The sequence below is a fragment of the Carnobacterium inhibens subsp. inhibens DSM 13024 genome (assembly GCF_000746825.1).
GTDB classification, from domain to species: domain Bacteria; phylum Bacillota; class Bacilli; order Lactobacillales; family Carnobacteriaceae; genus Carnobacterium_B; species Carnobacterium_B inhibens.
Genome location: NZ_JQIV01000006.1, coordinates 2,431,541 through 2,489,211, shown reverse-complemented (window position 1 = coordinate 2,489,211; position 57,671 = coordinate 2,431,541). Strand labels below are relative to the sequence as shown.

At 33.3% G+C, this 57,671-nt stretch carries 50 protein-coding genes and 1 other annotated feature (2 of these 51 running past the window's edge); of the genes, 7 read left to right on the top strand and 43 right to left on the bottom strand.

Translation table 11 applies throughout. The features are described 5' to 3' along the window. The 7 genes from BR65_RS13525 to opp3b all read right to left on the bottom strand — a co-directional run. Positions 1-837, bottom strand: the 5' portion of a protein-coding gene (locus tag BR65_RS13525; RefSeq protein WP_051932785.1) for a competence protein CoiA. Its footprint begins 330 nt before the window's first position; the window shows 837 of its 1,167 coding nt (coding positions 1-837); it begins with the start codon at positions 835-837; the stop codon falls past the left edge of the window. 118 nt (positions 838-955) lie between these two features. Further along, positions 956-1,627: an adaptor protein MecA gene (locus tag BR65_RS12985; RefSeq protein ID WP_034538506.1), complete on the bottom strand. Its 672-nt coding sequence runs from the start codon at positions 1,625-1,627 to the stop codon at positions 956-958. A gap of 154 nt (positions 1,628-1,781) precedes the next feature. Next, the gene (spxA, locus tag BR65_RS12980) at positions 1,782-2,180 is read right to left on the bottom strand and encodes a transcriptional regulator SpxA (protein ID WP_023177319.1); all 399 of its coding nucleotides are present in this window, start codon (positions 2,178-2,180) and stop codon (positions 1,782-1,784) included. Between the two features lie 436 nt (positions 2,181-2,616). Next, positions 2,617-3,558 (bottom strand): ABC transporter ATP-binding protein, encoded by a 942-nt coding sequence (locus BR65_RS12975; RefSeq protein WP_034538504.1) that lies wholly within the window; start codon positions 3,556-3,558, stop codon positions 2,617-2,619. A gap of 1 nt (position 3,559) precedes the next feature. Beyond that, positions 3,560-4,645 carry an ABC transporter ATP-binding protein gene (locus BR65_RS12970; RefSeq protein ID WP_034538503.1) on the bottom strand — a complete coding sequence of 362 codons (1,086 nt, stop codon included), beginning with the start codon at positions 4,643-4,645 and terminating at the stop codon, positions 3,560-3,562. 15 nt (positions 4,646-4,660) lie between these two features. Beyond that, positions 4,661-5,710 carry an oligopeptide ABC transporter permease gene (gene opp3C, locus BR65_RS12965; protein WP_034538502.1) on the bottom strand — a complete coding sequence of 350 codons (1,050 nt, stop codon included), beginning with the start codon at positions 5,708-5,710 and terminating at the stop codon, positions 4,661-4,663. Further along, entirely contained in the window at positions 5,710-6,657 is a 948-nt protein-coding gene (gene opp3b / locus BR65_RS12960; RefSeq protein ID WP_023177312.1) for an oligopeptide ABC transporter permease, read from the bottom strand. The genes opp3C and opp3b overlap by 1 nt, the downstream gene beginning before the upstream one ends. A 280-nt stretch (positions 6,658-6,937) precedes the next feature. Here opp3b and BR65_RS12955 point away from each other — a divergent pair, with 280 nt between their 5' ends. Beyond that, positions 6,938-7,309 (top strand): DUF3899 domain-containing protein, encoded by a 372-nt coding sequence (locus BR65_RS12955; RefSeq protein WP_051932783.1) that lies wholly within the window; start codon positions 6,938-6,940, stop codon positions 7,307-7,309. Between the two features lie 93 nt (positions 7,310-7,402). Beyond that, positions 7,403-8,410 carry a tryptophan--tRNA ligase gene (gene trpS / locus BR65_RS12950; protein WP_034538501.1) on the top strand — a complete coding sequence of 336 codons (1,008 nt, stop codon included), beginning with the start codon at positions 7,403-7,405 and terminating at the stop codon, positions 8,408-8,410. Between the two features lie 46 nt (positions 8,411-8,456). Here the strand turns inward: trpS and lplA are convergent, their stop codons facing one another. The 22 genes from lplA to pepA all read right to left on the bottom strand — a co-directional run bounded on the left by lplA (position 8,457) and on the right by pepA (position 36,005). Further along, a complete protein-coding gene (lplA, locus tag BR65_RS12945) occupies positions 8,457-9,476 on the bottom strand; it encodes a lipoate--protein ligase (protein WP_023177307.1) in 1,020 nt (339 codons plus the stop codon). Between the two features lie 47 nt (positions 9,477-9,523). Further along, positions 9,524-10,270: an MBL fold metallo-hydrolase gene (locus BR65_RS12940; protein WP_034538500.1), complete on the bottom strand. Its 747-nt coding sequence runs from the start codon at positions 10,268-10,270 to the stop codon at positions 9,524-9,526. 133 nt (positions 10,271-10,403) lie between these two features. Then, positions 10,404-11,807, bottom strand: a complete 1,404-nt coding sequence (gene hemG / locus BR65_RS12935) for a protoporphyrinogen oxidase (protein WP_034538499.1) — start codon at positions 11,805-11,807, stop codon at positions 10,404-10,406. 195 nt (positions 11,808-12,002) lie between these two features. Next, a complete protein-coding gene (locus BR65_RS12930; protein ID WP_034538498.1) occupies positions 12,003-13,088 on the bottom strand; it encodes a M42 family metallopeptidase in 1,086 nt (361 codons plus the stop codon). Between the two features lie 188 nt (positions 13,089-13,276). Beyond that, the gene (locus BR65_RS12925) at positions 13,277-14,932 is read right to left on the bottom strand and encodes a peptide ABC transporter substrate-binding protein (protein ID WP_034538497.1); all 1,656 of its coding nucleotides are present in this window, start codon (positions 14,930-14,932) and stop codon (positions 13,277-13,279) included. A gap of 184 nt (positions 14,933-15,116) precedes the next feature. Then, the gene (locus BR65_RS12920) at positions 15,117-16,799 is read right to left on the bottom strand and encodes a peptide ABC transporter substrate-binding protein (RefSeq protein ID WP_023177299.1); all 1,683 of its coding nucleotides are present in this window, start codon (positions 16,797-16,799) and stop codon (positions 15,117-15,119) included. A 300-nt stretch (positions 16,800-17,099) separates the two neighbouring features. Further along, positions 17,100-17,462 (bottom strand): 50S ribosomal protein L20, encoded by a 363-nt coding sequence (gene rplT, locus BR65_RS12915; RefSeq protein ID WP_034538496.1) that lies wholly within the window; start codon positions 17,460-17,462, stop codon positions 17,100-17,102. Positions 17,463-17,564: 102 nt separating this feature from the next. Continuing rightward, positions 17,565-17,762, bottom strand: coding sequence for a 50S ribosomal protein L35 (rpmI, locus tag BR65_RS12910; protein WP_023177295.1), 198 nt, complete (start codon positions 17,760-17,762; stop codon positions 17,565-17,567). A 25-nt stretch (positions 17,763-17,787) separates the two neighbouring features. Further along, positions 17,788-18,309: a translation initiation factor IF-3 gene (gene infC / locus BR65_RS12905; RefSeq protein ID WP_023177293.1), complete on the bottom strand. Its 522-nt coding sequence runs from the start codon at positions 18,307-18,309 to the stop codon at positions 17,788-17,790. Between the two features lie 28 nt (positions 18,310-18,337). After that, positions 18,338-18,480 (bottom strand) — a sequence feature (ribosomal protein L20 leader region). Positions 18,481-18,525: 45 nt separating this feature from the next. Further along, complete coding sequence (gene thrS, locus BR65_RS12900) at positions 18,526-20,463, bottom strand: threonine--tRNA ligase (RefSeq protein WP_034538495.1); 1,938 nt, start codon at positions 20,461-20,463, stop codon at positions 18,526-18,528. Positions 20,464-20,850: 387 nt separating this feature from the next. Beyond that, positions 20,851-21,780, bottom strand: a complete 930-nt coding sequence (gene dnaI, locus BR65_RS12895) for a primosomal protein DnaI (RefSeq protein WP_023177289.1) — start codon at positions 21,778-21,780, stop codon at positions 20,851-20,853. A 2-nt stretch (positions 21,781-21,782) separates the two neighbouring features. Further along, positions 21,783-23,231 carry a replication initiation and membrane attachment family protein gene (locus BR65_RS12890; RefSeq protein ID WP_023177288.1) on the bottom strand — a complete coding sequence of 483 codons (1,449 nt, stop codon included), beginning with the start codon at positions 23,229-23,231 and terminating at the stop codon, positions 21,783-21,785. A 24-nt stretch (positions 23,232-23,255) separates the two neighbouring features. Beyond that, positions 23,256-23,723, bottom strand: coding sequence for a transcriptional regulator NrdR (nrdR, locus tag BR65_RS12885; protein WP_023177286.1), 468 nt, complete (start codon positions 23,721-23,723; stop codon positions 23,256-23,258). A gap of 163 nt (positions 23,724-23,886) precedes the next feature. Next, entirely contained in the window at positions 23,887-24,498 is a 612-nt protein-coding gene (gene coaE, locus BR65_RS12880; RefSeq protein WP_034538494.1) for a dephospho-CoA kinase, read from the bottom strand. A 16-nt stretch (positions 24,499-24,514) separates the two neighbouring features. Then, positions 24,515-25,354 (bottom strand): DNA-formamidopyrimidine glycosylase, encoded by an 840-nt coding sequence (mutM, locus tag BR65_RS12875; RefSeq protein WP_034538492.1) that lies wholly within the window; start codon positions 25,352-25,354, stop codon positions 24,515-24,517. A gap of 67 nt (positions 25,355-25,421) precedes the next feature. After that, complete coding sequence (gene polA, locus BR65_RS12870; protein ID WP_034538491.1) at positions 25,422-28,082, bottom strand: DNA polymerase I; 2,661 nt, start codon at positions 28,080-28,082, stop codon at positions 25,422-25,424. A gap of 328 nt (positions 28,083-28,410) precedes the next feature. Continuing rightward, positions 28,411-29,739 (bottom strand): UDP-N-acetylmuramate--L-alanine ligase, encoded by a 1,329-nt coding sequence (gene murC, locus BR65_RS12865; protein ID WP_023177279.1) that lies wholly within the window; start codon positions 29,737-29,739, stop codon positions 28,411-28,413. A gap of 416 nt (positions 29,740-30,155) precedes the next feature. After that, complete coding sequence (locus tag BR65_RS13855; protein ID WP_034538489.1) at positions 30,156-33,248, bottom strand: DNA translocase FtsK; 3,093 nt, start codon at positions 33,246-33,248, stop codon at positions 30,156-30,158. 204 nt (positions 33,249-33,452) lie between these two features. After that, positions 33,453-34,064: a YtpR family tRNA-binding protein gene (gene ytpR, locus BR65_RS12855; protein ID WP_023177275.1), complete on the bottom strand. Its 612-nt coding sequence runs from the start codon at positions 34,062-34,064 to the stop codon at positions 33,453-33,455. Beyond that, entirely contained in the window at positions 34,057-34,551 is a 495-nt protein-coding gene (locus tag BR65_RS12850; protein WP_023177273.1) for a universal stress protein, read from the bottom strand. The genes ytpR and BR65_RS12850 overlap by 8 nt, the downstream gene beginning before the upstream one ends. Before the next feature lie 33 nt (positions 34,552-34,584). After that, complete coding sequence (locus BR65_RS12845; protein WP_023177272.1) at positions 34,585-34,902, bottom strand: thioredoxin family protein; 318 nt, start codon at positions 34,900-34,902, stop codon at positions 34,585-34,587. A gap of 23 nt (positions 34,903-34,925) precedes the next feature. Next, positions 34,926-36,005, bottom strand: coding sequence for a glutamyl aminopeptidase (gene pepA / locus BR65_RS12840; protein WP_034538846.1), 1,080 nt, complete (start codon positions 36,003-36,005; stop codon positions 34,926-34,928). A gap of 172 nt (positions 36,006-36,177) precedes the next feature. Between pepA and BR65_RS12835 the strand changes: the two genes are divergently transcribed. Continuing rightward, positions 36,178-36,522 (top strand): PepSY domain-containing protein, encoded by a 345-nt coding sequence (locus BR65_RS12835; RefSeq protein WP_023177269.1) that lies wholly within the window; start codon positions 36,178-36,180, stop codon positions 36,520-36,522. A gap of 68 nt (positions 36,523-36,590) precedes the next feature. Here the strand turns inward: BR65_RS12835 and trmB are convergent, their stop codons facing one another. The 5 genes from trmB to BR65_RS12810 all read right to left on the bottom strand — a co-directional run bounded on the left by trmB (position 36,591) and on the right by BR65_RS12810 (position 41,539). Further along, the gene (gene trmB, locus BR65_RS12830; RefSeq protein ID WP_034538488.1) at positions 36,591-37,241 is read right to left on the bottom strand and encodes a tRNA (guanosine(46)-N7)-methyltransferase TrmB; all 651 of its coding nucleotides are present in this window, start codon (positions 37,239-37,241) and stop codon (positions 36,591-36,593) included. Between the two features lie 119 nt (positions 37,242-37,360). Next, positions 37,361-38,161: a phosphotransferase family protein gene (locus tag BR65_RS12825; RefSeq protein WP_023177265.1), complete on the bottom strand. Its 801-nt coding sequence runs from the start codon at positions 38,159-38,161 to the stop codon at positions 37,361-37,363. A gap of 451 nt (positions 38,162-38,612) precedes the next feature. After that, positions 38,613-39,473, bottom strand: a complete 861-nt coding sequence (gene dat, locus BR65_RS12820) for a D-amino-acid transaminase (RefSeq protein WP_023177264.1) — start codon at positions 39,471-39,473, stop codon at positions 38,613-38,615. A gap of 105 nt (positions 39,474-39,578) precedes the next feature. After that, positions 39,579-40,805, bottom strand: coding sequence for an ABC transporter permease (locus tag BR65_RS12815; RefSeq protein ID WP_034538487.1), 1,227 nt, complete (start codon positions 40,803-40,805; stop codon positions 39,579-39,581). Then, a complete protein-coding gene (locus BR65_RS12810) occupies positions 40,802-41,539 on the bottom strand; it encodes an ABC transporter ATP-binding protein (protein WP_023177260.1) in 738 nt (245 codons plus the stop codon). The genes BR65_RS12815 and BR65_RS12810 overlap by 4 nt, the downstream gene beginning before the upstream one ends. A 200-nt stretch (positions 41,540-41,739) precedes the next feature. Between BR65_RS12810 and BR65_RS12805 the strand changes: the two genes are divergently transcribed. From BR65_RS12805 to BR65_RS12795, 3 genes are all read left to right on the top strand, one after another. Next, complete coding sequence (locus tag BR65_RS12805) at positions 41,740-42,171, top strand: HIT family protein (RefSeq protein ID WP_023177259.1); 432 nt, start codon at positions 41,740-41,742, stop codon at positions 42,169-42,171. Further along, positions 42,171-42,518 (top strand): YtxH domain-containing protein, encoded by a 348-nt coding sequence (locus tag BR65_RS12800; protein ID WP_023177257.1) that lies wholly within the window; start codon positions 42,171-42,173, stop codon positions 42,516-42,518. Before BR65_RS12805 ends, BR65_RS12800 begins: the two co-directional genes overlap by 1 nt. Before the next feature lie 292 nt (positions 42,519-42,810). Then, entirely contained in the window at positions 42,811-43,854 is a 1,044-nt protein-coding gene (locus BR65_RS12795; protein WP_034538486.1) for a peptidylprolyl isomerase, read from the top strand. Between the two features lie 55 nt (positions 43,855-43,909). On the opposite strand, the gene BR65_RS12790 is transcribed toward BR65_RS12795, so the two are convergent. From BR65_RS12790 to BR65_RS12770, 5 genes are all read right to left on the bottom strand, one after another. After that, positions 43,910-44,881 carry a 3'-5' exoribonuclease YhaM family protein gene (locus BR65_RS12790; protein ID WP_023177254.1) on the bottom strand — a complete coding sequence of 324 codons (972 nt, stop codon included), beginning with the start codon at positions 44,879-44,881 and terminating at the stop codon, positions 43,910-43,912. A 34-nt stretch (positions 44,882-44,915) separates the two neighbouring features. Next, positions 44,916-47,762: an ATP-binding protein gene (locus BR65_RS12785; RefSeq protein WP_244877176.1), complete on the bottom strand. Its 2,847-nt coding sequence runs from the start codon at positions 47,760-47,762 to the stop codon at positions 44,916-44,918. Beyond that, positions 47,743-48,987, bottom strand: a complete 1,245-nt coding sequence (locus tag BR65_RS12780; protein WP_034538483.1) for a metallophosphoesterase family protein — start codon at positions 48,985-48,987, stop codon at positions 47,743-47,745. Before BR65_RS12780 ends, BR65_RS12785 begins: the two co-directional genes overlap by 20 nt. 118 nt (positions 48,988-49,105) lie before the next feature. Then, the gene (locus BR65_RS12775) at positions 49,106-49,450 is read right to left on the bottom strand and encodes a YlbF/YmcA family competence regulator (RefSeq protein ID WP_034538482.1); all 345 of its coding nucleotides are present in this window, start codon (positions 49,448-49,450) and stop codon (positions 49,106-49,108) included. A gap of 113 nt (positions 49,451-49,563) precedes the next feature. Next, complete coding sequence (locus BR65_RS12770) at positions 49,564-51,696, bottom strand: PBP1A family penicillin-binding protein (protein ID WP_023177247.1); 2,133 nt, start codon at positions 51,694-51,696, stop codon at positions 49,564-49,566. 485 nt (positions 51,697-52,181) lie between these two features. Between BR65_RS12770 and BR65_RS12765 the strand changes: the two genes are divergently transcribed. Further along, a complete protein-coding gene (locus BR65_RS12765) occupies positions 52,182-53,519 on the top strand; it encodes a hemolysin family protein (RefSeq protein WP_023177245.1) in 1,338 nt (445 codons plus the stop codon). A gap of 58 nt (positions 53,520-53,577) precedes the next feature. Here BR65_RS12765 and BR65_RS12760 read toward each other — a convergent pair whose 3' ends face one another. The 4 genes from BR65_RS12760 to dinB all read right to left on the bottom strand — a co-directional run. Next, positions 53,578-54,522: a DHH family phosphoesterase gene (locus tag BR65_RS12760; protein WP_211251505.1), complete on the bottom strand. Its 945-nt coding sequence runs from the start codon at positions 54,520-54,522 to the stop codon at positions 53,578-53,580. Positions 54,523-54,540: 18 nt separating this feature from the next. Continuing rightward, the gene (locus tag BR65_RS12755; RefSeq protein WP_034538480.1) at positions 54,541-55,875 is read right to left on the bottom strand and encodes a DRTGG domain-containing protein; all 1,335 of its coding nucleotides are present in this window, start codon (positions 55,873-55,875) and stop codon (positions 54,541-54,543) included. Positions 55,876-55,890: 15 nt separating this feature from the next. Beyond that, complete coding sequence (locus BR65_RS12750) at positions 55,891-56,580, bottom strand: metal-dependent hydrolase (protein WP_023177239.1); 690 nt, start codon at positions 56,578-56,580, stop codon at positions 55,891-55,893. Between the two features lie 103 nt (positions 56,581-56,683). After that, positions 56,684-57,671 carry the 3' portion of a DNA polymerase IV gene (gene dinB / locus BR65_RS12745; RefSeq protein WP_023177238.1) on the bottom strand. Its footprint extends 146 nt past the window's final position, so only the last 988 of its 1,134 coding nucleotides appear in the window; the start codon falls outside the window, past its right edge; the stop codon is at positions 56,684-56,686.

Sequence of the window (57,671 nt, the reverse complement as noted above, 5' to 3'; positions counted from 1 at the left end):
AACTAATTGGCCTCTTACAGGTAAGTAGACTTCTAATGGCAGTGAAATCAAAGAATCTCCACATTTATATATATGCTTCTGAAAAGAAACTATCTCTGGCACTTGATAATTTCTCCCTTTATTTAAAAAATAATGTTCCTGAACGAGCCTTTTTTTTGGTTCCACTATATAATTTAGTGAGGGAAAATCTAATTGTTGGATTATCTTTTTCATGTTAGTTTCTTTTTTAGTTAACTTAAATTGATAGTAATGACAAGCAATACGAGATGAATGTCCATCTTCGCAAATTTGATAATGAATGGTTAATTTTTTTAGATTTACATGTAATTCTAAAAAATAACACCCTAATGCTTTATGTTCGTTAACAAATAATCTTTGAAATTTGGTTATCTTATCTTTCAAATGATAATTATGGCCTAAAATCCAATAAACTTTGTACCCGTTTTCATTATATCCTGATGTTCTTTCTATCATTCTCTGAGCAGAAAGCGCACTACATTGAAATTCTATCGCTATAGGTGTTTGTTCATCTAACCAAATTAATAAATCTGGTCGCTGTTTTAAATTTGGTAGGTAAGCTTCGAGTTGGCAAGGAATATCTTGCTGTGTGAACCATTGGTAAAGGAGACTCTTACCAAGAACATGTTCCTCTGTCTCGCCTTCTGAAAAAATTGCACAGTTACTATTTTTAAAATGTGTAAAATGAGCTTGTTTAATCAAGCCTTTTTTCAGAAAAACTGGTTCATTACATTGAGGACAATAGAATTTTTGATGAGTATTCTTTTGTTCATCTAAAGCGTATACATGTTGGTTATGCGCATTCACTGCTACTAGCATTATTTAAGCTCCTTTCTTCTAACATCTTAACTATCCGCAAAGAAAAAAAGAAAAGCCTATTTTTGCCAAAAAAAAAAGAGGCTTGGATTTTTATCCCAGCCTCTTACATATTAAACTTTTATTTAAAGTAATGACGTGTTAATTCGAGTGCATTTTTTTCCATAATCAATTTACCATGTTCTTCTAAAATCCCTTGAGTAACAGGCGTTTTATCAGCAAACTCTAACGCAAGTGCTATTTCTTCATCAGCACTTCTTTCAGTCAATTCATCAATGAAAAATATTAAATTCAAATAGTAAATGTCTTTGTAAAGAAACAAATTAGTTACAGCATTATCTAAATGCATCATTTTTGATAATTCAATCATATCTTCAAATTCATTAAATTTCAAAACGATTTCTTTCGTTTCATCTTCAGTGTGGCTTGCATATTCATCAGTTTTATTATCAGATTTTTCTGCGTTTTGTATCATTTGTTTTTTAATATACTGAGAGAATTCATCTGAATTAAGATCTTCAGAAGCTGAGGAAAAGTCTAATTGGTCATTTAAGGGACCACCTTTACTAATAAACAATTCTAATCCATTTCCATTTGGTAATACTTGGAATGTAATGGCATCTGATTCATGGAACTGTTCGTCTACATCCACTTCTTCTAGAATACTATAAAAGAAATTTTCAATTTGTTTATGGTTTCCTAAAAGGTCTAAAAATGTTACGCCTCTTTCTTCCAAATCAGCACTTTCGATTAAAACTCGGATGGTGTTTTCATTGATATGTTCCATTTCCATAATCCTACACCCCATTTCTCTTCTTCATAATTAACACAATGTTAATGTATGAATAATCTATATAACCATTCTAAAGGAAATAAATAAAATGTAAAGTTAAATGTGTCAAAAAAAAACTACAACACCATTATGATGAGTAGTTTTAACATTATTCTTAATATCCAACTATTAGTTGAGCTTGTTTTAATTCAAGCGCTCTTACTTCACGAGGTAAGAAGCGGCGAATCTCATCTTCGTTATATCCAACTTGCAATCTTTTTTCGTCTACCATAATTGGTCGACGTAAAAGTCCAGGATTGTCTTGAATTAAATCAAATAATTCATTTAAGGGTAAATCATCTAAATCAACATTCAATTCTTGAAATACTTTAGAACGAGTTGAGATAATTTCTTCTGTACCGTCTTCTGTCATTCTTAAAATCGATTTGATTTCACCAATTGTTAATGGCTCTGAAAATATATTTCTTTCAGTATAAGTAATATTGTTTTCTTCTAACCATGCTCTGGCTTTACGACATGACGTACAACTAGGCGAAGTATATAAAGTTACCATAGGTTATTCTCTCCTTTTTTAATCATAATAGATCGTTCAAAAAAATTGAGGATTTTTAATGAAACTATGAAATGCCTTACAAGAACATTATAAAACATTCATTTTAAAATTACTACCCCTTTTTGTCATTTTTTTGTCACTTTTAAAAAAATTACGTTGTTTTTACAATGTAATTTTTTTGTTAATTATTTTATAAGAGTTGAAAACCTTTATATATAGGCATTTAAAACTAGTTAGGCATAATGATAATTAATGTAAATAAGAATTTATTACAAATAATATTTTGTTTAAAAACAAACATTATTTTATTAAATGATCACTTATTTTTTTCTCATTGCCTTGACAGATTTTATCCCATTTTATTTATATCGATTGAAGATAAGCAAAAAAAGCTTTAGATTAGAGTTTTTCTCTAATCTAAAGCTTTTTAACTGGTTTATTTTTTATAACTTGCTTTCTTTTCTTTTAAAGCAGCTATATCTGATTCTCTACAGTAAACGTAGTGGCCAGGAGTAATTTCACGCAATTCTTCAGGTTCTCCATTTGATTCACGAGGAATATACGGAGTACGTACACGATTACGTTCATATTCAGGGTCAGGTAAAGGTACAGCAGATAATAAACTTTCAGTATAAGGATGCAACGGTGTATTGTACACTTCATCAGCAGGAGCTAATTCAAGTAACTTACCTGTATTCATTACTCCAATACGATCACTAATATATTTAACCATTGATAAATCGTGGGCAATAAACAAGAACGTTAAGTTTTGTGTTTTTTGCAATTCCATCAATAAGTTAACAACTTGAGCTTGGATAGATACATCCAATGCAGAAATTGGTTCATCAGCAATAATAAATTTAGGTTTAACAGCAAGAGCTCTAGCAATCCCAATACGTTGACGTTGTCCACCTGAAAATTCATGAGGGTAACGTGATGCATGGTCTGGATTTAGCCCAACTGTTTTCAATAATGCGTCTACTTGGTTGTTTCTATCTTCAGTAGAACTAGCTAGTCCATGGATATCAATACCTTCTGCAATGATATCACGAACTTTCATTTTTGGATTTAAAGACGCATAAGGATCTTGGAAGATCATTTGCATTTCTCTTCTAAATTTCAACATATCTTTTTTACCAGATATATCATGAACTTTAGTACCTTCAAAGTCAATTTCTCCGTCTGTTGGATCATATAAACGAATGATTGAACGTCCAGTTGTTGATTTACCTGAACCAGATTCACCAACTAAACCAAAAGTTTCACCTTTATAGATATCAAAAGTAACGTCATCTACCGCACGAACTTCATTCTTTGTTCCTTTATTGAAGTATTGTTTCAATCCTTTAACTTCTAAAATCTTTTCTCTATTTTCCATGTTAGTTTACTCCTCCTTTGACTTCAGTCTTAGCAGCCTTTTTAGGCGCATGAAGTGGAGCAAATTTTTCTTCATAGATTTTATGACGTGCTTTAATTTCTAACGGTGGCTCTACTGCTGGAGCATCAGGATGCAACAACCATGTTGCCGCTGAATGCGTCTCAGAAATTTTAAAATGTGGTGGTTCTAATTCGGTATCAATTTTCATCGCAAATTCATTACGAGGAGCAAATGCATCTCCCTTAGGAGGATCCAATAAATCTGGAGGAGTTCCAGGAATTGCATATAACGTTTCAGTAATTTCTAATGTAGGCATAGAACTGATCAAGCCCCATGTATAAGGGTGTTGTGGGTTATAAAAAATTTCATCCACAGTACCAATTTCTACAATTTTACCAGCATACATTACTGCAACACGATCAGCTACGTTAGCTACTACGCCTAAGTCATGTGTAATAAAAATAATAGATGTAGCAATTTTCTTTTGTAATTCTTTCATCAAATCTAGAATTTGAGCTTGAATCGTTACATCTAAAGCTGTTGTTGGTTCATCAGCAATTAATACTTCAGGGTTACAAGCAAGTGCAATAGCAATAACGATACGTTGACGTTGTCCACCAGAGAATTGATGCGGGTATTGTTTCATACGTCTTTCAGCATCAGGCAATCCTACTAGATTCAATAATTCTAAAGCACGTTTATTCGCATCCTCTTTATTCAATTTTTGATGTAAGCGAATAGGTTCAGCAATTTGCTTACCAATCGTCATTGTTGGATTAAGGGATGTCATAGGATCTTGAAAAATCATAGCAATTTCTTTACCACGGATCCCTTGCATTTCTTTTTCAGTCTTTTTAATGAGATCATTCCCATTAAATAGGATTTCACCTTTTTCAACATTAGCATTTTGCGATAACAGACGCATAATACTACGGGTTGTAACAGATTTTCCAGAACCAGATTCTCCTACGATTGCTAATGTTTCACCTTTTTTTAAATCAAAACTGACACCGCGGATAGCTTTTACTTTACCAGCATAGGTGTCGAATGTGATTTCTAAATCTTTAACTTCTAATACATTGCTCATTCGTTTTTCACCTCACTAATCTTTCATTTTTGGATCAAATGCATCACGCAAACCATCAGCTAACAAGTTAAATGAAATCATCAATACACAGATAACAGCTGCTGGATACCACATCAAGTGAGGTAAGAAGCGGAATGTTTTATATCCATCGTTGATTAATGTTCCTAAAGATGCTGTTGGTGCTGGAATACCAATACCAATGAAACTCAAGAATGCTTCGAAGAAAATAGCAGACGGAATTGAGAACATTGTTTGAATAATGATAACACCAGATAAGTTTGGAATTAAATGTTTAAATGCAATTTTAATTGGTGATTCACCCAGTGTACGGGCAGCTAAAATATATTCTTGATTTTTTAATTTTAATGTTTGTGCTCTGACTACCCTGGCCATCGAAATCCATCCAGTAATTGCTAAAGCAATAATAATAGACGTAATACCTGGATCTAAAACCAATAACATTAAAATAACTACAACTAAGTTAGGAACCCCAGATAAAATTTCTAACAAACGTTGCATAAAGTTATCAATTCTTCCGCCACACCATCCTGAAACTAAACCATACGTTACACCTATAGTTAAGTCAAAAAGTGCTGCAACAAAAGCAATAAGTAAAGATACACGTGTACCATAAAGAATACGTGAAAGTAAATCACGTCCTAAACTATCCGTACCTAAAATATAATATTGATCTTCAGGAACACCCTTTTCAGCATATTTATCTACGCGTGTTTCTCCAACTTTTTGAGTACCATTTAATCCATCAATATCGATACCTTTGATTTTAGGTGGTAAACTTGCATATTCAACTGTTTGAACATTTGGATCATATGGTGCAATAATAGGTGCTGCAATTGTAAGAATAATCATAATTATCAGAACAATCAGACTAACAACGGCTGCCTTATTTTTTTTCAATCTTCTCCATGAATCTTGTATGAAGCTTAATGAAGGTGCTGCAATTTTTTCGTTGTCTTCAACACTTGACTCACCAGCTGGAGCAAACATATCAGGAGACAGATTCTTTAATTCATCTGCAATAGGAGTATTTTCTTGATTATGCATTATTTGTCCCCTCCTTCATTAGAAACACGAATACGCGGATCAATTACTCCGTATAAAATATCTACAACTAAAATAATAAATACAAGCATAGCAGAATAAAGAATGGTTACACCCATGATAGTTGGGTAATCATTCGTCATGATCGACTTAACAAATTGTTCACCAATACCAGGTATAGCATAGATATTTTCTACAACCATTGAACCGGTCATTAAACCAACAGCCATTGGTCCTAAGATTGTCACTAACGGAATTAAAGCATTACGGACACCATGTTTAAAGGCAACTGTCCATCTGCTTAAACCTTTAGCTCTTGCCAATTCAACGTAATCACTACTTAATACATCTACCATTTCTGTTCTAATAAAACGAGCTGAATCTGCTAATGGTGATATGGCTAACGCTAACGTAGGAAGAACAGATGAACTGAATCCTCCATCCCATAAAGCGATTGGGAACCATTGTAGATATACACCAAAAATTAGCTGCAACAGAACAGCAATTACAAAGTTAGGAATAGATCTACCTAAAATTGCCGAAAAAGTCGCAAGTGTATCAATCCAAGTGTTTTGATACATCGCCGCTATTACACCTAAGACAATACCTAATATTGTCCCTAATGCAACGGCTTGAATACCTAGCTGTAAGGACGGCCCTACACGCGTAGATAACAGTTTTGTTACTGGAGTATTGCTAAATTGGAATGAAACTCCTAAATCTCCTTGAAGTAATCCTCCGATATATACTAAATACTGAACCGGCACCGGTTCGTTCAATCCATATTGTTCATTCATAATATAGATTTGTTCTTCTGAAAGTTTATCCTGGTTACTATATGGAGTACCTGGTAAAAGCTTCATTAAGAAGAAAGTAATCGATGCAATTAAAAATAATGTCAATAACATGTATAATACACGTTTTCCTAAAAATTTCGCATAACTTTTCATCGATTATAGCACCTCCAACAATTTAATTTTTAATTCTCCTACAAAAAAGAATATACTATATAGAATAGCTTGTCAAAAGCAATATTGCAAAACTTTTTTGAAGTTAGCTATAATAATAAGAGTTAAAATTAGAATAAGATTAGAAAATAGATAGAAAACGAGTTACTTTTATACCGGTTTCACATATAAGCATTTCTAATTTAGTCATACATTTTTCATAGTATTCCTATATAATAGATATAGAACTACTTTATTTTTATACTTCCTAGGAGGAACTTAAGTGAAACAAAAATTTACACCTATACGTGTCTTTATGATAGTCATTGTATTATGCGTACTTTTAGAATTAATTATGTATAAAGAAATTTCATTTTATCATACTACGAATATTACCTTTTATGGAGCATCCTTTTTTCTCATTATTGGCTTGTTCGGTGCTTCTTTATCCTCAGGTTTTTTCGATTTTTTTCATTTTAGTATGAGAAAGGTTGCTTTTAACATTCGTAAAGGCCGTCATTCTGATGATGAATTTCATGTAAAGCCCCTTTCAAAAGTAGTTGGTAATGGTTTTTCTTTCTACTTAAAAGTAGGTTCAGGTTTATTACTCGTCTGTATCCTTACTTTAATTGCTTTTTATCTCTTTGAGAGATAACTATTTAGTCCTTTCGTTTAACTAATTCTTTCATCTCTCAAAAAATAACGTATAATAATACTAATATACTTAGTGTTAAGGAGTGTTTTAATTATGGAAACAATTTTTTCAGGTATTCAGCCTAGTGGTACACCAACTATAGGGAATTACATTGGTGCAATGAAACAATTTATAGACCTACAAGATAGTTATACAAGTTACTTTTGTATCGTGGATGAACATGCCATTACTGTACAACAAGAACCACTAAAACTTAGACAACAAACCAAAAGTCTTGCTGCTTTATACTTAGCAATAGGATTAGATCCTTCTAAAGCTATTATTTTTATTCAATCAGAAGTTTCTGCCCATGCTGAAGCTGGCTGGATCGTACAATGCAACACAAATTTAGGTGAATTAGAACGGATGACTCAATTTAAAGATAAATCTGCAAAAAATAATCGTGCAGGTGTATCGGCTGGGTTGTTAACTTATCCTCCATTAATGGTTGCAGATATCATTCTTTACCAATCAAACTTAGTACCCGTTGGCGCAGATCAAAAACAACATTTAGAATTGACAAGAGACTTTGTTACACGTTTTAATTCTAAATATGGCAATGGAAATCAGTTACTTACTATGCCTGAAGTGAAAATTCCAGAATCTGGCGGCCGTATCATGAGCCTACAAGACCCTTTGAAAAAAATGAGTAAATCTGATACAAATAAAAAAGGTTTTATCTCAATGTTAGATGAACCTTCTGTTATTCGTAAAAAGATCAAAAGTGCGGTTACTGATTCAAGCGGAATCATTGAATATGATCCCGAAAATAAACCTGGTATTTCAAATTTATTAGCGATTTATGCTTCATTCACAAACTTCAGCATTCCAGAGCTAGTGGATCGTTATAAAGATAGTGGTTATGGTCAATTCAAAGAAGAACTTGGTGAAGCTATCGTTTCTGTATTAGAACCGATTCAGCTGAAACACGATGAATTAATCAACTCGAATGAATTAGATTTAATCTTAGATGAGGGTGCCATTAAAGCACGTAATGTGGCTGATAAAACACTTATTAAAATGCGAAACGCTATTGGATTAGGAAGAAAAAGAAGATACTAAAAAAAGCCGAAACGATTAAAAATTAATTTAATCGTTTCAGCTTTTTTTAGTAGATCAAATGTACTAGCTCATCTTTTGTAATATTCCCAAAATATTTTTTTATATCTATGTCGTCTAGCACTTCGCTTATAGCATACGCATCATATTTAACACCGTTTAATTTTTCTTCAACATCTGAAATATCTCCTAATCCAAAGAAATCACCAAAAATACGAATATCTTGAATATACCCTTTGTCTACGTTCATTTTAAATTCTACAGAACCAATAGAGAAACGATGACGACGAACTAACTCAAATTTAGGAGATTTCCCATAATTCCACTCCCAATTATTAAAATACATTTCAGAAAGTTCTTCAATCTTTTTCCAATCATCATCTGATAATTTATATTCTTTAATGTCTTCAGCATTGTCTACATCAAAAATATTTAATAATAAACGATCACGGAATTCCTTTGTACTTAAAAATTGATAATCATCAGATAAATATGGCTTAATATTTGTTACTCGGCTTCTGATTGATTTAATACCTTTGGATTCAATTTTATCTTTTCTAACTTTTAGAGCACTCACTACTTCTTCAATATCACTATCAAACATGATTGTTCCATGGGCAGTCATACGGCCATTTTTAGAATACATTGCATTTCCAGAAAATTTTTGTCCATTAATCAATAAATCATTTCTGCCTTCCAGTTTAGCTCCTTCAACACCCATTTTGTGTAAAGAATCAATAATAGGTTCTGTAAATTTACCAAAGTCACGAAATGAATTTCCATCGTCTTGGGTAATAAAACAGAAACAGAATACGCCAAAATCATGATAGACAGCTCCGCCTCCTGAAAAGCGGCGAACAATATGAATATTATTTTTTTCTACATATTCTGTGTTGATTTCTTCGATTGTATTTTGATTTCTTCCAATTATAATAGAAGGTTCATTAATATAAAAAAGCAATATTGGTTCATCTAACATTACATTATTTAACAAGTGGTACTCAATTGCTAGATTAAGTGCTGGATCTGTTATTTCTTTTCCGTTACGAACATTTTTAACATAATACATTTGGCTTTCCTCATTTCACTTTTTTAGCAGTATTCTAGCACAGAAATTTAAATTTCTATTATCAAATCTTTTTCAGCAAGTATAACTTCCGTTTCTGGAGTTTCATTAATTGCTTGAGCTTCTAATAGTTCTAAATCCCCTTCTTGAGGCAAGTGAGTTAAAATAAGTTTTTTTATACCTGCTTCTTTTGCAATTTTGCCTACTTCAGATGCTGTCATATGCACGCGATGATTTTCCATGCCGTTGAAAAAATTTGTATCGGCCAGTAATACATCTGCATCTTTACTAAAGGGAATAAATCCAGGTAAATAACCGGAATCAGCTGTATAAATAAGTGTTTTACCAGTTTTTGTTTCAACAATTCTCATTGCATAACATTCTACAGGATGTAAAGTTTTCATAAATTGTATTTCAAATGGGCCAATATATAATGTCTCAGCTTCTTGATAGGCAATTCCTTCACTCACGAGATCCATAGTTAATCGATTAAAATTCTCACTGTCTCCTTGGTGTCCATATATTGGAAGTAAAGGAGCTCTTTCTAAATCATTTTTTGTACGTTTTAACTGCCGTGTAAATTGTAAAACTCCTAAATCAGCTATATGGTCATAATGATAATGAGACAAAAGAACTGCATCTAACTTTAATAAATCTGCATGGTTTTCTAGAGCAATTAACGAAGCACTTCCTACATCAATCAATAATTGAAAATTGTCAGCTTCTAACAAATAAGAACTTGTACCGGAGTTTTTGGTAGGGTATCCACCCCAAAAGCCCAATATTGTCAATTTCATTTTTTTACTCCCCTCTCTTTTCAATCTATTCTCTATCATACCTTACACCAAGATTAGGAAGTTTAAAATAAAAAAGACCTTTTTACTTCTAAAAAGAGTCTTTTTATTTTGTTGTAAACTATCTTGCTTTACATTAAATACAATTCTGTTTTTTAATGTGTGCAACTATTTTCTTACTTGTTTTATTTGCTTGACCAATACATTGGTTGATACCAAAACCTTCTAATCCTATTCCAGAAATATAAATTCCAGGATAATTAAGAGATAATAATTCAATAATTTCTTTGATTTTTCCTTCTTGAGACACAGTGTATTGAGGTATAGCATCAGGCCATCGTTTTACTATTTGATCTATTGGTTTTTCAGTAATTCCAAGTATCATTTCTAAATCTTTTAATATAGAGTCTTCTATTTCGTTGTTACTTAAAGAGACGAGTAGATCCTCTCCTTTTCGACCAAAACTTACACCAACAAAAACAGATTCTTCATCTTTAAGAAAATCCCACTTTTTATTTAAAATAACAATGGAAGTTACAAAAGAATCACTTCTTCTAGGAGTGACTACGCCAAAACCTTCAGGCTCATTTTTTATAGCATCTTTTTTAAATTTAAATAAGATATACCCAATTGATGCTGTTTCAACTTGATCAAAAACTTGTCCGAAGGTCTCGTTATTTAGTAATTTGGAATACTCGGTTACTGGAGTGGCAATACACACAGCACCAACACGCATTTGTTCTTTTCGATTAATATCTATAATGTAGGTTCCTTCGAGATTTTCTTTAATTTCAAAAACTTTCTTGCTTGTCTGAATATGTGGTTCCAAAATTTCAATTAGTTTATCTGTTAAAACAGATAATCCTTTTTTAAAGGTAACATAATTACCAGATCCATCTAGTAATTCTGGATGATGTTTAATCCCTTTTGAAAGACTTCCATATTTTTGTTCTAGTGAATAAATAACTTCTTTGGAAGATTTGATGCCCATTTCATCTAAATCGCTAGCATAGATTTTTGAGAAAAAAGGTTCTACAATGTGTTCCGTTAATTCTTCTCCAAACCTATTTTTCAAGTACGTACTCATTTCAATATCTTTATCTAAGGGTTTTAAGGGAAATATATTATCTTTGAAACTAGCCATTTTCCCATGGAAAGTTAGCAAATCATTTTTCCAAATATCCATTTTCCTTACTGGAATACCTTTATAAGTTGGATAGTTAAGACTATGTAACTTATTATAAAAAAAGATATCCGGTTTATTTCCTTTGCTGTAAACTAACTGATCACTTAGACCTAATTCATTGATTAGTTCCATTGCTTCGGGATATCGAATATCAATTGATTCAGCTCCTAAATCAAAATAATTTTCGCCTACTTTTATGGTTTGTATTTTACCTCCTACTTTTAAAGAAGACTCTAATACAATAAGTTCAAAAGGTAGGTTTTCTTTTATGATTTGCTGTTTGATTCGATATGCAGTAACTAATCCAGTTATACCTCCACCAATTACTGCAATTCTTTTTTTGGCTCTTTTCATCTATTTCCCCCCTTTCATATCGACTCAATTACTTTCATTTTACTTGTTATTTTACTAAAAGGGAATGATATTCTAGCTTATCTATAAAAGATTAGTCAAAAATTCATTATTTTTTCATAAATGAGCTAACTAAAAAGCCATATTGTATAAAAAATTTTCTTTACACAATATAGCTCTTTATTACTTCTTTAATTCTTAATTATTGTATTTGATTTTTTCAACTGTGGTACTGTCTAATCGTTTAACAACTTCAGTAACTAATTTCACAGTATTTAAATAATCATCTTCATGAATTATAGATGTATGTGAATGCAAGTAACGTGTGGCTACAGTAATAGCTAAAGCTGGAATACCATTCTTACTTACATGTTGACTTCCAGCATCCGTACCACCACCTGCTATGACAGTATATTGAAATGGAATATTTAATTCTTCAGCAACATTAATGACAAAATCACGTAATCCCTTATGTGCTACCATAGAAGCATCAAAAATAATGATTTGAGGACCTTTTCCTAATTTAGAGTCCGCTTCTTTTTCAGTCATGCCCGGAGTGTCTCCTGCTGTACCAGTATCAAGTGCAAATGCAATATCTGGATCAACTAAATGAGTGGCTGTTTTTGCGCCTCGCAATCCAACTTCTTCTTGTACATTTCCGACTGCAAAAGCTTTGTTTGGATGGCCTTCAGCCTTTAAGTTTTCCAGTACCTTTAAAGTAACAGCAGTTCCAATACGGTTATCCCAAGCTTTAGCTAAAATGAATTTTGATCCATTTAAACGTCTGAATTCTGTATAAGGTGTTACCATATCACCTGGTTTAACTCCCCATTCTGCTGCTTCTTCTTTTGAAGAGGCTCCGATATCAATAAACATTTCTTGAACGTCATAGGCTTTATTTCTTACTTCTGCCGTTAAAACATGTGGTGGTTTACATCCAATAACCCCGTGGATAACTTTATTTTTTGCTGTCGTAATTTCAACTTGTTGAGCCAACATGACTTGTGCCCACCAGCCGCCAATTGTTTGGAACTTAAGAAACCCTTCATCAGTGATTTTAGTTACCATAAATCCTACTTCATCTAAGTGTCCAGCAAATAACACTTTAGGGCCCGTTTTATCGCCTACACTTTTAGCGATTACACTACCTAACCCATCATAACTAATAGAATCAGCATTGCTTTTAGCATATTTCACAAAAACATCTGTTACTTGACCTTCATTTCCTGCAATCCCTTTTGCATCGGTCAATTCCTTTAACATCTGTAACTCTTTTTCTTCCATTATATATACCTCCATTTAATTTATTCATTTTATTATACCACTGTTTTTTTCAAAAAAAAGTTTTCTTCATATACCGTTTTGAGAATTAAGTATTCTTCTAGTAATATATAAATAAAAGAGGGATGAAACTGTGACAAGTATGTCTCAGCTCCATCCCTCTTTTTGGAATACTAAATTTTAAACATAAATTATTTTGTTGTAGAAGTCCATTTAAGCGACCATTCTGCTCCAACTAAATAAGTTGTAAAATCTTGTACATAATCCTTTTCTAAAACTGCGTAAGCTCTTTGATAGATTGGTGCAATACCAGCATCATCCATTAATACTTTTTCTGCGTCAAGCATATCTTGCCAGCGTGATTCTAAATCCGTTACATTCGTTTGAGCACTTTCAATTAGTTCATCGTAATCAGCATTGTTGTATCCAGATTTATTGTTCCCATTTTCTGATTGGAATAACTCTAAGAAATTAATCGGATCAGCATAGTCTGCTCCCCATAATGCTAATTGAATATCATAATCTTGATTGCTATTAGCATCTAGACGTACTTTGAAAGGTACATTTCTCAATGTAATTTCTAAACCAGGCAAGTTCTGTGTTAATTGCCCTTGTAAAAATTCGATTGATTTTTTAGCATTTTCAGTATCGTCACTTAAAATTTCTAATGTTAAAGAATCTACTCCCAATTCTTGTAATCCTTTTTCAAAATATTCTTGAGCTTGTACTTTATCAAAACTTAGTAAGTCTCCGTTTTGTTCACGGTAATCTTCACCTGTCGATGGATCAACAGCTAAAGATTCTGGAACAAGTCCGTTTGCTGGGATAGAACCATTTTGAAGAATAGTATCTACATAAGCTTGTTTGTCAAAAGCCATTGCAATTGCTTTACGAATATTTTCATTAGCTAAAGCAGTTTGTTCTCCAGCACGTTCTTGGTTAAATTTAAGGTATGCTACAGTAGATGTTGGTTGAGTTTTTAAGTCAGGATTACCTTGTTGTGTTTGAACGTACTCACCAGATAATATCATACGATCGATTGAACCGGTATCGTATAAATTTAAAGCAGTTGACGTTTCTTTAATAACATCGATGTTAACTGCATCTAATTCGACAGTTTCTGCATCCCAGTAATCTTCATTTTTGTTCATTACCCAGCTTAAGCCAGTTCCATCCCATTCATCTAGTACAAACGGTCCGTTGTAAAGAACATGATCACTGTCTGAAGCATAAGCTTCTCCTTGTTCTGTCACATAAGCTTCATTTTGTGGGAAGAACATTGACAATGTTGTCAAACTTTCAAAATAAGGAACAGCTTTTTCTAATTGAATTTCTAATGTTTTATCATCCACAGCTGTTATTCCTAATTCAGATGGTTCCATTTCACCTTGTAAAACAGCAGTTGCGTTTAATACTACTCCATCAATCATATAAGAGTACTCTGCAGCCGTTTCAGGTGTTGTTAAGCGTCTCCATGCAAAAACAAAATCATTAGCTGTTACAGGGTCTCCATTTGACCATGTAGCATCTTCTCTGATTTTAAATGTATAAGTCAATCCATCTTCGCTGACTTCCGGTTCTTCTGCTGCCATTCCGAGTACAAGTTCACCATCTGGTCCTTGACGGTATAACCCTTCATTAACATTATTCATAACATTGAAACTAACAGCATCAGTTGCTAATACTGAATCCATTGTTGGTAGTTCAGCTGACTCAATTAAATTTAATACTTGTTCTCCGTTGCCAGTTGTAGTTGCAGACTCTTCTTTGTCTCCACCGCAAGCTGCTAGTAAGCTAACAGAAGCAATCGACAACCCCATTAACTGAAGATATTTTTTCTTTTCCACTTAATTTCCTCCTAATGAATCATAATAAAATTTCATTATAAAATATTCATAACTTCTTCATTTTATCATCATTTAAAAGAGAGAGAAACGAGTATCTGACTACTCTCATTGGAATATTATGCTTTTCACATAATAAACACAAAAAAGAGCAGATAAAGTATCTGCTCTTTTTTGTTTATAAAAATTATTCTTTTCCTTCAATTGAAGCCCATTTATATGAGTATTCTGCACCTGTTAAGTGAGATGTGTAATCTTTAAGGTAATCTTTTTCTAGAACAGAATATGCACGTTGATAGATTGGTGCAATCCCACCTGTTTCCATCAAGATTTTTTCAGCTTCTAACATATCTTCCCAACGACCTTCTAAATCAGTTACATTCGTTTGAGCACTTTCAACTAATGCATCGTAATCAGCATTAGAGTAGCTAGATTTATTATTTCCATTTTCTGAATGGAATAATTCTAGGAAGTTAATTGGGTCTCCATAGTCAGCTCCCCAACCAGCCATTTCAATATCATAATCTTGTTTTGTATCAGCATCTAAACGAACTTTAAATGGTACATTTCTTAGACTGATTTCTAATCCAGGAAGATTACTTGTTAATTGTGCTTGCATAAATTCTAAAGATTTTTTAGCATTTTCAGTATCGTCACCTAAAATTTCTAAATTAATAGAATCCACACCTAATTCTTCTAACCCTTTTTTGAAATATTCTTGGGCTTGTTCAACATCAAAAGTTAATAGATCACCGCTTTGTTCACGGAAATCTTCTCCTGAAGCTGGATCAGAAGCTAATTCAGCTGGAACTAAACCGTTAGCTGGAATAGAACCATTTTGAAGAACTGTATCTGCAAAGGCCTGTTTGTCAAATGACATTGCAATTGCTTTACGAATATTTTCATTAGCTAAAGGCGTTTCTTCTCCATTACGTTCTTGATTAAATTTAAAGTAAAAGACAGATGAAGTTGGTTGAGTTTTCAATTCAGGATCGCCTTGTTTTGTTTGAACATACTCACCTGATAACGTAATACGGTCAACTGCTCCTGTATCATATAAGTTGATTGCAGTAGAAGTTTCTTTAACTACGTCAACATTAATTGTATCTAACACTACAGTATCTTTATCCCAGTAATCTTCATTTTTATTCAATACCCAGCTTAAGCCAGTTCCATCCCATTCGTCTAAGACAAAAGGACCATTATAAAGTACAGTATCACTATTTGTTGCGTACTTATCGCCTTGTTCTGTTACAAATGCTTCATTTTGCGGTAAAAACATAGGAAGTGTTAATAAATCTTTGAAATAAGGAACAGCTTTCTCTAATTGTACCTCTAATGTTTTATCATCAACAGCTGTAGCGCCTAATTCTGACGGTTCCATTTCTCCAGTTAAAATCGCAGAAGCATTTTTAACGACTCCATCAATCATATATGAGTACTCAGCAGCTGTTTCAGGAGTTGCTAAACGAGCCCAAGCATAAATAAAATCGTCTGCTGTAACAGGGTCGCCATTAGACCAAACAGCATCTTCTCTAATTTTAAACGTGTATGTCAAGCCGTCTTCACTAACTTCAGGTTCTTCTGCAGCCATAGCTAATTCTAATTCATTATCTGGATTCTGACGATACAATCCTTCATTTACATTGTTTAAAACAGTACCACTTACTACATCTGTTGATTTTGCAGAATCCATGTTTGGTAATTCAGCACTTTCAATAATATTAAGTACTTGTTCTTCTGAAGAAGAACCAGCAGTTGAACTTTCAGTACTTGCTGTGTCTCCATCGCTACCGCCACCACAAGCTGCTAAAACTAGTGCTGATGTAGCTGTTAAACCTAATAAGCTAACTAATTTATTTCTATTCATTTTATTTCCCCCTATTTCTTTCTTCTAATATTCATTAACTAAGTATTAGTTTACTCAAATTATATTATCATCTTATTATCACAATTTCAATACAAATTATTAAAATAATGTAATAAAATAATTTTTTTATCATCTTAAACTCATATAAACAACAAATCAATCTCCTGTTTCCCCTAAAACAGTATCAATTTAAACAAATCATTTCGTTTATGGCAAAATTATGACAAATGTATTAAATTGAGCAAAAAAAGCTCATCCACTGTGAAAGTGAATGAGCTTTTTATATTAATATTTAATTTATTATTTGTTGTTGATTGCAGTTTTAGCTTGTTCAGCTAACGCTGTGAATGCAGGAGCATCTGTAACAGCAATATCAGCTAACATTTTACGGTTAACTTCAATTCCAGCTAATTTAAGACCATGCATTAAAGTGCTGTAGCTCATGTTGTTCAAACGAGCAGCTGCATTAATACGAGCGATCCATAATTTACGGAAATCACGTTTCTTTTGACGACGGTCTCTGTAAGCATAAGTATAAGATTTCATTACTTGTTGCTTAGCTGTTTTGAATAAAATATGTTTAGAACCGTAGTATCCTTTTGATAATTTTAATATTTTTTTACGACGTTTACGAGTAACCGTTCCACCTTTTACACGTGGCATATTAATTTCCTCCTCTAAGATGTTCTCTATACAAGAAAACTCTTTTGACTAATTTGAATGATGTTCATTTTGAAATGAACTAACGATGCTAAAAGTAACTGATTACCATTTAGCTAATTGTTGACGGATACGTTTCATATCGCCTGATGATACCATTGCTGATTTACGTAATTTACGTTTTTGTTTTTGTGATTTGTTTGCAAACATATGGCTTGTTTTAGAATGGTGACGTTTTAATCCACCGTTACCTGTTCTTTTGAACCGTTTTGCTGAACCACGGTGTGTTTTTTGTTTTGGCATTTGTTATTTCCTCCTCAAAATACTCTTACTTTTCATTCTTTGGTGCTAAAATTAAGAACATGCTTCGACCATCCATTTTTGCAGCTGATTCGATACTGGCTATGTCAGCTGTTTCTTTTGCTAAACGATCTAACACTTCTTTACCAATACCTTTATGAGTAATGGCACGACCTTTAAATCGGATTGAAGCCTTAACTTTATCTCCTTTTTCAAGGAACTTACGTGCATTACGTAATTTAGTATTGAAATCATTCAAATCAATAGTAGGACTTAATCTTACTTCTTTGACGTTGATGACTTTTTGATTTTTACGGGCTTCGCGTTCTTTTTTCTGTTGCTCAAAGCGGAATTTCCCGTGGTCCATAATACGTGCTACAGGCGGTTTTGCTTTTGGAGCTACTAGTACTAAGTCTAAGTTTGCTTCTTCTGCAAGTTTTAACGCTTCACTTTTTGTAATTACACCAAGTTGTTCGCTGTTACTACCAATAACGCGTAATTCACGTGCACGAATGCCGTCATTTACCATCATATCTTTTGCTATGGTCATACACCTCCATTAGATTTGAGAGAAAGAACAGCAGAAAAATAGACGAGTTCATTATGAACCCGCCTATAAATAATTTCTAACTCACACCGAATGCAAGTTATCATCGTTTATATCTAGCCCAGAGACACTTTCGTCAACTTAGGCGAGAAGCGGGTGCTTCTGCTTGATTTTCTCAACTCATTAATCATACACTACTGAACAGGATCTGTCAATAAATTATTTGCTGAAATTTTTAATTTCTTTTGAAACAGCTTCTAAATACTCACTTAAGTTAACTGTTTCAGTATTTTTTTCGCCATATTTACGGACTGCAACTGCATGTTCTTGTACTTCACTGTCCCCAACTACTAATTGATACGGTATTTTTTGTGTTTGAGAAGCGCGTATTTTATAGCCCATTTTTTCGTTGCGTTCATCAACTTCTACACGCATACCAATACTTTCCATTTGTTTTTTAATTTCATAGGCATAATCTGTATGCATATCTAAATTAACTGGAATAATAGTAGCTTGAACTGGCGCTAACCAAGTAGGAAAAGCACCTTTGTATTCTTCAATCAAGTAGGCTACAAAACGTTCCATTGTAGAAACAATACCACGATGTATAACAACCGGACGGTGGTTATTTTCACCATCTTCTCCTACATAAGTCAAATCAAAACGTTCTGGAAGTAAAAAGTCTAATTGAATTGTTGAAAGAGTTTCTTCAATACCAATAGCTGTTTTTACTAACACATCTAGTTTAGGACCGTAAAAAGCTGCTTCTCCTTCTGCTTCAAAGTATTCTAATTCCATATCATCCATAGCTGCTTTAAGCATTGTTTGAGCTTTTTCCCACATATCATCATCATCAAAATATTTTTCTGTATTATTAGGATCGCGATAACTTAAACGGAAACGATAATCAGTAATATTAAAGTCGCCATATACAGCTAACATTAATTCCAATGTACGTTTAAATTCTTCTTCAATTTGGTCTGGCCGTACGAATGTATGCCCATCATTCAAAGTCATTTCACGCACACGTTGCAATCCTGATAATGCCCCACTCTTTTCGTAGCGATGCATTTGTCCTAGTTCAGCAATCCGAATTGGCAATTCACGGTAACTATGCACATCATTTTTGTAGACCATCATATGATGCGGGCAGTTCATTGGACGCAAAACAAGCATTTCTCCATCTCCCATATCCATAGGAGGGAACATGTCTTCATGATAGTGATCCCAATGACCGGATGTTTTATATAAGTTTACATCAGCCATAATGGGTGTATAGACATGTTGGTAACCTAAACTGATTTCACGGTCAACAATGTAGCGTTCAATAGTACGACGAATAGTAGCACCCTTTGGCAACCAGAAAGGCAATCCAGATCCAACTTCAGGCGAGATCATGAATAAGTCTAATTCTTTTCCTAATTTACGATGATCACGTAATTTAGCTTCTTCACGCATTTTTATAAACTCTTTTAGATTTTTTTTATCAAAAAAGGCTGTCCCGTAGATACGTTGCATCATTTTATTATCTGAATTCCCTCTCCAATAAGCACCAGCAAGAGATAGCAGTTTAAATACTTGGATACGTCCAGTTGAAGGAACATGGACACCACGACATAAATCCACAAAGTCACCTTGGTCATATACCGTGATCTTTTCTGATTCTGGAAGATCTGTAATCAATTCTACTTTGTAAGGATCATCTTTGAAGATATCTAACGCTTCTTCACGAGTAACTTCTTTGCGAACAATGGGGTTATTTTCTTTTACAATCGCCATCATTTCAGCTTCGATTTTAGGAATATCTTCATCTGTTATTGGTGCTTCAGAATCTGTATCATAGTAAAATCCAGTTGAAATAGCAGGGCCCACTCCAAATTTTATATCTGGGTATAAACGGCGTAAAGCATTAGCCATTAAGTGAGCAGTTGAATGACGCAAGATTTGCAAAGCATCTTCATGATCAGGTGTGATGATTTCAATCTCACCATCTACTTCAATTGGGCGTACTAGATCCACTAATTCTCCGTTAATTTTACCGGCTAACGCTTTTTTAGCTAAACCTTTGCTGATACTTTCAGCAATATCCTTTGTAGAAGACCCAATTGGAAAAGATTTTATTGCTCCATCTGGAAAAGTAATATTAATTTCTGACATAGTCTATTCCTCCATATTCTAATTTTTAAAATACCATCTTTGTTCAGCTAGAAAATAAAAAAAGTCCCTTCTATAGTATATTAAATACCATAAAAGGGACGTTCATTACGTGGTTCCACCCAGATTCAGAATTTAGCAAATACACTAAATCCACTCTAAGCTGTTAACGCTAGCTAAACGACCAACTGCTAATTCGACAAACGGTTCACAGTGGCACTCGAAAGGGGTCAAAACAAGAACGAAATTAGAAAACTTTCAGCAGATGTTTTCTTCTCTAAAAAAATCGCAACCAAGTTTTGGTGTCTTTCTCAATGATTTATCTTATATCTATTATTAAAGCACTTTTTGTTCATGATTTCAAGGAGAGTAGCCATATTTTTTATTTTATTAGTGAGTGTGACGTCGATTCGTTCCAGTCATCTTAACTTCTTTTGCTAAATAACGAACTCTTTCCATGATTCTTTTCGCTTTTAGCGGCTCATCTTCGCCTCTTTGTGTGACTCTTAAATGTTCTTCTTCAAGCTGTTTCATATCGAAGTTGGAAGAGAAAAAAGTAGGCAGCTGTTCTTGCATGCGATATTGTAAAATAACGCCTAATACATCATCGCGTATCCAACTCGACATAGAATCCGCACCAATATCATCTAACATTAATATAGGTGCTTTCTTGATAAACTCTAGTTTTTCACCTGTATTGTTCTTACCAATAGATTGTTTCATTTCAACTGCAAATGATGGAAAATGCATTAAAGTAGAAGGGAACCCATTTTTAGCCAATTCATGTGCTAGCGCTCCTAACAAATAAGTTTTACCTACACCAAATGATCCCTGTAAATATAAGCCTTTATGAAATTCTTTGGGCTTAGTTAAATAAGCATCAATAAAATCATAGACCTCTGAAATAGCATATCGGCGTTCATCTGTTAAATCAAAATCTGCTAATTTAGCATTTCGTACATCTTTAGGCATATCCATTGAATAAATCCGATTTTTGATTTCTAATTCTTTTTGTTTAGCGATCAATTCAGCCGAAGGTACATAGGTCACGTCAATGTAATGATAATTTAAAACTAATTTAGGATGGTAACCAGGAGCCATCATACCTTCTTTTAATTGAAATTTCTTTTTTTCTTGTACATATTCATATAATTTAGCATAACTTTTAACAATGGCTTCATCATCCAATTTTTGACGATTGTCTGCAATAAATTGCGTCACATCGGGATCATCTAAAACTTCTTGAATGAGTTCTTCATATTTATCCGTTAAATTTCGATCTTTGATCATTCGCGTCAAGCTTTCACCAATATCCTCCATTATTATTCACCTTCTTTGCCAAAATTTTGAATTCTTTTCAACCGTTCCATAAACGCTTGTTTCTCTTCTTCACTCATCGGTTTTTCTTCCATTTGGTTATTTTCTGCTTTGGCCCAATCTGGAAGAGTTTCTTTTCTTATCGTGGTTTGATTATTGTAATTACCTTTACTTCTGTTTTGTGTGTAAGTCTTATTACGATTTTCTTGTTGTTGTTTTTTTTCAGCATTTTCTAAATACATTTTTTTAACCTTTTGAATCGCTTCTTCAGGTGCTACTACCTTTTCTTGCGCCCAGTCATTGGCGATCTTATAAGCTAATTTTTGGTCAAGCGTTGGGTTGTTTTTCACAACTAAAATGTAATGAATCAAAATATTGATCACCGCTGTTGGCAAATTAGCTTTCTTCACGATTTCTTCTAAAGTCCATTCTTCAGGTTTTGTTACAAAACCGCCTTTTTGTTCTTTAATAGAATTCATAAAATCATAAGGGCTTATTTGCTCACTTACTTCAATGACCGCAATATCTTCTTTAGTTAATCCTTTTTTCATAAGATCATTTTCACGCGTTTTTTGCTGATTTACATCGATCTGGATATCTTTTTCCACCACGTCTTTTAAAGAAATATTTTGTTGGTTTTTATTATGATAATCATCATATACTAATTTCTTTAATTTTTTTTCATCAATGGTTCCAGTTTCAATATCTGATGCATTAAGAATAAATTGTTGCATCGTTAATTCGTCTAAACCATATAACGTGTGCAATACAAGAATCGTTTCCTCTATTTCTTTTGTAATGGAAGAACGATTGATGTATTGCTGATTTAAACCTGAATAAAAAAATTTCAAATCAAACGTTTTCGGATCAACTTTTGGATTAGAATTGGCTGTTTTTCCAATATATGAAACAGGCTCTTTTAAAAGTTCCTTTTCTCTTTTTAGTAATTCAGCGTCAAACTGAAACACGTCTAAAAATGACTTAGTGATTTCTTGAAATTTCTGTTTGTCTATCTTTTCTACAATGAATCGTTTTCTCAAATTTTTAAATTTTCGTTCGCCAACTCTTTCTAATAACAATAAACTTAATAAATCATCTTTGAAAAATACCTCACTAGTTTGAGGAGCTTGCAATTCATAGATCGTTAATTTAGTCGTATCTGTTTGGACATAGGTTTTAAGGAGACCTATCGCTTCTAACTTGATCCTAGCTTGATAGAGTTCAGGGATACCGATATTTAACACTGTCAGCAATTCCGAATGCAGAATTCCTTCACTCCAATATTTTTCTTCTTCTATTTCAGTCCATAATGTCATATAAAGGCTATATGCAGCAGTGCCAATCAAAGGTTGATACAAAAAAGTGAGAATTTTTTGATCAATATCCGATAGTAACGCATTTTGTTTTACTAAAAACCCATCTTTAGGACTTAAGTTTTTCCATGGATATCCCAAAACGATTCACACCTTTCTGTCTCACTAATTTTTTTCAGCTTTTTTTCTTTCAAATTCTTGAAGTTCTTTAAGAAAGACACTCATATCTTTAAATTGACGATAGACACTAGCAAAGCGGATATACGCTATTTCATCTACATCAGCTAATTTTTCCATAATGTATTCTCCAATAATAGCAGAAGAAACTTCATTTTCGCCTAACCCTCTGATTTGATTTTCTACTTCATCCACTATTTTTTCAACTTGTTCCATTGCTACAGGTCGTTTTTCACAAGAACGAATCAACCCTCTTAAAATTTTTTCACGATTAAATTCTTCTCTGGTTCCATTTTTTTTGATCACTAAAAGAGGTGTTTTTTCAACCCGTTCAAATGTAGTAAATCGAAAACTACAGGCTTCACATTCTCTTCTTCTACGAATGGCACGTCCATCATCTGCTGGACGACTATCGACAACTTTAGAACCATTATTTTGACAGCGTGGACATTGCATTATTATCATTCCTATCTTAAGTGCGTCTTATCTCTGCACTAGTTTTGTACACAGTTATTTACATTATTATACCATACAACAATCACAGATAAAACCGGTTAAAATCGGTAAAAAAGAGCAAAGAATAAAGCACTGATACTTTATTCTTTGCTCTTTTCAATTTTTATTTTATGCATGAATTGGGTTTTATTTTTTCAATCCACTTTAAAACTTGTTTTTTTGTATGTTCAACTGTCCCATTATTATCAATTATAATATCTCCCAGAGTTATTTTTTCTGAAATAGACAACTGAGCAGCAATTTTTTGCAATGCTTCATTTCTTTCTATTCCATCTCTTTTCATTAAACGGTCTATTTGAGTCTCCGGTGTTGTAGCTACTACCATGATTTGATCAACATCATCTTTATATCCAGTTTCAAAAAGCAGAGGAATATCTAATACAATAACAACAGGATGCTGTTTTAAGTAATCATCTTTCTTAGTCATAATCCATTGCCGTATGTGTTGAGATAACATTTCGTTTAACTGCTCTCTCTCTTTTTCATCATTAAATACGATTTTTCCCAGTTCAGAACGATTTAAAGTACCATCAGGTAGAATAATTTTATCACCAAAATAGGCTTTTAATTTATTTAACCCTTCTGTGCCAGGTTCTACTACTTCTCTAGCACCAATATCTGCATCTACAACAGGGTAACCCTGTTCCTTAAACAATTTACTAACAGTTGACTTGCCAGTAGCAATACTGCCAGTTAGCCCTAAAATTACAGTCATATTATCCCCTCTTTATTTAGTAATCAATGTCTAATTGCTGGCAATTAGGACAAAAATGAGTTCCTCGTTGAGCTACTTTTATTTTTTCTATAGGCGTTCCACATCGAATACACGGACTTCCTTTTTTACCATAAACCGCTAATTTCACTTGAAATGTCCCAGCATCTCCAAGTGCATTTTTATAAGTGCGAATCGTCGTTCCACCAGCTTTTACAGCATCCCCTAAGACTTTGATAATGGATTCATGCAACCTTGAAACTTCATTTTTACTTAAGCTATTTGCAGCTCTCATCGGATGGATCTTAGCTACAAATAAAGCTTCATCTACATAAATATTTCCTAATCCAGCTACAATTGTTTGATCCAATAACAGAGGCTTAATAGACCGTTTTTTAGTTTGTAGTGTAGTATAAAATGTCTTTCCATCAAAAGCTTCTTTAGTCGGTTCAGGACCAAGTAGCCTTATACCTGTCGTACTAAACTCTTTTCCTAAAGGAACAAGTGTCATCCGACCAAATTTCCGTACATCCAGATAACGTAAATCTCTTCCGTCTGTTAAATGAAAAACGATATGTGTATGTTTTTTTAAAGGTGCTGTTGAATTTTCTACCTCATACTTACCTTCCATACGCAAATGAGAAACCAAAGCCCAATGTTCAAAACGGAAAATAATGTATTTTCCTCGTCTATCAAACTCTATGATCGTTTCTCCAACTAAAAGCTGTTTAAATTCTTCGCTATCGATAGATCCAGCAACGATACGGTCCCAATAAACATCTACTGATTGAATCGTTGCGCCTAATACAAGTTGTTCTAAACCTTTTCTAACCGTTTCAACTTCTGGTAATTCAGGCAAATTTTTACTTCCTTTCTATCTAAAAAATGTTTCTGCTATAACTGAATATAGCAGAAACATTTCCTTCTTATTTCGCTTCGTACCAGCTTTTCCCGCTGTTGCTGTCTACTTTTAAAGGAACAGATAATTCTACTGCACCTTCCATAACTTGAATCACTAGTGCTTCAAGTTGTTCAAGTTCTTCTTCAGGCGCTTCAAAAATCAGTTCATCATGAACCTGTAATAGCATAGTTGCTTTCATATTTGATTCTTTTAATTTTTTATCCATTTTAATCATAGCAATTTTGATGATATCTGCTGCACTACCTTGGATTGGTGTATTGATAGCCGTTCTTTCAGCAAATGACCGTAAATTAAAGTTTCTAGAATTGATTTCTGGCAAATAACGGCGACGTTGGAAAAGTGTTTCGACAAAACCTTTATCTTTTGCTTCTCTCACAATATCTTCCATATACGTTTTAACGCCTGGATATTTATCAAAATACTTATCGATAAATTTTTGTGCTTCTTTTCGGCTAATTCCTAAATTTTGTGATAATCCATAGTCACTTATACCATAGACAATTCCAAAATTAACCGCTTTAGCTCTGCGACGCATCTCTGAAGAAACTTCTTCGGGAGAAGTGATTCCAAATACTCGCATGGCAGTACTTGAATGAATGTCTTGTCCCTCAATAAAAGCTTCTTTTAACAAAGGATCATTTGATACATGTCCCAACACACGCAATTCAATTTGTGAGTAATCGGATGCGAATATCTTCCATCCTTCATGACTAGGAACAAAAGCTTGCCTAATTTTTCTACCTTCTTCTAATCGAATCGGAATATTTTGCAAGTTTGGTTCCACAGAACTTAAACGACCCGTTTGAGCGATTGTTTGCATATAACGTGTATGGATTTTCCCCGTGTTTTTATCAATCACTTTCAATAAACCTTCTATATAAGTGGATTGGATTTTCGCTATTTGTCGGTAATCTAAAATATGTTCTACAATCGGAGCTTGTTCTCTCATTTGCTCTAAAACATCAACCGCCGTTGAATAACCTGTTTTTGTTTTTTTTATGACAGGATAACCCATCTTCTCAAATAAGATTACACCTAATTGTTTTGGCGAATTTAAATTAAATTCTTCTCCAGCCAATTCGTATACACGCTGCTCGATATCCTTTAACCGAACGGCAAATTCTTCTTTCATTTCCATTAACCTTTTGTCATTCACTTTTACCCCAGTAAGTTCCATCTCAGCCAATACGATGGATAAAGGCAATTCCATTTCATTGAATAACTCAGTCTGCTCATTTTTTTCCAAATTGTCATTTAATTGTTTGCTTAAAATACGTATAGCTTTTACTTTTCTTGCAACATGATCATATGTCACTGTTTTATCTTCTGGAATGCCAATTTTAGCGCCTTTTCCGTAGACACTTTCATCAGAAGAAACCTCATAATAGTCATGTTCTGTGGCAACTTCAGATAAGTCTTTGCTGTTGTCTTTTGTATTCAACAAATAAGAAGCTAACAAGATATCAAAATTGATTGAATTCATCTCAACTTGTTGTCTCTTCAAGGCGACATAAGTTCTTTTAGCATCAAATACCTGTTTCTTAGCATCCAATTTCTTTGCCCATTTTTTAAACTCTTCTGATGCAAAAACTACTTCAGGTTCTGAAATATAAATTTGTTCATCATTGCCCCAGCCTATACAAAAAATTGGCGAAATGTGGTAATTATCACCTATTAATTCTACATAAAGAGCCATATCATCGCTAAACATGCTCTCTGTAATTTCTGTAACTACTTTATAGGAGATCTCTTCTTTTTGATTGTTTTGTTCAGCATCATATTCAGTAGTATCCAACTTGCTCAAATGAGAATTAAAATCCATTTCTTTATAGAAAGCAATTAATTTTTCCATATCAGGTCCAGAAAAAGCTAAATCATCAATACCAACTTTTATTGGAGAATCAGTATTGATCGTTGCTAACTTTTTGCTTAAAAATGCCGTCTCTTTTTCATTGATAAGATTCTCTTTCATCTTACTTTTCTTTAATGCATCAATATTTTCATAAATTCCTTCAACAGAACCGTATTCTTTTAGCAATTTAAGAGCTGTTTTTTCACCAATCTTTGTTACACCAGGTATATTGTCAGAAGCATCTCCTGCTAACCCCTTCATATCAATGATTTGCAACGGGCTGATACCCATCTCCTCTTGAATCGATTCAGTTGTATATTCTTTTAATTCACTGACACCTTTTACTGTAATATCTACTCGCACATTTTCTTTTGCTAGTTGTGTTAGATCTCGATCTCCAGAAATAACGACTACATCGTACTCTGCCGGATCAACTTGTGTTGCCAGAGTTCCAATAATATCATCTGCTTCAAAATTTTCTAATTCGTAATGTTTAATTCCGAATCCTTCTAATAAATCTCTTAAGTAAGGCATTTGTTCGGAAAATTCACCTGGCGTCTTAGACCTACCAGCTTTGTAATCATCAAAAAAGGCATGACGAAATGTCGTGTTTCCTGCATCAAAAGCCACTAATGCATGAGTCGGTTTTTCTTTAGTTAATACACTATCAATCATATTATGGAATCCATACAATGCATTAGTGTGTAAACCATTTTTATTTTTCATTCTTTCTAATTGAGAATGCAATGCAAAAAAAGCTCTATACGCCACACTATTTCCATCAATCAATACTAATTTTTTCTTATTACTCATATTAAAGCTCCTTTTAGTTTCTGCTTTTTAATTATCTTATTTTATGAACCATTTTAATCAAACTTGTCATTATTATTCTAACAAAAAAATTGGTAGATAGCGAACTTGCTTATCATTCTGATAAAATTCTATTTGTTGTTTAAAAGATTAAAATGAAACCTAAATGAGCTATTCCTCTTTTAGGTTTTGACATCATCTTTTTAGCGTCTTTTAGACTCGATTTAATTTTAAGAACAGAAGATAAAAACTATGTTACATCTAAAATCGATACCTACTGTATAATGATGTAAAAAAGGTCTGAGACGATTTTTGTCTCAGACCTTTTTTACTATTTTGTTAATGACGAATGACTTAGTAATGTCTCGTATGCTAATTCAAATTTTTGAACATCACCTGCGCCCATAAAAATAGCAACAGCATCATGATGGCTCAATAATGGCGACATATTTTCTTCACTCAATATAGTCGCTCCATTATCAATTTTATTGACTAAATCTTGTATCGTTATATCTCCTTGATCTTCACGTACTGATCCAAAGATATCACACAAATAAATAGAGTCAGCTAAATTCAACGATTCTGCAAAATCACTTAATAATGCTACTGTTCTAGTGAATGTGTGAGGTTGGAAAATAGCAATAATTTCTTTATCAGGATATTTTTGACGTGCTGCATCAATTGTCGCACGGATTTCAGACGGGTGGTGTGCATAGTCATCGATGATGACCATATCTAACATTTGTTTTTCACTAAATCTACGTTTGACACCTTTAAATGTTTTTAAGTTCTCCATTACACCCTCTTTATCAATACTTTCATATTGACAAATTGCGATTACGCTAAGTGCATTTAATATATTGTGTTTACCGAATGTTGGAATTTCAAAATGACCATAAAATTCGTCTCTTACATATACATCAAAACTAGAACCTGTTGTTGATCGGGTCATATTTTTAGCTTGGAAGTCATTGTGATCTCCAAATCCATAATATAAAACAGGAACATTCGCTTGAAGTTTTTGTAACTGCTCATCATCTCCACAAGCTACAATAGCTTTTTTCACTTGATTAGCCATTGATTGGAAAGCATCAAATACGTCATTGATACTGCTGTAATAATCTGGATGGTCAAAATCAATATTTGTCATAATAGCATAATCTGGACTATAGGCTAAAAAGTGACGACGGTATTCACATGCTTCCAAAATAAAGAATTCTGCATCAGGGACTCCATGGCCAGTGCCATCTCCAATTAAGTAACTTGTCTCTTTAAGTGAACTTAAAACATGCGCTAATAATCCTGTAGTACTTGTTTTCCCATGCGAACCTGTCACGGCTACACTGGTAAATTGTCCAAGAAATTGTCCAAGAAAATCATGGTAGCGAATAACCGTCAGGCCTAATTCATTTGCTGCAACAATTTCTTCATGAGTATCTGGAAAAGCATTTCCAGCAATAATAGTTAAACCTTGATGAATGTTCTCTTTACTAAAGTTTAAGATAGGAATTTTAGCTTCTTCAATATTTTTTTGGGTAAAGAAATATTTTTCTATATCAGAGCCTTGAACTTTAAATCCTTTATCGTTCAAAATCAATGCTAGAGCGCTCATACCTGAGCCTTTAATACCAACGAAATGATAAATTGTTTCTTTATTCATTACTTTATTTCCTCCATATTCATACTTGCGCTTTTTTAATAGTAGTATTTGAAAGTGACTATTTTTAGTGTGTCTTGTACCAATCTAAACATTTATAGTTAAATAAACAAAACGATACAATAAAATAAGCCATCATCATTTTTTCACCATTAGATGAGATGATTCGCTTATTACTTGTTGGAAAAGACAAATTTACAACGAATTTAGTATACCATGAATTAATTTAATAGCCCACTTAAAATGTTCATTTTCCTCTCACTCTTGGCAGAATAAACAATTGACAACGAATTCAATTAAACAATTGACATAGATTGTTAATAGTATTTTTTGAATATGAACTAAATACAAGTGTATTTTAAACAAAAATCAAAAACCAAGAGAATAAACGAAGCTTCTCTTAGTTTTTGTTTAGCAATTTATAAAAATTTTTCTTCATAGTCAGCTTTTGTTAAAAATACTTCTCGTGGTTTTGATCCTTTGTGACCAGATATAAAATTTTCATTTTCTAGCGATTCAATTAGATTGGCTGCTCGATTAAATCCAATTTTAAATTTTCGTTGGAGAGCAGATGCAGAAACCTGTCCTTCTGAAACAATGAAAGGAAGGACATCTTCAAATAGTTCATCTTTTCCCTCGACCGATTCTAATTTCATCATCAGTGATTCCGGTTCAAATAGATAATTTGCAGATCGTTGGTCTTTCACATGTTTAACAATACGCTCTATTTCTTTTTCAACATACGTTCCTTGCACACGAATTGGGCGTCCTGATCCATTTTCTTGGAACAACATATCTCCTCTTCCAAGTAGTTTTTCAGCTCCACCTGTGTCTAAGATCGTACGTGAATCAACTTGACTCGATACCATAAAGGCTACCCTAGTCGGAATATTATTTTTTATAGTTCCTGTAATAACATCCACACTTGGACGTTGTGTAGCAACAATTAAATGAATTCCTGCTGCTCTAGCTTTTTGAGTAATTCTAGCAATTGAATCTTGTACATCGTTGCTAGCCACCATCATCAAGTCAGCCAGCTCATCAATGACAATGACAATATAAGGCATCTTCAACCCAAAATCTTCATGTTCTTCAGCTTTTTCATTAAATCGTTGGATATTACGAACACCTGCTGCAGCTAATTTTTGATAGCGTTCTTCCATTTCGTTTACTGCCCATTTTAAAGCTTCACTAGCTGCTTTAGGTTCAGAAATGACTGGTGAAAGAAGATGAGGAATTTCATTATAAGGAGCTAACTCAACTGCTTTTGGATCAATTAAAAGCAATTTCACTTCACTTGGTGTAGCTTTATACAGCAAACTCACTAAAAGTGAATTGATGAAAACACTTTTACCTGAACCTGTTGCTCCAGCAATCAATCCATGTGGCATCTTATCAATAGTAGAAACAACAGCTTCACCTGCTATATTGACTCCAATGGCTACCGTTAAAGGAGAAGTACTTTCTTTAAACTCTACACTTTCCATAACTTCTGAAAGCATGACCGGTCTTGATTTTTTATTAGGGATTTCAATTCCAACTGAACTTTTTCCTGGAATCGGTGCTTCAATACGAATATCCTTTGCAGCTAATGATAGTTTTAAATCATCGGACAGATTGGTTATCTTGTTAACTTTTACTCCACGACCTAATTGAAGTTCAAATTGAGTAACTGCTGGCCCAATTGTCCAACCTATTACTTGAGCATGGATATTAAATGCATCTAGAGTTTCATTTAATATTTCGGCTTGTTCTAGCACCCAGTCATCAATCGCATTCGGTTCGAGCATTACAGGACGAAGTAAAAGATCTACTGATGGAAACATATAATTTTCATCATATATTTCCTCAATTTCTTCGATTGAACTATCTATTTCAAAACCAATTTCTGTCGCATCTTTTACTTCTGTAATGGTTTCTACTTCTTTTTGGACTCTACTTTCTAACTCAGGGGTAGAAAATCTTTCTTCAGCTATATTAACAATACTTTGGCTATTATTTTCCAAACTACTGTCATTAATTGGTGTTTCTGGTGTTTCTGGTGTTTCTGGTGTTTCTGGTGTTTCTGGTGTTTCTGGTGTTTCTGGTGTTTCTGGTGTTTCTGGTGTTTCTGGTGTTTCTGGTGTTTCTGGTGTTTCTGGTGTTTCTGGTGTTTCTGGTGTTTCTGGTGTTTCTGGTGTTTCTGGTGTTTCTGGTGTTTCTGGTGTTTCTGGTGGAAATGCTTGTTTATCTAAGTAATTCATTCTACTTAGCGCAGCAAGCATTTCCATATTTTCTATTTCTTCTGAAGTTTGTAAGTTAGGCTTATTAGTCACTCTTGATTGATGAATAGGATGGCTAGTTTTTTTAGGTGCTATTTTTCCTTCGCCAAAATATCTCGCGACATCCTTCCCACGATTAAGTCGAACGTTTTGTTCATCTTCAATCATACCTACTAAGGAACGAGAAAGGCTATGTCTTTTTTTATTTATATGTCTCGAATCATTTATTTTTTTCTCTTTTAAATTAGGGTCTATAACTGGTTCTTCTTTAGATTTTTGTACTATTTCTGGTTCTTGTATAAACTCTTCTTCAGATTCTTGTACTATTTCTAATTCTTCTACTGATTCTAACTCTTCTACTGCTTCTATTTCTTCTACTGATTCTAATTCTTTTACTGATTCCAATTCTTCTACTGCTTCTATTTCTTTTACTGCTTCTAATTCTTTTACTGCTTCTAATTCTTTTACTGATTCTAACTCTTTTATTGATTCCAATTCTTCTACTGATTCTAATTCTTTTACTGATTCCAATTCTTCTACTGCTTCTATTTCTTTTACTGCTTCTAATTCTTTTACTGATTCTAATTCTTTTACTGATTCCAATTTTTCTACTGCTTCTAATTCTTTTACTGATTCTAATTCTTCAACTGATTCCAATTCTTCTACTGCTTCTATTTCTTTTATCTTATCTTCAAGAGGCAACTCTATTTTATTTAATAAATATTCCTCAAATAATAAAAATTGTTCTGGTTTCTTTTCTAAGGCTAAAGTGATTTTTAAATAGTCAATAGCATTGTTTTTACCCTTTGAAGTTGCTCTATCTTGGAATCCATAATAGGGAGATGGGATTTTTTGAACTTTAAATGGTGTCGAACTTCTTCCTTCTTGGAATGGCGTGGCCGCATGTTTTAAAGATTCTTTTGAATAATTCGTTTGTTTGATTCTTTTTTCAACTTGTTTCTTTTGCTTTTTTATTTCACTTTGTTTCATTTGTTCTTCTTTACCAATGGTTGAAAGATAATTTCTAACAGAAGTATTATCTTTTTGAAACGCTGTAAAATCAAATCCATGTTTTTTTTCGTTCGTTTTTATGTTTTGATTAACTGATTGACTGTCTTCATTTTCTAAAGCTGAAGTTTTTAAAGAACCTTCCTTATTCGTCACGTTTTGTGCATCGCGATAGAAAGGGAATTTAAATTTCTTTTGACGATCTTGATCCTTTTGATAACTAGGTCCATCATATTTTGGCATGATGACCCTCCTTTCCTACCTTACTACGAATCTTAGTTTACCATAAAAATTGGCTGGACTATAGGTGAATTCTTTAAGAAACACGCGATATTCTTTCAAAAAAAGCCCACAAAAAAAGGCTTTACCAAAAACTGCCTTTCAAAAAATAGATTACTTATCTTTGAAAGGTACCTTTTGAAGCCTTTTTATACAATCTAACTTAAATCAATTGATTGGAAAACGTTCACCTGTAACAGCAGAATCTGGTAAAACTAAGATACCTTTTTTTTCTGGAGCATTAGGTACATTCAATTCTCGAGCCGAACAAATCATTCCATGACTTGGTTCACCTCTTAATTCACCATCCCATATTGCCATACCATTTGGCATCAAGGCACCAACTTTTGCGACAACAACCTTTTGGCCCTGAGCGATGTTAGGTGCTCCACAAACAATTTGAATAACTTCTCCATTATCTACTTCGGTTTGTGTGATGGATAAATGATCTGAATCAGGGTGAGCAGCACATTCTTTGACTTCCCCTACAACAAATTTTGGCGAAGCATCTGCTACTAATGTATCAGAAAATCCTGCTGACGTAATTTTTTCATTTAAAGCGTTTATTTGCTCTTCATTCAAATAAACTTGCCCAGTTTCTTCAATGTCTATAAGACTAGAAGCATTGAAAAAATTGTATCCAACAGTTTGTTTCGTCTTCTCTTTAAAAATTCTAATAACTTCATTGCTTTTTTCAAAATTTTGTTCTGTAGATTCACTGGCGCCAAGCATGACGATAAGTGTATCTCCTATACCTTCTTTATTATATATGCTAATCATTTTCAACTTCCTTATCTTGTTTTTTATTTCGTACAACTAGAACATCACAAGGAGCATTGCGAATAATATACTCACTCACACTCCCCATCATCCATCGTTCAACAGCATTCATACCCGTTTGTCCCACCACGATTAAATCAACCTGATAGTCTTTAGGGATACCTTCTGCTAAAGTTATTTTTGGTGTTCCTTGTGCCATGATTGCTTGAACTTTTTCAATACCATGTTCTTTAGCTTTTAATTTATATTCTTCTAAAAGTTTTTTCATTCTTTCCTTATCAACATCAATTCCAGTAGCATCCAAAGTGTTTATTCCCGCAGTATCAATCATTCCTAAAGCATAAGAGTTTACATCAAAGACATGAGCAATAATCAATTCAGCGTGATTTCTTTCTGCAATTTTAATAGCCTTATTAAGCGCATTTTCTGAAGATTCACTTCCATCTATTGCAATAAGTATACCTTGATATTGTTGTGTATCTAGCATTATAACATCTCCTCTTACTCATTTAGTTTTGATTTAAATGGTTGATATAAACTGTTCTATTTCTTCTTTTGTTTTACGGTCTTTGCTTACAAACCGTCCAGTTTCTTCTCCGTTTTCGAATGCCACAAAACTAGGGATTCCAAAAATAGATAATTCACCGCATAGATCAATGTATTTATCTCGATCTACTTCCACAAAATCAATTTCAGGATGATTTTCAATAATTTCAGGCATAACTGGTTTGATAAATTGACAATCTCCACACCAATCAGCTGTAAAGAAAAAGACCGTTTTTCGTTTACTTTCTTTCACCATTATATAAAATTCTTCTACTGTATTTAATAACTCCATTTTCTTTCTCCTCCCTATTTCAACTAATTATTTTTCATAATGGTTTCAAAAGTACTGCGGTCTAACGTACGCGCAATTTGTAAAACCATTTCTTTTGCTGCAGCATAGTCGTCAATATGAAATACGGTTTGATGTGTATGGATATAACGAGCACAAACGCCAATAACCGCACTTGGTACACCATTATTCATTTGATGAGCTGCACCAGCATCTGTTCCACCTTTAGAAACAAAGTATTGATATGGGATATTATGAGTTTCAGCTGTATCTAATAAAAACTCACGCATTCCTTTTAATGTAATCATACCCGGATCTTGGATTCTCAATAAGAATCCTTCGCCCAAGTGACCAAACTTACTTTTATCACCAGTTAAATCATCAGCCGGTGAACAATCTACTGCAAAAAATAAATCTGGTTTGAATTGATGAACAGCACCTTTTGCTCCACGTAAACCAACTTCTTCTTGAACGTTAGCTCCAGCAATCAGTGTATTTGGCAATTCTTCGCCTTGTAATTCTTTTAAAGCTTCAAGAACAACTGTCGTACCATAACGATTATCCCAAGCTTTGCTTAAGATTTTCTTGCCATTTGCCATTTTTATTGTTTCCACTAATGGAACAATGGCGTCTCCTGGACGAACACCAAATGCTTCAGCTTCTTCTTTAGAATCAAAACCAGCATCAAATAAAATATCTGCAATATCTAATTTACTGCCACTACCGTCTTTGCCTCTTAATAAATGAGGTGGAACCGATGAAGACACACACGGATAGTCTCCTTTAGCTGTTTGAAGCGTAAAGCGTTGTGCAGATACAACATATGGATTCCATCCGCCTAAGGGAACTACTCTAAATAACCCTTGTTTCGAAATGCTTGCTACCATAAAACCAACTTCATCCATGTGAGCTGCAACCATAATTTTTGGTGCATTTTCAGCTTTGCTTTTTCGAATCCCAAAAATTCCGCCAAGACCGTCTTGTTGAACTTCATCTACTAAAGGTGTCATTTCTTTACGCATAATTTCACGTATACGATGCTCAAATCCACTTGTTCCTTGAGCTTCAGTTAATTTTTTTATTAATTCAAATGTTTTTTCTTCCATCACTGTTTTCACATAAGTTTTTCTTTACAACTATGTGATCTATCCCCCTTATTAACTTTATTAATCTATTATACCTTAAATTAAGCTGATTTTAAGAAGAATGCTTTAATTTCATTTATTTTTAAAAATGGTATACTAGAAAAAAACAATATTAGAATGGGGCGTTTATTACATGGTAGGTAAAGGTAAAACTAAAGATACAACACCATATATCTTAGCTGGTGGCTTACTTCTCGGTGCTGGATTAACTTGCGGCTATTTTCTACACAAACTGATAGCTGAAAAAAAAGCTATTCAAGGAGACACCATTTTAAAACACGTCAAAAAAGTATTTTTAAAAGAAGGTTCTATAGAAGGCTCTTGGATTGAATTACAAAAAGTTCCTTTACAAAAATTTGCTCTTAAAACAGATGTCTATTACGGAGGAATTTCAAGAATCGAAGAAAATCAATTGGTTCAGTATGAATTTATAGCAGATGCTTATACTGGAAGTATCTTAGATTTGTATCGTCTCTAATTTTCCAACAAGTTTTTCAGATGAAAAAAGCTTTAAAACAAGACAACATCTTGTTTTAAAGCTTTTTTTTATTTTTTTCGTTTTGGAAATTTAGCAACTACTCGATAAATGCGACTACCACGTGAAGAAAATTTCTCTTCATACTCTGTCATTACATTCCCTTCAAAATCACTTTCATGTAAATTTAGCCAAACTTGTTCAAGTGTCATTCCGTATTTTGAAAAACTTGATAATGAATATTCGAACAATCCTTGGTTATCTGTTTTAAAATGAATTTCTCCTTCAGGGACAAGCACTTTCTCATAACTTTCTAAAAAGCTCTTATAAGTCAATCGTCTTTTTTCGTGACGTTTTTTTGGCCATGGATCAGAGAAATTCAAGTATACTTGATCAACTTCTCCTTCTGCAAAATATTGCGTAATTGATCCTCCATTAACATGAAGTAATTGTAGATTAGGTAAATTTTCTTCTATCAACCTATCTAAAGCTACAACAATAACGCTCATTTGAAGTTCAATGCCAATATAATTGATTTCCGGATGTAATTTTGCCATTTCAGTAATAAAACGACCTTTACCTGTACCCACCTCAATCTGAATTGGATGATCATTGCCAAATCTTTCTTGCCATTTCCCAACCCAGTTATCAGGTTGTTCTGGTATATAATGAGGATATTCAGCAATTTTTTGTGGTGCATTTGGTTTATTTCTTAAACGCATATTATGATTCTCCATTCTATTTGTTTGTCTAATATCTTTCATGGGTTTACATAGAAAAATCCTCTTCAAAAACAGGAAGAGGATTTTTCTATTTGTTAACACTTAATAACTAAATTTAATCATTTATTAGAAAAATAATTTTGACCTTGGTAAAGACTTTGTAATATAAGTATGTCTTTATTCATTTCATGGAAGCGAGTTTCTTTATGGTGTTGCTTTGTTTGAATTAAATAATTCATTAAAGCATACCACATGATCCGACTTTTTAATTCTTCCGTTAGTTCTGCATCATAATGTTCTAACCAATCCACCCAGTTTTCTTTCGAAACATATTGGCATAACAACATGCTCAGATCCATCGCTGGATCACATAGCATTGCAGAATCCCAATCCACTAGATAAAGACGGTTTTCGTCTGATAAAAGCCAATTTTTTCGATAAATATCTCCATGGCAAACTTTTGTATCAACTTTGCTCATTACTGCTGATTCAGTTTTTAGTGTTTTTATTATAAGTGATAGTAAAGGATGATTTTGTAAATCCAAAGACAACTTTTCTTCGTATTTTTGAATCAACTGATCCGGTGTAACAACTTCACCGCCAACACGAGCAAGCATGCTTCTTAAGGTTGCTGAATTGTGTATACGACTAATGAGTTTTGCTACTTTAGGCGAGGACATTTCTTCTTTCGTTAGTACTCTTCCATTTAACCACTCTTGAGCAGTCAGTACATCTCCATTACCAATACGCTTTGTCCACATCAGTCTTGGAGTGATTCCTTCAACAGATAGTGCAGCTAAAAAAGGTGAAGAATTTCGCTTCAAAAAAAGCTTTTCTTCTGCCCTTGTACCCATATACGCTTGACCAGTGTCACCACCAACGGGATGCAATTTCCATCCAGAATCTATTTCAAAATCCATACCCAATCATTCCTTGCTTTATATTCTGAAACATTTCCACACAGATACGAAAAGCAAAACGGGATCGTAAAGTCTTATTCGAAAAGCGACAAAGTTTAAACCCGTTAAACCAATAGCACTAAAACCTTTTTTTAGCTTACCCGCAAAGCCAGACAAAAAAAGGACAGATATCACAAAAGACATCTATCTTTCTGTTCCTTTTCTATTTTAGATAGAATTTCTTTCTACGTCAAGCGTATATACGTTCTTTTTCTACAAATCCGCTTACTTTATTTCTTCTCTCAAGTACTTCATTCATCTACAATTAATTAACTATCCTATATACATTGAAAATTTCTTTAAAAGTTATCCAACTAACCTCACTCGTACCACAACTATTTGCGAACAAGGCTTTATTGATCGTATAAAAAAGATTAGCCACATAAAAAACGGACTAATCTTCTGAATTTTCTTATCTAACTTTTCCACACTCGTTTTCTACAGCATCTACATATAATTGTTGAAGTTTTTTAACTACTGGGCCCCGCTGACCTGTTCCTACAGGATTTCCATCTATAGATGTTATCGGCATAGCTTCCATAGTTGTACTTGATGCGAATACTTCATCTGATTTTTTTAAATCTTCTAATGTAAAAGCTTCTTCTTTAACTGATAATCCTGCATTTTGAGCAACTCTTAATAAAACTAATTTAGTAATACCCGGTAAAACAAGATTGCCATCTGGATGAGTATAGATCGTATCGTTTTTTATCATCCATACGTTTGAAGATGAGCATTCCGTAACTATACCCTCTCGATGAAGAATTGCTTCATCTGCACCTTTTTTATGAGCCTCATGCTTAGCCATAATGTTACCAAGCAAACTAATAGATTTGATGTCGCATCTTAGCCAACGTAAATCAGGAACAATTAAAGCTGACATTCCTCGATCCATTTTTTCCTGATCACGCGCAACAATAGTAGTGGTAGCTGTAAAAACTGGTGATACTTCTTCTGGATCAGGATATGGGTGATTTCTTGGTATCCCAATGCCTCTTGTTACTTGCATATAGACATTTCCAGTATCAATATTATTTATTTTAATCAATTCACTTAACATTTCTTTTAGTTTCTCTTTAGTAAAAGGTAAACGCAATTCAATTTTTTCAGCACTAGAAAATAAACGATCTACGTGTTCATTTAAAGTAAAAAACTTACCATTATAAGCCCGGACAACATCATAAATCCCATCTGCAAACTGGTATCCTCTATCTTCCATATCAATTTTAACTTCACTGCGTTCAACGATTTCATCATTCCAAATTACTTTCATTTTCCCAACCTCTTTCTTGTAACGATAAGAATCAAATTTTTTCTATCATATCAAAAAAATACAACTTCTGCATTCTTAAATGACAACTATTTAAATTTTTTTCAATTATCGATGTATTTTAAGCATTTTATTTATTCGAATAGGCAAATACAATGAACAAAAACTTAAATCAAATACCCCAACAATCATGATCAACATACCAATCTCCATTAAAGACAAGTGTCTAATAGACACTAAAATAATCAATAAACCTTCAATAGCCATTAGTTTAAATAGAAGTCTCTTTAATGCCTGAACCTTATTTATCTGTTTTACAGGATACAATAGATTTAATGATAAATTATCAAAATGAAAATATAGCGGCAATAATTGAAAACCCGTTAAATACAAAAACACTATTATTAGGAAGATACTTAAAATAAAGGAATTTCCTAGACCACTAAGCAGCATGGCTATAATCGTTAAACGTACATATAATCCACTGTACTCTGTTCCTCTTAAAAATGCTCGGGCAAATAGGTAATAAAATACATTGTTCGTCTCTTTCTTAATGCTTTTCAAGAAAATATCTAAGTAAGCTCTTCTTTTGACTGCACCTTTTAAAGCTGGTATATCTGTAAATAAGTTAATAAATTTATATATAGTCTTCATTCGATTTGTCTCGTTATCAATCATTTTTTCCCATTGATAAGTTAACGAATCGTCTTTTCGACTCAACCAATTTTTATGGCAAATAGTTAGAATGACAGCTCCTAATAGTCCAATTATTGGGTTAACAAAAAGAGCAAGACTATTAATTAGTAGAAAAAAAATGAAGGAAAAAGCCTTTATTTTTCTCCATTCCTTTGCTTCTTTTATTTTCAAATTTGATACCTGATTAGTAAGTTCTAGTTCTTTTAGAATGACTAACGTAATAATAAAATAAAGGGTATCAGAAAAAGCAAAACCAGCTGAAGCAACGAGCAACGGCATCAATACTCCCACTGTTAATACAATAATAAAGACTGGCAATCCTAAACTGCGTCGTTTTGCTTGTTTAAAATAACCTTCCATTGCTTTTTCTTTTGGCAGCATAAATACAGCGTCAGCAGGTTGGATAAGCGTAGCTAGTTTTCCTATATTTAATACAACTGTAAAAACCACTACCCCTATCAACTTACTTTTCAAGTCATATCCAGCTATTGTTTTAAGATAATTTGAATATGCATACCCCATTGCTCCAACTAAAAACAAACAAACAATGACAAAATGATCATTAAAAATATACTTTAGGTACTTCATCATTCTTTTTTGATGGTGTCTAACTCGCTGCTTCCAAATTTCTGTCATCATTTACTATCCTCTTCTTTTGTTAGTTGAATATACATCTCATCTAAAGTTGCATTCGGCATATTGAATGTTGTACGTAAATCTTCCAATGTTCCTTCAGCTTTTACTGTACCTTCATGCAATAAAATAAATCCATCACATTGTCTTTCAGCAGTAGCTAATATATGAGTAGACATTAAAATAGAAGCACCTTGTTTTTTCATTTCTCCCATTAATTCTAATAAAGCATTAATGGCTAATGGATCTAAACCTAAAAAAGGTTCATCTATTATATATAAACTTGGCTCTACTAAGAATGCACAAAGAATCATAACTTTTTGTTTCATTCCTTTTGAAAAATTAGCTGGAAACCATTCTAATTTATTTTCAAGTCTGAACCTTTTTAATAATTTATCTGCACGTTCAAAAGCAATGTCTATGGGTATATCGTAAGCCATTGCTGTAATTTCAATATGTTCTTTTAAAGTAAGTTCTTCATATAAAACAGGCGTTTCAGGGATAAAGCCAAATTTTTTACGATACTGTTCTTTATCTTTCTTTAAAGTCAGACCATCTATACTGATTTCACCTTTTTGAGATTGCAACAGGCCGATGATATGCTTTATTGTGGTACTCTTTCCGGCACCATTTAAGCCGATCAAACCAATTAATTTTCCATCTCCTACTTCAAAGGATACATCTTTTAACACAGGGATTTGGCTATAGCCTCCTGTTACATGTGATACCGTTAAACTCATAATTATTTAGTCCCTTCTATACAAGCTAATGTAGTTATTGTACCATAAGAAAGCAAGAGAATCTTTTCCTTTTACATGTGTTACCGTTTCACTTTCTCGGTCTTTTATGATACATTTAGTAAATAAGAGAACCTATTTCTATATTCATTGCAACTTATATAGATATATAAAAATTTTGTTGTAGAAAGAAGGATACTAAAATGACAGACTGTATTTTTTGCAAAATAATCAATGATGAAATACCAAGTAGAAAAGTCTATGAAGATGATGATGTAGTGGCTTTTTTAGATCTTACTCAAGTCACACCTGGACATACTTTAGTCGTTCCTAAAACACATGTGGCAGATATTTTTGAATTAGATGAAACTTTAGCAGCTACTATTGGCAGTAAAATCCCAAAAATTGCACATGCCATCAAAAAATCAAATCCTGCAATCAAAGGAATGAACATTATAAATAATAACGGGACAATTGCTTATCAGTCTGTTTTTCATTCTCATATACATATCTTGCCACGTTATGATGAGCAAGATGATTTTTCTATTTATTTCGGCGATCATTCTGAAAGTTTTACGCCCGAAGAATTGGATAGCATAGCTTTAACAATAAAAAGTAAAATGGAGGAATACTAATGTCTAAACACTTTATGAATGGCCTAGCTTTAGGTGCTGTTGCTGGAGGAATCTATGGTTTACTTAAATCTCCACGTACGGGTAAAGAAAATAGAACTGTATTAAAAACTTATGTTGATGACACAACAGTTCTTGTTAATGATGTTTCAAAAAGTGTCAATGACTTAAAAGCTGCAATTTCACAGTTGACTAATGAGGGGAAAACATTAGCTGAAGAATTCACACAAGATGTGAAAGAATCGGTAGATGATTTTTCATATGAAGCTGAACCTCGCATGCGCCGTATTCAAGAACATACTGAAAAATTAACGACGGATATCGAAGGTGTAACAAAAAGTATGAAATAAATTAATTCGGTTGGATAATCAAAAAATAGGATTGGAACTTTAGGGTTTCAATCCTATTTTATTTGCCTAATAGAAAAATTGTAATGTTTAAAGAAATTGAAAAATGAACGATCTTACCTTTATACTTTTTTCGCAAATAGTTTAGTTTATGTTTTTTCTGTGATTTTTAATTGACTTTAACCTAAATATTGGGATTTTAGTTTTTTTTATCTAAATGAGTATGGTATATTTATATCTGTGATTACGAACTACTTATTTACAGCAAAATACAAGAAATGGATGTGTTAATGAAATGAAAAAATTATTACTAGCGACAGCGACTATCTTAGCAGGATTAACAATTGCGGGTTGCTCTGACAGTACTGTAGCCTCTTCAACCGCAGGAAAGATTACGGAAGATGAGTTTTATGAAGCAATGAAAGAAACTGTAGGAACAAGTATGCTTCAACAGTTGATCATTGAAGATGTTTTAACTGATTTGTATGGCGATAAAGTTACAGATGAAGTAGTAGACAAACAATATTCTACTGAAGAAGAAAACTACGGCGGAGCTGAAGCTTTTGAATACATCATGCTACAACAAGGTTATACAGCTGATAGCTATAAAGATACTATCCGTTTAAATCTTTTAATTGAAGCAGCTGTAAAAGATAAAACTGATTTTACTGATGAAGAAATTCAAGCAGCTTATGACGAATATGTTCCTGAAGTTACAGCAGCTCATATTCTTGTAGAAGATGAAGAAACGGCTAAAGATATTATTAATCAATTAAATGATGGTGCTGATTTTGCAGAACTTGCTAAAGAGTACTCAACAGACACTGCTACTGCTGAAAATGGCGGAGAAGTGACTTTCTCATCTGGTGAAATGGTCCCTGAATTTGAAGAAGCAGCATATGCTTTGAAAGACGGCGAAACGACTACTGAACCAGTTGCTACAGATTATGGTTTCCATGTTATTAAAATGATTGAAAAACCTGAAAAAGGTACTTTAGAAGAAGAAACTGATACAATTAAAGATCAATTAATCACAACTAAGTTAGCTGATAGTGCTTCTATTCAAGCAGTTATCTCAGGTATTATGAAAGATGCTAATATCATTATTGATGATAAAGACTTATCTACTGCAATGGATGCTTACCTAGGTACTGAAGAATCTACTACCGAAGAATCTGCTGTTGAAGAGTCTGCTGTTGATGAATCTGCTACTGACGAATCTGCTGTTGACGAATCTGCTACTGACGAATCTGCTGTTGACGAATCTGCTACTGACGAATCTGCTGTTGACGAATCTGCTGTTGACGAATCAGCTGTTGACGAATCTGCTGCTGAATAATTTCTTTAAACAAAAAAAAGGGTTGAGACGTTAATTTGTCTCAACTCTTTTTTTTCTACTTAATTTCATTTATTTTTTCTGAGGATTCACTAGGTTTGTAGAATGTTCGATTATCTAATCCAAAAATCCTTTCAGAGAACGTCCCAGGTTCAGTTCTGCTTAATGTAGTGTTTAGCATGTTGATTGTAGCATCAAAATTATCGATCATATACAATATTTCAGCTTCTCTTAGTTTTGGTCTAACAGGAGATCCATACTCAAGCTGCCCGTGGTGGGCCAACACCATATGTTTCAAAAGTAGAACGTCTTCACTTTTTTCATCTATTTTAAGAGAGATACAGGCTTTTGTAATTTCCTCATCTACTAAAACAATATGCCCCAAAAGATTTCCTTCTAAAGTATACTCTGTAGAGATCGAACCAGAAAGCTCAATAACTTTGCCTAAGTCATGCAAAATAACTCCAGAATAAAGTAAGGGCTTATTGATATCATCGTATTGATTTGCGATCGTTTTTGCAATTCTCAACATAGATATCGTATGAAAAGCTAGACCACCAGTAAAGGCATGATGAAATCGTTTTGCTGCTGGGTGTTGGAAAAATGGTTTTTGATAATGATTCAATAAATATCGTACAATACGGTTCATATTAGCATTTGTTATTTCAAATAGTGTATCGTTTATTTCTTCCATCATATCTTCTTTTTTTAGGGGCGCTCTTTCAACATATAAATCCGGATTATCTGGATCACCTAATTTTGTGACAGCAATTTTAAATAATTTGATTTGAGGATTTCCTTGATAAAGTTCTCTTTTCCCAGAAACTTTAACTACTTTCCCAGCAGTAAAAGCAGCAATATCTTCCTCTGAAGCATCCCAATACTTACCATCCATTTGACCACTTGTATCTTGAAATGTAAAAGCAATGAATTTTTTCCCATTCTTAGCCACACGAATATCTGCGGATTTAATCAGTAAATAAATTTCGAAGGTATCATCGTTACTGTACTCAAATAATTTCTTTTCCATTTGACTCCCTCTTTCTATTCAAAACTTTTCTTTATTATAACATTTCTATCTGCTCTTTTCTAAAAACCTCTGTTACAGATTCATCAAAAGTAAAATAGAATATTTGGATATCTTCACTAATTTGCTTCAATAGATGATACATCTCTTTTTTTCGCTGTTGATCAAAATTAACAAACCCATCATCTATTAGTAATGGTAGTTGAATTAGATCGTTAGCATTTTTTACAAATGAAAAACGTAAAGCTACATATAATTGTTCAGCAGTCGCTTGGGAAAGCTCTGAAGCTTCAAATAAAGTACCATCTTTGCGTTGAACAGTTATCGTCCCCTCTTTCAAAAAGACTTTTTGATAATTTTCTTTTGTTAAGATGCTAAAATAATGTGTTGTGTCTCGAATGGTAGCTGGGAATCGATCTTTTCGAGCTTCAGTCAATGTACGCTCAATAAGCTCAGCAGCGAGCTTATAAGTGGCCCACTCATCTACTAAAGTCTGCGTTTCACTTTTTAAGTTGGCATACTCTTGTAGTAATTCTGAGTACTCACCACCAACTTCTAGATTTTTCAAAGCTACTTCAATTTTTATTTTTTTATTTAACAAACTTTCAATTGTTTCTTTTAATTTTTGTAGTTTCGTCTTTATTCCTTGAATACTTTCTAGTAAAGCTGTTTTATCACGATACGTTTCAAGCATCTCACTGTATTCTCCAACTTGTTGTTCTAATAAGTTCAAACGAGCTTTTTTCGTAGATAATTCTTCGTCTAAAATATATTTTTTACGAAAATCTTCTTCCGATTTAACTTTAATCGAATGTAGTAGACGAATACGCTTTTGTTCAAATTCTTTTTGTTGCATAATCAATTGTTCAATGACTTGATGTGCTTCTTCTTGTTGTTTTATCAAGTCTTTTAATTTATCTTCATCAGCTGTGGCTTCCTTGTAGAACTGTTTGATCCCTTCAACTAGTTGTTCATTGTTACTCCAATCAACAAAAATAACCGGCTGTAAATATTTAGTGTCATTTTTCCATACTAAAATCTCGTTTTCTTTAATACTTAACGCTTCTTGCTTTTTATACATAGTAATTTCTTTTTCTCTTATTCCTTCAAAAATATCAGTCTCTTTTAACAAATCTTCTATCATATAATGTGATGGGTATCCATATTCTTGTTTTATTAACTGAAATTCTTGTTCAATATGGGCTTGTTGTAAATTAGCTTGTTCACTTTGATCATGTTTTTCGTTTAATTCAAAAATAACTTGATCAATTTCAGCAAGTTTCTCTCTCCACTGTTTTCGAATTTCAGTTTGTTGAATATACTCCTCAAATGAGTAAGCTGGCTCTTCATATTCCTCTATTCTTCTCTTAGAATCGCTTTTTTTAACCATTCTCCAACCACTATAAGCAATAAATCCTAAACCAGCAATAATAAAAAATAGACCTATTGTATTAGATAAGGAGAAACCGAGGATGAGTAGAATGAGAGAAACGATTATCTTAAAGACCATTCCTATTTTTGTTGAATTTGCCGTTTTATTTTCTACTTTAGTATACGCACGTTGACTTTCTTTGCTTTTTTCTAATTGATCTTCTACTTCTTGAAAAGTTTGATTATCCCACAGTCTTTTTTCTAACTTATCAAGTTGTTCACCTAAAGATTCTTGTTGAAAGTTTAAAAACGCTAAACGTTCATTTAGTTGTTGTACTTGTTGATCATTTTGTTTTTTCTGATCTTGCAGATCACTTAATTTTTTAAGAAGTTCCTCAGTCATAACTGATGGGATAGCTTGCTCATCATTAAGCCCTATTTTTTGTTTTTCACGTAAAAATTGATCGTGTATCGTTGAAAGTGCTTCTTTAATAAATACTGTCTCTTGGATTATAGCTTGGATATCGTCTAGATTTTCCATCAATTGATTGATTTCAGATCTATACTCAACAAAAACTTTTAATATTCTTGTTTCTTCTGATTTGTCGCTAAGGTAATTCAATTTTTCTTTTTGTTGTGTGATCGTTAATTTTAGTTGATTGATTTCTTGATTGTAATGATTTAGTTGGTACAATCCATCTTTTGGCAATTCAACTAGCTGCTCTTTTTTTAGCTGGTTTTGAATATCTTGCATTTCACTAAATAGTGCCCAATTAGCTTCTAATTGATTTAACTTGATCAGCTTATCTTCGTGATGCGTTCTTTGTTCTCGTAAACTCACTAATTCTTTTTCTAACTTTTCTTTCTCAATCTGCCAATCCATATACTGAGTGTTTTTTTCTTTTGCTAATTTCACTTGTTTTCTTTTATTTTCAACTTCAGCTATTTTTTTATTGATGACAGTCACTCGTCCATTTGGCTTAAACATTTTACTTGCTTCTGCTTGAAACTTGTCAGCAACTTTTAGTAACTGTTCATTTCCAATTGTTCCAACACTTAAAAAGTAACGATTTAACTTTTCGCGATTTAATTGTTGCACTTTTTGGAGACCTTCCAGGTCAAATGAAAATAAAGCTTGATAAGTGGCTTTATCAAGTCCTGATAAGATATTTTCAAGCCATTCTTCGCCGCCAGTATCTCCATTTTCTAATGTAACGGTTACTTTTCCATTCGCTTTTCCTCTTACACGTTCAATTTGAATATCTCCATACTGAGTTCCAGTTAAAAATAATCGTCCACCATATTGACTGCTACTTTTAGGTTCATATCTTAACTCTGAACTTATTTTAGAAGGAAATCCAAAGAGGATACTATGAATAAAAGACATAAGAGTTGTTTTTCCAGCTTCATTTTCACCATAAAATAACTGTAAATTAGTTATTTTATCTATTTTATGATCTATCCATTTGCCATAACCATATATTTCTATAGATTCAATTTTCAAAATTATCACTTCTTTCAAATCCAAGTTGGTTACGAACTAATTCTTTCGCATTTGTCATTATTTTTTTCCGATATCTTTCTTCGCGTGTTTCAATAATCTCTTCCATTCCAGGAAAATCAAAAAGAGGATTTGTTGTTTCATTAAATAAGAACTCTTTTTCTAATTCATTTTTTACTTTGATCCATTCATCCGGGAAAAGTTTTTGAATAGCTGGAACATGATTCTCAACAACTGATTCTAATTCTATTTTATGAACCCAAACAAAAGGATCTGCTTTTGGGATTTGTTGTAAGGCTTCTACTAACTCACCTTGTTTAATTTTTTTTATGACACCTTCAAGTAAACTTTCACTATCCGTTAAGCGAATAGAAAGAAACAGACTATAAGAATCATTTTTTTGTTCTGCAACGCTCTCTTTCACTGCTTTGTAAACCTCATCCAAATTCTTTTTATCTTTAACAGATAATTCAATTGTTTTCCATTGAATCGTCGCAGAAGGACAAAATTCAGAGACTATCCCAGATTCTGACATTTTTACCAATTCAAATCCTTTTTCTCCACTTTCTTTACTACTTCTTCCCTGAGTATTTCCAGGATAAACAATGGGAGGATTTGTCGCTAATTGCTGTCTTTTATGAATATGACCTAATGCCCAATAATCATATTTCTTACTTTTTAATTCTACTAATGAGAAAGGAGCATACTTTCCATGTTCTGAATCGATTCCCTCTGAAAATCCGTGTAATAAACCTAACTGATAGGTTGCGCGAGGATTTTTTTCAGGATAATCTACAATTTTTCTTTCCAATACCCATCTTTTATCATAACTAAATCCCGTAATTGCGATTTGTTCTCCTTCTTTTGTTGTAAGCCATTTTGTTTCTACCGTTTCATTAAACAAAAAAACATTTTGGGGCATATCAAGATGCAAGCCAGTATTCTCTATGTAGTCATGATTACCATGTAGTAGATAAACTGGTATATTCATACTATTTAAGCGCTCCATTTCATTTCGCAAATAAGCTTGAGCTTTGACACTACGTTCATCAGTATCATAGATATCGCCAACCAAACAAATAAAATCTACTTGATTAGTTATAGCACTATCGACAATCTTTGTTAAAGCGGAAAACGTCGATAAATAAATGGCATTCCAAATAAATTCTGGCAAAGATTTTAAGCCTATAAATGGGCTATCTAAATGTAAATCAGCTGCATGTATAAATTTAACCATTATAGTTCATTTGTCTCCTTCCTTCATATCTTTTAAGGGCACATACGTTCCTATAGTCTCAGAAAAAAAGAACTCACTACTCTTTTGCAATAGTGAGTTCTTTTTAGTACTCTATCTTTTATGCTTGATAAACATCTTGAACAGGTTTCATGATAATACGGTTTAAATCCTCAATCAATGTGCTTAAACGTTGTTCAGCTTCCATTAATCCTTTAATAACGTCATTTTCACCTGAAGTTTGAGCTAAGTTTTGAGCTTCAGCAATTTCTTCTTCAGTAATTTGTTCCCCAGACATTTGTTTTTGTTGTAATTTAATTTGAACTTCTTGGAAGTCATAGTACATTTTGCTAGCTACTTCATCTTTTTTCACTTCATTAAAAGCTGCTACTAATGTAGTGTATTCTTCACTGTCTCTTAATTCTTTTTCTAAAGTATTAGCTGTATCATAGATATTCGTACTCATAATAAACTTCACTCTCCAATTTGAATTATGTTCTCATCCTAATAACTATACCATTTCACACTTTTATTTTCCATTATTCTCATCTAAATCACTTAAAAAATTTATTGGATTACTCAATTGGTAAATTTATCAAGGAGATTTCCAAATTTATCTTTCAAAATATCTGATCCTTCTTTTACTTTTCCACCTATCGAATCAATTGTATCCTTGACATCTTGCTTCCAGTCATTCGATCCATCTTCGTTTTCTGCTTCTTCAGCTACGATTTTTTCAGCACTTTGTGTATTAAAAGCTGTAAGTTCAGTATAAGGTAAAATATTTTCCATTTGTTGTTTAAATAATGGTCCGACACCAGTAGAACTTCCCGTCGTCATATAGTGATTTTCATCAGTAGGGTCAAATCCCATCCAAGTTGCAATAACAATATCCGGCGTGTATCCGACTGTCCATTGGTCTGTAGTACCGCCCGAATCATTAAACGTTACTTCAGTACTCCCTGTCTTACCAGCTATTGTATACCCTGATGGATTATTATTCTGTGCTGTTCCATTAGTAAATACTCCCATCAGCATACTGGTCATCTGGTCCGCTACTTCTGGAGTTGTAATTTTAGTTTTTTTAGAATTAGTATTGTCAACAATAACCGCACCTGTAGCATCAACGATTTTAGTAATAAAGTGTCCTTCACTCATGACTCCTTCATTCGCAAAAGTTGTATAAGCACTTGCCATTTGGAGAGGAGAAACGCCTTTACTTAAGCCTCCTAATGCCAGTCCTAGATATTCGTCTCCTTCAGTACCCTCCACTAACGGAATACCAAATTCTTCAACTTTTTTAAATCCTTTATTTAAGCCAATTTCGTTTAACAACCATACTGCAGGAGCATTTTTACTTTCTGCTAATGCTTGGTACATAGGAACTTCACCTTCATATTGGTCGTCAACATTTTCAGGTGTGTATTTATCTTTACCATATGGCAAGGGTTCATCAACGAGCATGGAATCAATAGAGTAACCTTGTTCAAGAGCTGCTGTGTAGACAGCTAGGGGTTTTATAATAGAACCTGGTTGTCTAACCATTTGCGTCGCATAATTAAATCCTCTAAATGTATGTTCTTTTCGACCACCATAAATAGCAAATACGCCACCGGTCTCTGGATCTAAAGCTACCGATCCACTTTCCAAAAGAGTTCCATCTGCTGCATTTTGGAACAAATAATCATTTTCGTAAGTCACATCCATGGCACGTTGATAGTCTTGATTCAAAGAAGTATAAATTTTATAGCCTTTATTTAAAACAGCTTCTTCACTTAAATCATAGGTATACATGGCTTCATTTATTACAGCATCAAAATATGATGGGTATTGATAGCCCTCTTTTTCTGAATAAGCATCTACTAATGTTAATTCTTGAGCCTTTAGTTCATCCACTTCTTCTTGAGTAACTAGTTCATTTGTTGCCATTAGATCTAATACTACATTTCTTCGAGAGATAGCATTATCGTAATTATCAATCGGATTGTAATTACTTGGAGCTTTTAGCATACCTGCTATTGTAGCTGCCTCTGATAAAGTAACATCTGCTGCAGATTTCCCAAAATATTTTTGAGACGCATCCTCTACTCCCCATACACCATTTCCAAAATAAGAATTATTAAGATACATCTCAATAATCTCATCTTTTGTATACACTTTTTCAATCTCAATAGCTAAAAACAGTTCTTTTAGTTTTCGAATTACAGTTTGATCAAGCGTTAGATAGGCATTTTTGGCTAACTGTTGAGTAATGGTGCTCCCACCTCCAACAATATTCCCTCCATTAAGGATATATCCTACAGCAGCTCTTGCAATTCCAATAGGATCAAATCCTGAGTGTTTATAAAAACGTTTATCTTCAGTTGAAATAACAGCTTGTTCTATAGAATCTGATACTTCATCGATTGAGACAAATGTTCCTTTTTGAGAATACAATGTTCCTGCTTCTTCATTGTTGACATCATATATCGTTGTTGTTTGTTCTAAACCTGCTTTCAAGGTAGAGACATTTGCTGTTTTTGCTAAATACAATAAATAAACACTTGCTGCTAAAGCAATGGTTAAAACAGTCAAAAGAATAATTTTATTTATCTGGTATCTTTTCCAAACTCGTTGTCTTTTTTTATGAAACTTTATCAAATAGGGTTTTATCCACTCCCAAAAAATAAGCAGAGCTTTTTTTACCTTATCAAAAAAAGGAGATTCATTCATTTGCATTCATTCCTTAATCGTTTATTCTAAATCGAAGCTTATCATAATGAGTGTAGCAAAAAAATAACGAAGACACATCCTACTTAAGGAGGACATGTCAAAAAGATCAGTCATTTAAATGATACGTTTTACTTAGTTTTGTGTATTTTTTCTTTATCATTTTACCATATTGATGTAAAGTAAAGTTAAAGACTTTATTAAATAAGAAAGCTTATTTAATGTCTAATACGAATTTTTTAAAAAAAAGGATGAGGTGATACCTTGGGACAGAAAACAGAATATGGATATTAAACAATCAAAAAAATAGTTTCGTTCATACATCTATTTTTTTGATCATTGTTCATCTTGTATTTTATCCTTAATCTAAGGAATTTACTATTGATCATTGAGATACTCTTTATATGATAAACTATTATTTAATCGAATGACTATACATTATACCCCAAGGAGGTGAAGTCTACGTTAATTTAAACGTAGACAACCATTTGTCAATTACAACAGGAATCATTGCATTCTTTATTATCCTATTTATCGCAGCTTTATTCGTAATGTCTGAATTTGTACTAGTCCGTATTCGGCCATCAAGATTAGAGTACTTAATAGAAAACGGTGACAAACGAGCAATTCTTTTAAAAGAAATGACAAAAAAATTAGATACCTATCTATCTGCTACACAGTTAGGTGTGACGATTACTTCATTAGCCATTGGTTGGTTGGGCGATCCAACTTTTGGGCGTTTGTTTAATTTGCTGTTTTCATCTATTGCTATTCCATCTTCTGTTTCAACGATTGCTTCTATCATTTTGTCTTTTGTTATTTTAACCTCTCTTCAAGTAATCATTGGAGAACTGGTTCCTAAAAATATTGCAATCAATAAAACAGAACAAATTGGATTATTTATAGCGAAACCTCTTCAGATTTGGTTTCGAATAATGTATCCTTTAGTATTTGTACTGAATAGTGTAGCAAATGGGATATCACGTCGAATCGGTTTGAAAAATATCAGCGAACCCGAAGAAGGTGTATCAGAGGAAGAACTTCGTATTATCATGGGTGAAAGCTTAAAAAGTGGTGAGATCAATCGTGACGAATATCAATTTGTAGAAAATGTCTTTGCATTTGACGATCGAATGAGTCGTGAAATTATGGTACCTCGTACGGAAATGGTAACTGTCTCAACATCAATGACCTTAAGAGAGATTGCTCAATTGGTCAGTAAAGAACGCTATACCCGTTACCCTGTCATCAAAGATGGCGACAAAGATATTGTATTAGGAATTATCAATACAAAAGAAATTTTCGCTGTGTATGTCGATGCCGTTGAAGCAAAGTTATCTGAAACTTTCAGCTTTGCTGAGTACATTAGACCGATTATTTCTGTTATTGAAACCATTCCAATTAAAGAATTATTAGTTAAAATGCAAAAGGAACGTAACCAAATAGCTGTTCTTGTTGATGAATATGGTGGAACAAGCGGCATTATTTCAATGGAAGATATCGTAGAAGAAATTGTTGGGGATATTAGTGACGATTACGAAGTTGTCGGTGAACCTGAAATCAAAAAAATAGGCGATCATCATTATCGTTTGAGCGCTAGAATGCTGATTGACGATGTAAATGATATATTTGGACTCTCTATTGAAGAAGAAGACGTCGATACTATTGGTGGTTGGATGATGAACCAAAAGTACGATATTTCACTTGGTGAAGAGATCATCTTTAACAATCATACTTTTAAAGTTATTAAAACAGGCAATGGCACGCTTGAAGTGATTGATATTATCAAGAAAACTCCACAAGTTGCAATAAATGATATAGACTAATACACAATTTTCAAGTTAATGAAAGCCCAGAGTTTGTAAATCAACTCTGGGCTTCTTTTTAGTTTTGTTCAGCTACTTGAATCAATTGATGGATAATCTGCTCTACTTCATTTAAATCTTTTGCATTGGCTCCACTAGCTAGCGGATGGCCACCACCATGATGTTGTTTAGCTACTTCATTAATAACTGGTCCTTTAGATCTCAAGCGACAACGAAAATGGCCCTCTGGTTGTTCCACGAAAATTCCCCACAATACTACTTCTTCAAGTGCACTAGGCAAAGACACAACTGCTGAAGTTTCAGCATCACTTACATCAAACTGATCTAAAATAGATTTAGTTAATAGAACTTTGCCTACACCTGATGGATGAATTTCTATATTTTGTAAAACATATCCTGATAACTGCGCTACTTTTCTAGACATTGCCGTCATTTTGCGATTGATTTCATCAGATTTAATAGGATGTTCCATTAAATCGGCTACGATACGCATCGTTTTTGGAGTTGTTGCTGGATACAAGAAACGCCCGGTATCTCCTACAATTCCTGCATATAATAATCTAGCAGCATTATCGGTCATGTCTAATACTTCTTTGTGATAAAAACAGAAATCAGCAATGATTTCACTCGAACTGCTTGCTTTTGTATCTACTAAGACAATGTCACCATAAACATCATCATTAGGGTGATGGTCTATTTTAATTAAGAACTTTCCTTGATTATAACGCTCGTCACTAATACGTGGTGTATTAGCAGTGTCTGTTACGATAACCAAAGCTTCTTTATAGTCTTCGTCTGAAACATCATCCATCTCCGTTAAATAATTTAAGTCTCCTACCGGGCCACCAGCTTTTAAAACTTTTTTCGTTGGGAAACTAGTTTTTATGATTTCCACTAATCCTCCTTGAGAACCAAGTGCATCTGGATCTGGATTCTTATGTCTGTGAACAATAATAGTTTTCGATTCTTTAATTGCTTCAAGTATTTGATCATATAAGTTTATAGCCATTCTATTTCTCCTTTAGTTTCTTTGCATCAATTGACAAACCACTGTTGCTTTCGCTACCAACACAGTATCTGTGTAAACTTCTATGTCCAATTTAGCCGTTCGTCTGCCTATCTCAAAGACACGCGGTCTAATTTCTATTTCACTTCCTAATTGAACCAATTTTAAATAATACAAATTCATTTGTTCAACTATGGCATTCTTTTTTTGATAAATGACCAGCGTATTTTTCGTTACAGTAGTAATTACTTCACTTAATAATCCAAACGACAGACTTCCTATATTATCTGTCATTTGAGGTGTCACTTTAAATTTGTAAGACGGGATTTCTGATGTCAATTCTGTTGAAGGAGCAAGAGTTAAAATTTCAATATTTTCATTTATTTGGTCAGACAGCGTATCCCCCATTTGTGGTTGACGTTGAGAGGATTGCATGGCTTTCATAACGTCTTGCCTTGAAACAATACCCATAAGCGTTAAATCATCCTCAACGATTGGCATTACTTCCAAACCATCCCAAATCATTAAATGTCCAACACTTGCTACGCTCATATGAGTTTTTGCAAAGGTAGGATTTTTGGTCATGACTCGTTCAATATTGATATGATCTTGTTTTCCGATAATATCTTTGGCGGTTACCATTCCAATCAGTCGGCCTTTTCTATTGACTACTGGAAAACGAGTATGTTGACTTTGCTCATTTAGTTTTCGATAATCTAAAACAGATTGGTCAATCGTAAGATAAAGTGTTTTGTCTTCTTTAGTGTAAATGTCATCTACAAGCATAATTTCTTTTTTAATCAATTGATCAGTAATAGCTCTATTGATTAAGGTTGCTACAGTAAAAGAGTCATAAGTGGTCGTCAAAACAGGCAGCTTCAATTTATTTGCTAGTAAAATAATATCATTGTTTGTATTAAAACCACCAGTGATCAATACGGCTGCTCCGTTTTCAAGAGCTAGTCTTTGAGCATTCTCACGATTCCCTACAATCATTAAAGATCCTGGTGTGATATACCGCACCATTGCTTTTTCTGTCATAGCACCAATGATAAACTTGCTCAAATCTTTACCTAGCCCTTCTTCTCCACCCAAAATGTCGCCATCTATGATTTTTACAACTTCACCATAAGTCAACGTTTCAAAAGTCTCTTTCATTTTACGCTCAATTCGAATCGTTCCCACACGTTGAATAGTGGAAACTAACCCATTATTCTGTGCATCTTTTATTGCTCGATAAGCTGTTCCTTCACTTACATTCAAATTTTTCGCAATGGATCGAACAGAGATTTTTTCTCCAACAGGCAATGTTTCAATATAAGTAATGATTTGATCGTGTTTCGTAGTCATTAACTGGCCTCCAACCTACATATAAGATAAATCAATTTCCTCTCCTATTTTTAATACGAGACCTTGATCTTCAGGTAAGCTTGTACAAAAAGCACTAGCATCCTGTTCAATTAATGGAAATGTGTCGTAATGAATAGGTACAATTTTTTTTGCTTGGATATAACTTGCAGCAATAGCCGCATCTTCAGGTCCCATAGTAAAATTATCTCCAATAGGTAAAAAGGCAACATCAATTGTTTTATACGCGCCAATCAATTTCATGTCTGTAAACAACGCAGTATCTCCAGCGTGATAGATCGTTTGACCATCCACAGTAAAAGTAATCCCAGCAGCAAGCCCTAAGGTTATTGCTTCTCCATCTACTTCATATGAAGATCCATGAATGGCCGGAGTCATTTTGATTTCGCCAAAATCAAATTGGTGCTTACCACCCATCTGCATACCGTGAGTAGTAAATCCTTTTTTCGCAAAGAAATCAGCAATTTCAACGTTTGCAACTATTATTGCACCTGTTCTTGTTGCTATCGGTTCAGTATCTCCAATATGGTCGTTATGAGCATGTGTCAAAATGATCGCATCAGCTTTAACAGTCTGAGGATCTAAATCACTTTTAGCATTACCGGTAATGAAAGGATCTATCAAAATAGTAAAGCCCGAATTCGTTTGAATTTGTACACAAGACTGTCCATGCCAAGAAATTTTCATAGTAGTGCTCCCCTTTCAACTCTAAAGACTAGATAAGGATAGAATAATTGTATTATACCGTTGTCAAATTTTGATTGCAATTAGTCTTGTTGTATAACAAGTCTCAATAGTCAGTTTCTTTATCCCATAAAGGCAATACAATGTTTTCATAAGATAATGGATCTAAGTTTGTAATCGTAATCCCTAATAATCGTACTCCTCGACCGATTATTCCAATTTCATCCCAAATATTTTGAGCATGAAAAAATATTTCTTCTCCATCTCTTACATAATTAGGTAAAGTGATTCGTTTAGTTGCTGTTTCAAAATTTGAATACCGGACTTTTAAAACAACTGTTTTCCCATGCTTTTGGTTTTTCTGAAGTGAGGCTTGTACTTTAGTTGCTATATGCCTTAATTCACTCACAACTTCTTGCTCTGTTATTAAATTTTTTCCATAGGTCAATTCTCTTCCAACGGACTTTCTTTCACGACTTATACGAACAGGTGAATTGTCAATTCCTCTCACTTTTCGATATAGAGAATACCCCATTCTTCCGAATCGTTGGATCAGTTCCATTTCATCTTTTTGAAATAAATCTTTTCCAGTATAGATTGATAACTCATGCATTTTTTCAACGGTCTTTTTTCCCACACCATAAAATTTTTCAATAGGCAATTCTTGTAAAAAATCTAATGCTTTTTCAGGTGGGATAACGGTTATCCCAGCGGGTTTATAATAATCAGAAGCTAATTTAGCAATAAATTTATTGTAGGATACTCCAGCAGAACTAGTCAAATGAACTTCTAGCCAAATATCTCTTTGAATTAGTTTAGCTATCTTAGTTGCACTGGCCAAATTCAGTTTATTTTCAGTTACATCTAGATAGGCTTCATCTAAAGAAAGAGGTTCAATGATATCTGTATATCTTTCAAATATAGCTCGAACTTCAGCTGAAATTTCCCTATACAAATCATAGTGTCCCGATATAAAATTTCCATGTGGACATAACTCAAATGCTTTTTGAGCACTCATAGCAGAATGGACGCCAAATTTACGTGCTTCATAATTTGCGGTGGCCACTACTCCCTTGCCTCCAGTTTCTTTGGGG

Coding starts and splice junctions, on each gene's coding strand:
- BR65_RS12805 (WP_023177259.1), top strand. CDS start 41,740: ATGACAGACTGTATTTTTTGCAAAATAATCAATGATGAAATACCAAGT.
- BR65_RS12790 (WP_023177254.1), bottom strand. CDS start 44,881: ATGGAAAAGAAATTATTTGAGTACAGTAACGATGATACCTTCGAAATT.
- BR65_RS12755 (WP_034538480.1), bottom strand. CDS start 55,875: ATGACTACGAAACACGATCAAATCATTACTTATATTGAAACATTGCCT.
- trmB (WP_034538488.1), bottom strand. CDS start 37,241: ATGCGTTTAAGAAATAAACCAAATGCACCACAAAAAATTGCTGAATAT.
- nrdR (WP_023177286.1), bottom strand. CDS start 23,723: ATGCAATGTCCACGCTGTCAAAATAATGGTTCTAAAGTTGTCGATAGT.
- BR65_RS13855 (WP_034538489.1), bottom strand. CDS start 33,248: ATGCCAAAATATGATGGACCTAGTTATCAAAAGGATCAAGATCGTCAA.
- thrS (WP_034538495.1), bottom strand. CDS start 20,463: ATGTCAGAAATTAATATTACTTTTCCAGATGGAGCAATAAAATCTTTT.
- BR65_RS12770 (WP_023177247.1), bottom strand. CDS start 51,696: ATGAATGAATCTCCTTTTTTTGATAAGGTAAAAAAAGCTCTGCTTATT.
- rpmI (WP_023177295.1), bottom strand. CDS start 17,762: ATGCCAAAACAAAAAACACACCGTGGTTCAGCAAAACGGTTCAAAAGA.
- polA (WP_034538491.1), bottom strand. CDS start 28,082: ATGAGTAATAAGAAAAAATTAGTATTGATTGATGGAAATAGTGTGGCG.
- BR65_RS12750 (WP_023177239.1), bottom strand. CDS start 56,580: ATGAAAATTTCTTGGCATGGACAGTCTTGTGTACAAATTCAAACGAAT.
- BR65_RS12815 (WP_034538487.1), bottom strand. CDS start 40,805: ATGATGACAGAAATTTGGAAGCAGCGAGTTAGACACCATCAAAAAAGA.
- BR65_RS12930 (WP_034538498.1), bottom strand. CDS start 13,088: ATGGAAGAAAAAGAGTTACAGATGTTAAAGGAATTGACCGATGCAAAA.
- opp3b (WP_023177312.1), bottom strand. CDS start 6,657: ATGAAAAGTTATGCGAAATTTTTAGGAAAACGTGTATTATACATGTTA.
- BR65_RS12800 (WP_023177257.1), top strand. CDS start 42,171: ATGTCTAAACACTTTATGAATGGCCTAGCTTTAGGTGCTGTTGCTGGA.
- trpS (WP_034538501.1), top strand. CDS start 7,403: ATGGAAACAATTTTTTCAGGTATTCAGCCTAGTGGTACACCAACTATA.
- BR65_RS12775 (WP_034538482.1), bottom strand. CDS start 49,450: ATGAGTACGAATATCTATGATACAGCTAATACTTTAGAAAAAGAATTA.
- BR65_RS12835 (WP_023177269.1), top strand. CDS start 36,178: ATGGTAGGTAAAGGTAAAACTAAAGATACAACACCATATATCTTAGCT.
- BR65_RS12845 (WP_023177272.1), bottom strand. CDS start 34,902: ATGGAGTTATTAAATACAGTAGAAGAATTTTATATAATGGTGAAAGAA.
- BR65_RS12985 (WP_034538506.1), bottom strand. CDS start 1,627: ATGGAAATGGAACATATCAATGAAAACACCATCCGAGTTTTAATCGAA.
- lplA (WP_023177307.1), bottom strand. CDS start 9,476: ATGTATTATGTTAAAAATGTTCGTAACGGAAAAGAAATAACAGATCCA.
- pepA (WP_034538846.1), bottom strand. CDS start 36,005: ATGGAAGAAAAAACATTTGAATTAATAAAAAAATTAACTGAAGCTCAA.
- hemG (WP_034538499.1), bottom strand. CDS start 11,807: ATGAAAAGAGCCAAAAAAAGAATTGCAGTAATTGGTGGAGGTATAACT.
- BR65_RS12970 (WP_034538503.1), bottom strand. CDS start 4,645: ATGAGCAATGTATTAGAAGTTAAAGATTTAGAAATCACATTCGACACC.
- BR65_RS12795 (WP_034538486.1), top strand. CDS start 42,811: ATGAAAAAATTATTACTAGCGACAGCGACTATCTTAGCAGGATTAACA.
- BR65_RS12825 (WP_023177265.1), bottom strand. CDS start 38,161: ATGGATTTTGAAATAGATTCTGGATGGAAATTGCATCCCGTTGGTGGT.
- BR65_RS12975 (WP_034538504.1), bottom strand. CDS start 3,558: ATGGAAAATAGAGAAAAGATTTTAGAAGTTAAAGGATTGAAACAATAC.
- opp3C (WP_034538502.1), bottom strand. CDS start 5,710: ATGCATAATCAAGAAAATACTCCTATTGCAGATGAATTAAAGAATCTG.
- BR65_RS12920 (WP_023177299.1), bottom strand. CDS start 16,799: ATGAATAGAAATAAATTAGTTAGCTTATTAGGTTTAACAGCTACATCA.
- BR65_RS12810 (WP_023177260.1), bottom strand. CDS start 41,539: ATGAGTTTAACGGTATCACATGTAACAGGAGGCTATAGCCAAATCCCT.
- BR65_RS12780 (WP_034538483.1), bottom strand. CDS start 48,987: ATGGTTAAATTTATACATGCAGCTGATTTACATTTAGATAGCCCATTT.
- dat (WP_023177264.1), bottom strand. CDS start 39,473: ATGAAAGTAATTTGGAATGATGAAATCGTTGAACGCAGTGAAGTTAAA.
- coaE (WP_034538494.1), bottom strand. CDS start 24,498: ATGACTGTAATTTTAGGGCTAACTGGCAGTATTGCTACTGGCAAGTCA.
- murC (WP_023177279.1), bottom strand. CDS start 29,739: ATGAATAAAGAAACAATTTATCATTTCGTTGGTATTAAAGGCTCAGGT.
- ytpR (WP_023177275.1), bottom strand. CDS start 34,064: ATGATTAGCATATATAATAAAGAAGGTATAGGAGATACACTTATCGTC.
- rplT (WP_034538496.1), bottom strand. CDS start 17,462: ATGCCACGTGTAAAAGGTGGAACGGTTACTCGTAAACGTCGTAAAAAA.
- BR65_RS12850 (WP_023177273.1), bottom strand. CDS start 34,551: ATGCTAGATACACAACAATATCAAGGTATACTTATTGCAATAGATGGA.
- dnaI (WP_023177289.1), bottom strand. CDS start 21,780: ATGGAGGATATTGGTGAAAGCTTGACGCGAATGATCAAAGATCGAAAT.
- spxA (WP_023177319.1), bottom strand. CDS start 2,180: ATGGTAACTTTATATACTTCGCCTAGTTGTACGTCATGTCGTAAAGCC.
- infC (WP_023177293.1), bottom strand. CDS start 18,309: ATGACCATAGCAAAAGATATGATGGTAAATGACGGCATTCGTGCACGT.
- BR65_RS12940 (WP_034538500.1), bottom strand. CDS start 10,270: ATGAAATTGACAATATTGGGCTTTTGGGGTGGATACCCTACCAAAAAC.